At 69.9% G+C, this 51,356-nt stretch carries 49 protein-coding genes and 3 pseudogenes; 18 read left to right on the top strand and 34 right to left on the bottom strand.

From position 1 onward, the window contains the following. The 3 genes from TR50_RS32360 to TR50_RS32370 form a co-directional block, all read right to left on the bottom strand. Positions 1–358: transposase (locus TR50_RS32360; RefSeq protein ID WP_042430584.1), on the bottom strand; the 358-nt coding region annotated here is incomplete at its 3' end. Positions 359–412: 54 nt separating this feature from the next. Beyond that, positions 413–853, bottom strand: a complete 441-nt coding sequence (locus TR50_RS32365; RefSeq protein WP_052441605.1) for an IS110 family transposase — start codon at positions 851–853, stop codon at positions 413–415. A gap of 217 nt (positions 854–1,070) precedes the next feature. After that, positions 1,071–1,313: a transposase gene (locus tag TR50_RS32370; protein ID WP_160311220.1), complete on the bottom strand. Its 243-nt coding sequence runs from the start codon at positions 1,311–1,313 to the stop codon at positions 1,071–1,073. A gap of 118 nt (positions 1,314–1,431) precedes the next feature. Between TR50_RS32370 and TR50_RS32375 the strand changes: the two are divergent. After that, positions 1,432–2,310 (top strand): annotated as a pseudogene (locus TR50_RS32375) (IS701 family transposase); the annotation flags it as partial. Between the two features lie 275 nt (positions 2,311–2,585). On the opposite strand, the gene TR50_RS46040 reads toward TR50_RS32375, so the two are convergent. The 6 genes from TR50_RS46040 to TR50_RS32400 all read right to left on the bottom strand — a co-directional run bounded on the left by TR50_RS46040 (position 2,586) and on the right by TR50_RS32400 (position 8,686). Continuing rightward, on the bottom strand, positions 2,586–2,837 hold the full coding sequence (locus TR50_RS46040; protein ID WP_152648761.1) for a hypothetical protein: 252 nt from the start codon (positions 2,835–2,837) through the stop codon (positions 2,586–2,588). Positions 2,838–3,684: 847 nt separating this feature from the next. After that, positions 3,685–4,395, bottom strand: a complete 711-nt coding sequence (locus tag TR50_RS32380) for a ComEA family DNA-binding protein (protein WP_042430590.1) — start codon at positions 4,393–4,395, stop codon at positions 3,685–3,687. 196 nt (positions 4,396–4,591) lie between these two features. Then, complete coding sequence (locus TR50_RS32385; RefSeq protein ID WP_152648762.1) at positions 4,592–5,482, bottom strand: hypothetical protein; 891 nt, start codon at positions 5,480–5,482, stop codon at positions 4,592–4,594. A gap of 266 nt (positions 5,483–5,748) precedes the next feature. Continuing rightward, positions 5,749–6,000 (bottom strand): hypothetical protein, encoded by a 252-nt coding sequence (locus TR50_RS32390; RefSeq protein WP_152648763.1) that lies wholly within the window; start codon positions 5,998–6,000, stop codon positions 5,749–5,751. 133 nt (positions 6,001–6,133) lie between these two features. After that, the gene (locus tag TR50_RS32395) at positions 6,134–8,458 is read right to left on the bottom strand and encodes an FdhF/YdeP family oxidoreductase (RefSeq protein ID WP_052441607.1); all 2,325 of its coding nucleotides are present in this window, start codon (positions 8,456–8,458) and stop codon (positions 6,134–6,136) included. 9 nt (positions 8,459–8,467) lie between these two features. Beyond that, positions 8,468–8,686 (bottom strand): hypothetical protein, encoded by a 219-nt coding sequence (locus tag TR50_RS32400; RefSeq protein WP_152648764.1) that lies wholly within the window; start codon positions 8,684–8,686, stop codon positions 8,468–8,470. Positions 8,687–8,771: 85 nt separating this feature from the next. Between TR50_RS32400 and TR50_RS32405 the strand changes: the two genes are divergently transcribed. Continuing rightward, complete coding sequence (locus TR50_RS32405) at positions 8,772–9,623, top strand: IS5 family transposase (RefSeq protein ID WP_084701335.1); 852 nt, start codon at positions 8,772–8,774, stop codon at positions 9,621–9,623. A 19-nt stretch (positions 9,624–9,642) separates the two neighbouring features. Here the strand turns inward: TR50_RS32405 and TR50_RS32410 are convergent, their stop codons facing one another. Both TR50_RS32410 and TR50_RS32415 read right to left on the bottom strand, forming a co-directional pair. Beyond that, positions 9,643–9,993, bottom strand: coding sequence for a hypothetical protein (locus tag TR50_RS32410; RefSeq protein ID WP_052441609.1), 351 nt, complete (start codon positions 9,991–9,993; stop codon positions 9,643–9,645). Between the two features lie 150 nt (positions 9,994–10,143). Next, positions 10,144–11,358 (bottom strand): transaldolase family protein, encoded by a 1,215-nt coding sequence (locus TR50_RS32415; RefSeq protein WP_042430601.1) that lies wholly within the window; start codon positions 11,356–11,358, stop codon positions 10,144–10,146. Positions 11,359–11,655: 297 nt separating this feature from the next. Here TR50_RS32415 and TR50_RS47215 point away from each other — a divergent pair, with 297 nt between their 5' ends. The 3 genes from TR50_RS47215 to qcrB all read left to right on the top strand — a co-directional run bounded on the left by TR50_RS47215 (position 11,656) and on the right by qcrB (position 15,440). Further along, the gene (locus TR50_RS47215) at positions 11,656–12,060 is read left to right on the top strand and encodes a hypothetical protein (protein ID WP_160311222.1); all 405 of its coding nucleotides are present in this window, start codon (positions 11,656–11,658) and stop codon (positions 12,058–12,060) included. A 1,213-nt stretch (positions 12,061–13,273) separates the two neighbouring features. After that, positions 13,274–13,765, top strand: coding sequence for a hypothetical protein (locus TR50_RS32425; protein WP_042430606.1), 492 nt, complete (start codon positions 13,274–13,276; stop codon positions 13,763–13,765). A gap of 70 nt (positions 13,766–13,835) precedes the next feature. Then, entirely contained in the window at positions 13,836–15,440 is a 1,605-nt protein-coding gene (gene qcrB / locus TR50_RS32430) for a cytochrome bc1 complex cytochrome b subunit (RefSeq protein ID WP_042430689.1), read from the top strand. Here the strand turns inward: qcrB and ctaF are convergent. From ctaF to TR50_RS32455, 5 genes are all read right to left on the bottom strand, one after another. Beyond that, positions 15,422–15,901 carry an aa3-type cytochrome oxidase subunit IV gene (gene ctaF, locus TR50_RS32435; protein ID WP_052441610.1) on the bottom strand — a complete coding sequence of 160 codons (480 nt, stop codon included), beginning with the start codon at positions 15,899–15,901 and terminating at the stop codon, positions 15,422–15,424. The two genes, qcrB and ctaF, sit on opposite strands and share 19 nt — an antisense overlap. Then, the gene (ctaD, locus tag TR50_RS32440) at positions 15,898–17,607 is read right to left on the bottom strand and encodes an aa3-type cytochrome oxidase subunit I (protein ID WP_269084825.1); all 1,710 of its coding nucleotides are present in this window, start codon (positions 17,605–17,607) and stop codon (positions 15,898–15,900) included. Before ctaD ends, ctaF begins: the two co-directional genes overlap by 4 nt. Before the next feature lie 680 nt (positions 17,608–18,287). After that, positions 18,288–20,303, bottom strand: coding sequence for an aconitate hydratase (locus tag TR50_RS32445; protein ID WP_042430612.1), 2,016 nt, complete (start codon positions 20,301–20,303; stop codon positions 18,288–18,290). A gap of 257 nt (positions 20,304–20,560) precedes the next feature. After that, positions 20,561–20,803, bottom strand: a complete 243-nt coding sequence (locus tag TR50_RS32450) for a hypothetical protein (protein WP_042430618.1) — start codon at positions 20,801–20,803, stop codon at positions 20,561–20,563. Between the two features lie 673 nt (positions 20,804–21,476). Further along, positions 21,477–22,829, bottom strand: a complete 1,353-nt coding sequence (locus tag TR50_RS32455) for a GDSL-type esterase/lipase family protein (RefSeq protein ID WP_236654680.1) — start codon at positions 22,827–22,829, stop codon at positions 21,477–21,479. A gap of 298 nt (positions 22,830–23,127) precedes the next feature. Between TR50_RS32455 and TR50_RS32460 the strand changes: the two genes are divergently transcribed. The 5 genes from TR50_RS32460 (at position 23,128) to TR50_RS32480 (ending at position 26,833) form a co-directional block, all read left to right on the top strand. Next, complete coding sequence (locus TR50_RS32460) at positions 23,128–23,847, top strand: PRC-barrel domain-containing protein (protein WP_160311223.1); 720 nt, start codon at positions 23,128–23,130, stop codon at positions 23,845–23,847. Next, positions 23,847–24,278, top strand: coding sequence for a hypothetical protein (locus TR50_RS32465; protein WP_042430621.1), 432 nt, complete (start codon positions 23,847–23,849; stop codon positions 24,276–24,278). The genes TR50_RS32460 and TR50_RS32465 overlap by 1 nt, the downstream gene beginning before the upstream one ends. A gap of 434 nt (positions 24,279–24,712) precedes the next feature. Further along, entirely contained in the window at positions 24,713–25,348 is a 636-nt protein-coding gene (locus TR50_RS32470; RefSeq protein ID WP_042430701.1) for a TetR/AcrR family transcriptional regulator, read from the top strand. Beyond that, positions 25,345–26,001 carry an ABC transporter ATP-binding protein gene (locus tag TR50_RS32475; RefSeq protein ID WP_042430624.1) on the top strand — a complete coding sequence of 219 codons (657 nt, stop codon included), beginning with the start codon at positions 25,345–25,347 and terminating at the stop codon, positions 25,999–26,001. Before TR50_RS32470 ends, TR50_RS32475 begins: the two co-directional genes overlap by 4 nt. After that, complete coding sequence (locus TR50_RS32480) at positions 25,988–26,833, top strand: ABC transporter permease (RefSeq protein ID WP_042430628.1); 846 nt, start codon at positions 25,988–25,990, stop codon at positions 26,831–26,833. The genes TR50_RS32475 and TR50_RS32480 overlap by 14 nt, the downstream gene beginning before the upstream one ends. Before the next feature lie 50 nt (positions 26,834–26,883). On the opposite strand, the gene TR50_RS32485 is transcribed toward TR50_RS32480, so the two are convergent. Next, on the bottom strand, positions 26,884–27,471 hold the full coding sequence (locus TR50_RS32485) for an ABC transporter permease (RefSeq protein ID WP_369405799.1): 588 nt from the start codon (positions 27,469–27,471) through the stop codon (positions 26,884–26,886). 706 nt (positions 27,472–28,177) lie between these two features. On the opposite strand from TR50_RS32485, the gene TR50_RS32490 reads away from it, so the two are divergent. Continuing rightward, complete coding sequence (locus tag TR50_RS32490; RefSeq protein ID WP_042430630.1) at positions 28,178–29,281, top strand: PP2C family protein-serine/threonine phosphatase; 1,104 nt, start codon at positions 28,178–28,180, stop codon at positions 29,279–29,281. Here TR50_RS32490 and TR50_RS32495 read toward each other — a convergent pair. The 10 genes from TR50_RS32495 to TR50_RS32540 form a co-directional block, all read right to left on the bottom strand. Further along, positions 29,263–29,682 carry an STAS domain-containing protein gene (locus tag TR50_RS32495; protein ID WP_052441613.1) on the bottom strand — a complete coding sequence of 140 codons (420 nt, stop codon included), beginning with the start codon at positions 29,680–29,682 and terminating at the stop codon, positions 29,263–29,265. The two genes, TR50_RS32490 and TR50_RS32495, sit on opposite strands and share 19 nt — an antisense overlap. A 151-nt stretch (positions 29,683–29,833) precedes the next feature. Continuing rightward, on the bottom strand, positions 29,834–30,817 hold the full coding sequence (locus tag TR50_RS32500) for a cytochrome c oxidase assembly protein (RefSeq protein ID WP_439654263.1): 984 nt from the start codon (positions 30,815–30,817) through the stop codon (positions 29,834–29,836). Positions 30,818–30,930: 113 nt separating this feature from the next. Continuing rightward, a complete protein-coding gene (efeB, locus tag TR50_RS32505; RefSeq protein WP_042430633.1) occupies positions 30,931–32,172 on the bottom strand; it encodes an iron uptake transporter deferrochelatase/peroxidase subunit in 1,242 nt (413 codons plus the stop codon). A gap of 147 nt (positions 32,173–32,319) precedes the next feature. After that, positions 32,320–32,850, bottom strand: coding sequence for a copper chaperone PCu(A)C (locus TR50_RS32510; RefSeq protein ID WP_236654681.1), 531 nt, complete (start codon positions 32,848–32,850; stop codon positions 32,320–32,322). Beyond that, on the bottom strand, positions 32,847–33,518 hold the full coding sequence (locus TR50_RS32515; protein ID WP_042430636.1) for an SCO family protein: 672 nt from the start codon (positions 33,516–33,518) through the stop codon (positions 32,847–32,849). The genes TR50_RS32510 and TR50_RS32515 overlap by 4 nt, the downstream gene beginning before the upstream one ends. Positions 33,519–33,787: 269 nt before the next feature. Beyond that, complete coding sequence (locus TR50_RS32520) at positions 33,788–34,594, bottom strand: hypothetical protein (protein ID WP_052441614.1); 807 nt, start codon at positions 34,592–34,594, stop codon at positions 33,788–33,790. A 91-nt stretch (positions 34,595–34,685) separates the two neighbouring features. Continuing rightward, complete coding sequence (locus TR50_RS32525) at positions 34,686–35,372, bottom strand: vitamin K epoxide reductase family protein (RefSeq protein WP_084701341.1); 687 nt, start codon at positions 35,370–35,372, stop codon at positions 34,686–34,688. A 32-nt stretch (positions 35,373–35,404) separates the two neighbouring features. After that, on the bottom strand, positions 35,405–35,629 hold the full coding sequence (locus TR50_RS32530; RefSeq protein WP_152648765.1) for a hypothetical protein: 225 nt from the start codon (positions 35,627–35,629) through the stop codon (positions 35,405–35,407). A gap of 11 nt (positions 35,630–35,640) precedes the next feature. Next, positions 35,641–36,498, bottom strand: coding sequence for a DsbA family protein (locus TR50_RS32535; RefSeq protein WP_042430643.1), 858 nt, complete (start codon positions 36,496–36,498; stop codon positions 35,641–35,643). Between the two features lie 128 nt (positions 36,499–36,626). Next, positions 36,627–37,295, bottom strand: a complete 669-nt coding sequence (locus TR50_RS32540) for a hypothetical protein (protein ID WP_042430646.1) — start codon at positions 37,293–37,295, stop codon at positions 36,627–36,629. A gap of 216 nt (positions 37,296–37,511) precedes the next feature. On the opposite strand from TR50_RS32540, the gene TR50_RS43145 reads away from it, so the two are divergent. The 4 genes from TR50_RS43145 to TR50_RS32560 all read left to right on the top strand — a co-directional run bounded on the left by TR50_RS43145 (position 37,512) and on the right by TR50_RS32560 (position 41,693). Further along, positions 37,512–38,039, top strand: coding sequence for a pyridoxamine 5'-phosphate oxidase family protein (locus TR50_RS43145; protein ID WP_152648766.1), 528 nt, complete (start codon positions 37,512–37,514; stop codon positions 38,037–38,039). 393 nt (positions 38,040–38,432) lie between these two features. Beyond that, a complete protein-coding gene (locus tag TR50_RS32550; protein WP_236654682.1) occupies positions 38,433–39,434 on the top strand; it encodes a YncE family protein in 1,002 nt (333 codons plus the stop codon). Positions 39,435–39,581: 147 nt separating this feature from the next. Beyond that, on the top strand, positions 39,582–40,028 hold the full coding sequence (locus tag TR50_RS32555) for a nitroreductase family deazaflavin-dependent oxidoreductase (protein WP_236654683.1): 447 nt from the start codon (positions 39,582–39,584) through the stop codon (positions 40,026–40,028). Positions 40,029–40,424: 396 nt separating this feature from the next. After that, positions 40,425–41,693, top strand: a complete 1,269-nt coding sequence (locus TR50_RS32560) for a polysaccharide deacetylase family protein (protein ID WP_042430652.1) — start codon at positions 40,425–40,427, stop codon at positions 41,691–41,693. Positions 41,694–41,718: 25 nt separating this feature from the next. Here the strand turns inward: TR50_RS32560 and TR50_RS32565 are convergent, their stop codons facing one another. Together TR50_RS32565 and TR50_RS32570 are read right to left on the bottom strand one after the other, a co-directional pair. Beyond that, complete coding sequence (locus TR50_RS32565) at positions 41,719–42,234, bottom strand: MarR family winged helix-turn-helix transcriptional regulator (protein WP_042430655.1); 516 nt, start codon at positions 42,232–42,234, stop codon at positions 41,719–41,721. Positions 42,235–42,301: 67 nt separating this feature from the next. Next, complete coding sequence (locus TR50_RS32570; protein WP_042430659.1) at positions 42,302–43,180, bottom strand: universal stress protein; 879 nt, start codon at positions 43,178–43,180, stop codon at positions 42,302–42,304. A 103-nt stretch (positions 43,181–43,283) separates the two neighbouring features. On the opposite strand from TR50_RS32570, the gene TR50_RS32575 reads away from it, so the two are divergent. Both TR50_RS32575 and TR50_RS32580 read left to right on the top strand, forming a co-directional pair. Next, a complete protein-coding gene (locus tag TR50_RS32575; protein WP_042430663.1) occupies positions 43,284–45,101 on the top strand; it encodes a chloride channel protein in 1,818 nt (605 codons plus the stop codon). A 266-nt stretch (positions 45,102–45,367) separates the two neighbouring features. Continuing rightward, positions 45,368–45,727: a nuclear transport factor 2-like protein gene (locus TR50_RS32580; RefSeq protein WP_042430666.1), complete on the top strand. Its 360-nt coding sequence runs from the start codon at positions 45,368–45,370 to the stop codon at positions 45,725–45,727. A gap of 116 nt (positions 45,728–45,843) precedes the next feature. Here the strand turns inward: TR50_RS32580 and TR50_RS49885 are convergent. Next, positions 45,844–45,973: pseudogene (locus TR50_RS49885) on the bottom strand (FAD-dependent monooxygenase); the annotation flags it as partial. A 78-nt stretch (positions 45,974–46,051) separates the two neighbouring features. Next, positions 46,052–47,458 (bottom strand): APC family permease, encoded by a 1,407-nt coding sequence (locus TR50_RS32585; protein ID WP_236654684.1) that lies wholly within the window; start codon positions 47,456–47,458, stop codon positions 46,052–46,054. Positions 47,459–47,728: 270 nt separating this feature from the next. Between TR50_RS32585 and TR50_RS32590 the strand changes: the two genes are divergently transcribed. Next, entirely contained in the window at positions 47,729–48,169 is a 441-nt protein-coding gene (locus tag TR50_RS32590; protein ID WP_042430669.1) for a hypothetical protein, read from the top strand. Between the two features lie 41 nt (positions 48,170–48,210). Here TR50_RS32590 and TR50_RS32595 read toward each other — a convergent pair whose 3' ends face one another. From TR50_RS32595 to TR50_RS46050, 3 genes and pseudogenes are all read right to left on the bottom strand, one after another. Beyond that, entirely contained in the window at positions 48,211–49,167 is a 957-nt protein-coding gene (locus TR50_RS32595) for a cytochrome c oxidase assembly protein (RefSeq protein ID WP_160311225.1), read from the bottom strand. Between the two features lie 918 nt (positions 49,168–50,085). After that, a complete protein-coding gene (locus tag TR50_RS44815) occupies positions 50,086–50,367 on the bottom strand; it encodes a hypothetical protein (protein WP_052441617.1) in 282 nt (93 codons plus the stop codon). Positions 50,368–50,992: 625 nt separating this feature from the next. Further along, a pseudogene (locus TR50_RS46050) lies at positions 50,993–51,184 on the bottom strand (IS110 family transposase); the annotation flags it as partial. Positions 51,185–51,356 lie beyond the last annotated feature (172 nt).

Here is a 51,356-nt window from a genome sequence, read left to right on the forward strand (position 1 = left end):
CCAAGAGCGCGTTGGCTTTTCCCATGAGCTCCAGAGCGGCGTCCTTGCGCGCGGCCTCCGCCTCCAGGCGGGCGACCTTCTTGCGCAGCCGTTCCACCTCGGCCTGCTCGGCGGCCTTCTTCGGGCGCGCCGGCGAGGTGCGCTTGTCGACCAGGGTGGCCATCGCGCCGGCGTCCCGCGCGGCCCGCCACTCGATGATGTGCGAGTGATACAGCCGCTCGCGGCGCAGGATCGCGCCCTTCTCGCCGTTCGGGGCCGCGTCGTACTCCGCGACGATCCGCAGCTTGTACTCCGCCGGGAACGTGCGCCGCTTCGGGCGGGGCGCCGGATCCTGCTCGGGGGTGTCGGTGCTGGCCATGCCGGGGTCTACTCCTGTCTCGCCCATCCAGACTAACCCGACATACCGGGCGTCTCAGCAGAGACTGTCAGAGAGGGGGTAGCGGATGAGCCGGCGCCGGTGGTCGACGAGAAGTTTCGCGTCGCGGGCCGGACCGGCCAGGCAAGCCCTGGGCAGGTCGGGCTCGCGCAACGCGACTCGGGCCACGGCCTCGGCGTCGATCGGGTCGGACTTGCCGCGCTCGCGAGCCGAGCGGCGTGCTCCGGCCATAAGCCGGGTGTGCACGCGAACCACGGAGTGGCCTGCGTTGAGCAGGTCGACTTCGAACCGTCGGGTGAGGTGACGGCAGTCCTCGATTGCGACGAGGACCTGGCCGAACTGCCTCAGCCACTCCAGGGCCTGATCGTGGCCAGTTGGCGTGGCGACCACTGTGAGCTGGTCAGTTCGCCTTCCGAGCTGGTCGACGACGGCGACCAGTGTGTGGGTCTTCTTGTGTGCGTCTACGCCGACGACCATCAAAGGGAGCCTCCCGGGAGTGTGGGACCGTAGCCGGGTCCACCGCGGGGGCACGCCTCAATCGGGCCGCGGGCACGCTCCTATCAAGCCACTCCGCGGGGACGCCAGGGCCGGCGGGGCGGCACATCAAGGACAAGCCACCGTGAACGGGGCAGCAAAAAAGTGAGCCAACCCCGCCGGTCCTGCCACTCTGGCACCACCCGGGTGCCGGTGTCCTTCACTCTGGCATTGAGGCAAAAAACACCGATGCGGCCTTGAGAATCTCGTTGGCCCGCTTCAACTCGGCGACTTCCTTGCGGAGTTCCTTGAGCTCGTCGCGCTCGGCTGTGGTCAGGCGGTCGTCGCGCTCGCCGGCGTCGGCCTCGGCCTGACGGACCCAGGACCGCAGGGCCTCCTTGTGGATGCCCAGGTCACGGGCGACGTGAGCCACCGGGCGGCCGGTCGAGCGGACCTCGCGCACGGCGCGCTCACGGAGTTCATCGGGGTACTTACGTGGTGCTGGCACAGCTCGTGGTTCTCCTTACGCCTGGATCGTAACAAACCCAGACATCAGGGACTCCACGAAAACCAGAGCAGCTCACAAGGTCGGCAACTGCCAGATCGGGGTCAGCGTCCACGCGGTCACCGACACCGCGTCCTGCCCGCTGGACTGGCGGCTGTTCCTGCCCCTGTCCTGGGATCCTGACCAGGCCACCGACCCGGTGGCCGCGGCCGAGATCCAACGGCGGCGGGACCGCTGCCGCATCCCAGCCGACCAGCACCACCGGCCCAAGTGGGGACTCGCGATCGAGATGCTGGACCGGCTCGCCGCCCGGGGCCTGCGCCCGTCAGCGGTCGTGGCCGACGCCGGCTACGGCGACAACGCCGCCTTCCGCCACGCCCTCGATGAACGCGGCCTGCCGTGGCTGGTCCAGGTCAAGGGCCAGGCCACCGCCCACCGGATAGACGCGGTCACCGTCACCCCGCCCTACAGCGGCCTCGGACCCAAGCCCAAACCCCGCTACCGCACCCCACACGTCTCCCTGGCCGAACACGTCCGCACCGCGGGCCGGGCATCGGCTCGCACGGTGTCGTGGCGGCAGGGCTCCCGCGACCGGCTCACCTCGACCTTCGTGGTGCTGCGGGTCCGACTGGCCGGCCGCCGCCCCCGGCTGAACGAGGACGGCACCCTGCCCGCGTGCTGGCTGCTGGCCCAGTGGCGGCCCGACCAGGCCGAACCCTCGCACTACTGGGTGTCCAACCTGCCCGAGACCACACCGGTGAGGGAACTGGTGCGACTCGCCAAGATCCGCTGGCGGATCGAGCATGACTACCGCGAACTGAAAACCGCCCTGGGCCTGGACCACTTCGAGGGGCGTTCCTGGACCGGGTGGCACCGCCACGTCACCCTCGTCACCGCCGCCCATCTCTTCGCGACCCTGACCCGGACCCACCCAAAAGTGCCTGCCGGGGCTTGACCCTCTACCGGACGGTCCAGGCCCTCCAACAGCTGCTGGCCGTCTGGAACGGCACCTGCCCCACCTGCCACCAGCACATCACCACACCAGAACCAGTCCCGACCTAACAAAGCACTACTAGCACGGCCCGCGCAGCCGCGCGATCCCGCCCGGCCCCCACACCGACTTGACCGTCAAGGAGCGACGGAACCATGTCACCAAGCCTGACCGGGACGAATCGGGATGTGTGAACCGCCGCAGACTGTGGGATGAATGGACACCGGCCGTACCGCGGCTCAGAAGCTTGAAGAAGGAGGAACGAGGATGGCTGTCCAGGTGCGGTCCGGGCGGTTGGCTATCGCTATCACCGCGGCCGCAACGGTTGTACTCACCGTGGGCGGCTGCTCCTCCAGCGGTGGCGGCACTCCACCACCCGCGACCATCACGACAGCAGCGCCCAGTGCCTCCCCGACGCCGACAGCACCGTCTTCGTTGCCTTCGGCAAGCCCGGCCACCACGACGATCCGGACCCCGGCTCCGGTGACCACGCCCGCGTCCGCTCCCACGACGCACGCTGCGGTGCCCGCTCCGACAACTCGGCCCGGGGCGCCTACAACTGCGCCGGCGGGTGGCGGTACCTGCTCGATCCGCTCGAACGCGGGGAACTGCTACAAAGCGGGAGAGTTCTGCCGCGAATCGGATCTGGGAAAGACCACCACGACGGCAACCGGGGAGCCGATCAAGTGCGAGGACATCGGCTCGTCGCGACCCCACTGGGAGCCGTACTGACAGAGCGAACATGTGCCGTGTCCTCCAGGCCGTGGTCGACGGCGCGCTGAGCCGCGCTCGGCCTGCCCGGGGGGCAGCAGCGGTCACCGGTGCTGGTCAAGCGCGGCTAGGGCGTCGAGCACGTCTTGCGGCAGCGAGACGTGCTCCGGGGCGCCGGTGTGGTGGCACCCCGGGGGTGTCAGCTGACGTGGATGGTGCCGCTCGTGGAGGCATTGGTGTTCCGGACGCTGGTGGCCTGGTAGTGAGGGCCCGGGTGGCGCGCTGGGGCGGGCAGAGAGCGAACGCACCGCTGCTGTCGGTGTGGGCGGTGGTTATGAGGAAGCCGCAGGTGGAGCCGGTGGGTCGGAACCAGAGCTGGACGGTCGGCCCGGTGCCGGGCATCCAGGGGCCGTAGCCCTGCTGGGGGAGGGAATTGGTGAGGTGGACCCAGGTGCTGGGGCGGACGGTCGTCATGTTGGGGCCGCTGGTGAGGGTCTGGTAGCGGAAGGGGGACGGTGCTGCTTGTGGCTTGGGTGTAGGGGCGGTGGGGGTTAGCAGGCGCCCGTGGGAAGGAGGGTCATCACCAGAACACTGAGGACTGCGGCAGAGAGCTCACTCCGTCGCCCGTCAGCGAGGCAGCAGGACGCCGCGCTCGCGCACCAGCTCGGCGGCCGCACCCTGTATCTGCGTGTAGACGAAAAGTTCGTCCAACGAATCGAAGCCACCCAGCTTTTCGCGCGCACCCACGATTCGCCCGGCGTCCGCAGGCGACAGTCCGCAGACCGTGGCGATGACCTCCGCGGGCGCGCTGTTGAGATCGACGAGACCTCCGTCCTCGTACTGGCGAGGCAGATCCGGCCGGCCGATCCGGAGGTCCCGGGCCAGCACGCTGTCGCGGGCAGCCAGGGCCCGCGCTTCCTGGCGGCGAGCGCGTGCGGCGAGGTGCTGCGCGATCACCGGATCGCTCGCGAGAGGGGGCGGCGGGAAGACGGCCGGGGGCGGTCCGTAGGTCTCGGTTCGCACCCGCGCGAGCTGCACGCAGCCGACCACGATGCTGGCAAGGGCCGCGATCCCGAAGATCGCATTCAAAGTGGTGCCCAGTGTCCCCGCCGGGTTCCCGCGCGCGTCCTTCGGCGCAATGTTCGCGAGTGTGACCAGGAGCGCCGCCAGGGCCCCGTAAACGAGAGCAAGGAGCCGATGGCGTCGTTGGCGGCTCCGCGTGGCGGCGTGCAGGAAGGGAATCCACGTGAAGAGGCCGAACGTCACGATTGGGACCACGAAATACCAGCGGCCGGGCCGGCGGTGCGAAGTCGTGGGCGGTAGCTGCCTGATCGTCATGACTGATCCTCTGCCAGGCGGTGGACGCGTGGCACCCAATCCTAGGGCCGCAAGGGCGCTCCGATCAGAGAGTTCGCGAGGGATCACACGGCATCCCCGGCCGCCGCGTCCGAGACGGCCTGCGGGCTCCGCTGAGATCCGCGGACCTCCCACCTTGTTCCCCGGTACCGGTCCGCCATGCGCCGGGTGGCCCGACTCACGGGTCACCCGGCTTCTTCCAGATCACGTAGGTGATGTCGTCCATGATCATGGAGCCGGTCTTGACGATGGCGCCGTACCTGCCGGTGCTGGTATGGACGCAGAAGGCCGTGCCGGTTCGGAGGTAGCCGCCCCCGGGAATCAGCCCGGTTCCCCAGAAGTCTGCAGGCAGGGCCTCGCAGCCGTCGAGGGTGGGCTCGCCCTGGTCGTTCCACTGGGAGACGGTAGTGCCGTTGACCGCGACCACCCTTCCCGTGGCCCAGGTGTAGGCGAGCTCGGCGTCCTGCGGGCTGACGTTGTCGTCCTTGCCGGTGTCCAGGTTCGCGTGCGCGTGGCTGCCGGAGAAGAGGCTGGAGGCGTGCAGGGACATCGACCCCTGCCGGTAGACGCGCTCGTCCGCGTCGGCGTCCGAGACCACGATGGTGGAGTCGGTGTGGGGCTGCACGGTGATCGTGATCTCGCCCGGGCTGATGTCCTCGATGAACTTCCCGTTCATGGAAACCTGGAGGGTTCGCTGCGCGGTCACGCGGAAGACGCTGTCCATCTTCCGGCCGTCGATGGTCTGCGTGATGATCAGCAGCGGATCCTTGTTCCCCGCCTCCCATTGCTTCACCACGTCTTTGACCGTATCGAAGGCGACGACCCCGAGGAGGACCAGTGTCCCGGCATCCTCGTTCTCGTCGCTGACCACCTTGACGAACTGGTTGTCGGACGCCTTCATGACAATCGAGGCGATCGGAGGCGCGGTGATCGCACCCGCCCCGTGGGTCCCGCCGCCCGAACAGCCCGCGAGCAGCAGCATGACTGCCCCCGCCAGCGCGCAGACCCGTGCCGCCGCGCCGGCGGCACGCCCGCGGGCGACTGGTCTGTGAGCCTGTGGACCACGCATGTACGCTCCCCCCTGACAGCTCACGAGCGACCGCCGCGCGCCCCTCCGCGCCAACTGCTCCTTGGGTCCTGGGAATCCGTAGGCCAGCGCAGACGTGCTTCTTCACTACCCGGCCGCCTCCGAGCACAATCGCGGCAACGTCCCTGCGCTCGCCGACAGCTCTGCGGTTCCCGACCGGGTGCGGCGGCAGCCCCGCCCAGCGCCCTTGGCGGCACGCGCCTCGGGAGCTCCGGACGTAGCCGTGACCGCTTCGGCCGGTCCGTGTGTCAGCCCGACTGCCCGGGCGGCTCGAAACCGCCAGCTGGGCCGTTGAAAGTGTCGGCGTGCCAACGCCGGTTGCTCCGGTGCGGCGTCAGGCGGCCGAGCTTGACCAATGCGTTCAGGATGCTCGCGGCCCCCGCCATCTCGGGAGTCGCCTGCGTGACCGCGTCGAGTGCGCCGTTCGGGTCGTCGTGCTCGTAGCAGTCCAGCGCGGTGTCGGTCAGTCGGCACAGGCGTGTGAGCTTCGCCTGTGCCATCCCCATCAGGGGATCGCCGCCATCCGGAACAGACTGTGCCGCCCGGCCCGTGCCCGCCCGTCGTGCGGCGGTTCTCCTCGTGACGGGACGTGCTTCGAGGCGGGGTCACAGTCCCTCCTTCCTGGTGTCAGCGTCAGCTCACGGTCGAGCCAGTGCGCTCGATGCGGATGATCACGGACTTGGAGCTGGGGGTGTTGCTGGTGTCGGCGGTGGAGTCGAGGGGGACGAGGACGTTGGCCTCGGGGAAGTAGGTAGCTGCGCAGCCGCGGGGGGTGGGGTAGCGGGTGGCGCGGAAGCCGGGGGCCCGGCGTTCGCCGTCGTCGTACTCGCTGACGAGGTCGACCAGGTCGCCGTCGTCCAGGCCGAGGGCGTCGAGGTCGTGGGGGTTGAGGAAGACGACGCGCCGTCCGCCGCTGACGCCGCGGTAGCGGTCCTGGTAGCCGTAGACGGTGGTGTTGAACTGGTCGTGGGAGCGGACCGTGGTCAGCAGCAGGCGCCCTTCCGGGACGTCGACGGCCGTGACCGGGTTGACGGTGAAGCGGGCCTTGCCCGACGTCGTGGGGAAGGTGCGTGAGTCGCGCGGTGCGCGCGGCAGCATGAAGCCGCCGGGTGCGGTCGCGCGCTCCTCGTAGGCGTGGAAGCCCGGGACGACGTGTTCGATGTGGCGGCGGATCACGGAGTAGTCGCGGCCCATCCGGCTCCAGCCGAGCTCGTCGCCGAAGAGCTCCTCGCCGAGAGCGGTGACGATGGCGACCTCGCTGCGCAGCTGCGGCGAGCCGGGCAGCAGTCGGCCTCGTGAGGCGTGGACCATCGCCATGGAGTCCTCGACGGTGATGAACTGGTCGACTCCGTCCTTGATGTCGCGTTCGGTGCGGCCGAGGCAGGGCAGCAGCAGCGCCTCGGAGCCGTGGCACAGGTGGGAGCGGTTGAGCTTGGTGGCCACGTGGACGGTCAGCGCGCACTTGGCGAGCGCCGCCTCGGTGACGTCCGTGTCCGGGGTGGCGGCGGCGAAGTTGCCGCCTAGCGCGAAGAAGACGTCGACCTTGCCGTCGCGCATGGCGCGGATGGAGTCGACGGTGTCCCACCCGTGGGCGCGGGGCGGGTCGAAGCCGAACTCGTCGCGGAGCCGGTCCAGGAACGGGTCGGGCATCTTTTCCCAGATGCCCATGGTGCGGTCGCCCTGGACGTTGCTGTGTCCGCGGATCGGCGCGGGACCGGCGCCCGGACGGCCGACGTTGCCGCGCAGCAGCAGGAAGTTCACGATCTCGCGGATCGTCGGGACGGCGTTGCGGTGCTGGGTCAGGCCCATGGCCCAGCAGACGATCACGCTGTCGGCGGTCATGGCGTCGGCGGCGGTGAATTCGATGGCGCGCCGGGTGAGTCCGCTGAGCTGTTCGATCCGCGTCCAGTCCAGGGCGCGCCAGCCCGTGGCGGCCTCCTCGAAGCCGTCGGCGTACCGGTCGATGAAGTCGTGGTCCAGGACGGTGCCGGGGGCGGCGTCCTCGTCGGCGAGCAGGGTCTTGTTCAGGCCGGCGAAGAAGGCGAGGTCGCCGTTGACGCGGATCGGCAGGTGGCGGTCGGTCAGCTGGGTGCCCGGACCGGCCAGGCCGCGTACGGTCTGCGGGTTGTGGAAGCGCCCGAAGCCGGCCTCGGGCAGCGGGTTGACGGTGATGATCTTCGCGCCGCGCCGTTTGGCCTGTTCCAGGGCGGTGAGCATGCGCGGGTGGCAGGTGCCGGGGTTCTGGCCGACGACCATGATCAGGTCGGCGTGGTCGGTGATGTCCTGGAGGGTGACCAGGCCCTTGCCCACGCCCAGGGTCTCGGACAGGGCGGCGCCGCTGGACTCGTGGCACATGTTCGAACAGTCGGGCAGGTTGTTGGTGCCCAGGCGGCGGGCCAGCAGTTGGTAGGCGAAGGCCGCCTCGTTGCTGGTGCGGCCGCTGGTGTAGAAGACGGCCCGGTTGGGGTCGTCCATGGCGCGCAGCCGGTCCGCGGCGAGGCGGACGGCGTCGGGCCAGGTGATCGGGGTGTAGCGCGTCGCGCCGGCCGCGAGGTGCATCGGTTCGGTGAGGCGCCCCTGGGACTCCAGCCAGTGGCCATCGTGCTCGCGAAGTTCCGCGATTGGGTGGGCGGCGAAGAAGGCGCGGTCGACGCGCTTGCGGGTGGCCTCCCAGGCGACGGCCTTGGCGCCGTTCTCGCAGAACTCCGCGCGCTTGCGCTCACCCGGCGGCGGGTCGGGCCAGGCGCAGCTCGGGCAATCGAAGCCGTCGACCTGGTTGACGGTGAGCAGGGTGCCCACACCCCGGGCCGGACCAGCTTCGGTCTGCGCGTACTTCACGGTCTCGGCGATGCCGTGGACGCCCACGCTCTGTGTGAGGGGGCCGGTGGACGTCACCTCCGGTGGAGGAGCCAGATCCGGGCCCGTTCGGCGGGCGGGACGGGGGTGGTGTGGCGCCATGGTGGCCTCCTACACGCGCCAGTGGTAGCCGAGGGCGAAGTCGACGGTGACCGCGTAGGCGAGGTACATCAGCCACGCTCCGGTCGCCAGGTGGAACAGGCCGAGGGCCCGGCGGGCGACCTGCACGCCGACGGAGGTGAAGAAGTCGCTGAGGTAGACGGCGAAGAGCCCGAGGAAGAGCAACCCCACCGGCCAGTCGGCGACCTTGAAGAAGACGGTAGCGCCCATGGCGGAGATCACCATTTAGAGGGCAACTGATCTAGCTTTTGGGCGGTTTGGGTGACTGCGGCCTGGGTGGCTCGTTGCTCGTCTTGTGAGTTCTCGGCACCCGTATCGCAGCGACGTGTCCGATGCCCGCTGGGCCTTGATGGAGCCGGTGTTCACGGCTTGGCGGGCGGCCCGCACAGGCCCAGGCGTCGGCGCCCGTGTCCATGACCTGCGGGAGATCGTGAACGCGATCCTCTACGTCAACCGCACCGGCATCCCGTGGGAGTACCTGCCGCATGACTTCCCGCCGTACAAGACCGTCTACGACTACTACGCGAAGTGGGAGGCCGACGGCACAACCCAGCAGGTCCACGACCTGTTACGCGAGCGGACCCGCCGGTCCCAGGGGCGCCGGCCCGGGGCGTCCGCCGCGGTGCTCGACGCCCAGAGCGTCAAGACGTCCAGCAACGTCGCCGAGGCCGACCAGGGCATCGACGCGGCCAAGAGGATCAAGGGACGCAAGCGCCATCTCGTGACCGACACCCTCGGCCTCCTGCTCGCCGTCATCGTCACCGCCGCCTCCATCCAGGACTCCGAAGGCGGACGGCAGGCCCTCGACCAGGTCGCCGCCCAGCACCCCGGCGTGGTCAAAGTCTGGGTGGACGGCGGCTACAACACCACGACGATCAACCACGGTGCCCGCCTGGGCATCGACGTCGAGGTCACCAAGCGCACCGCCCCGACCGGCTTCCAGCCCCCGCCGAAGCGGTGGGTGATCGAGAGAACCTTCGGCTGGCTCATGCAGCACCGCCGCCTGGCCCGCGACTACGAAGCCCTGCCTCAGCGATCGAGAACCATGGTTCTCTGGGCCATGACTAACAAAATGAGCCGCGCACTAACCGGAGAAGCCACCCAAACCTGGCGCACTCCGCCCCAAGAAACGGGCAGATTGACCTAAAAGCTCATCAGATGCCCTCTTAGGCGACCGACATCCCGGCGTTGGTGCGCGGGTCGTTGCCCCGGTAGAGGTTCATGCCGATCGCGAACCAGTGGATGCCGTACGCCGAGAAAGCGAGCGCCGCCATGTAGAGAGGCGGTGAGCCGGTGAAGACCTGAAGCAGTGTCAGTCCGACGAAGAGGATCAGTCCGGTCAGCAGCTGGCAGAAGCCGGGCATCCACACGCCCCACACGCCCAGCGACCGGTCAGCCCGTTCACTCTTGGCAGGGAAGTTAAACAACTCGTGCGGACCGTAGATCAGGTAGCCGGTGCCCAGACCGAAGAAGCCGAGCGCCAGTGGCGGGAACATCGAAGCGGCGAACGTCACCATGGGTTCGCCTTCCTGGGACTGAACATCGGCTCGAGGATCGTCCGCGATCGGCGAGCAACGGGCCGGTCGATGGTTTTCTCACGCCGAGGCGACTGCGTTGGGCCCCGGTTCCGGGCCGCGGGCCGGAGCGGGCGGCCGTCTCCAGCACTACTACACGAACGACTCCCCGCCGCCGGGCAGTTGCGCGGCGGGAGCTCCCCAGCGGGATCGGACGATCTCGCCGTTCATGACCGCCGCGAGATGGTCGGTCAACCGTGCCCGTTCCGCGACCTGGCCGGCCAGCGACCCTCGCTCCAGGGCCTCGATGACCGCGCCGAGTTCCAGACCACGGAGGGCAAGGTCATCGAGGGTGTCATGCGCGGCCGGAGCGGAACCGCGCATAACGTCGGTGCGGATAAGGCCGTGGTCCTCGACCGCCTTCAGAGTGCGCGTGTCCACCGCGCAGACGGTTCCGGGGGCGACGAGCGCCTCGACGTACCTGGTGTCCTCGCCCATCGGCTGCCGGGCGGTCGCACTGGTCCACATGAGCCGCAGTGGACGGGCGCCTTCCTGCTCCAGCGACCTCCAGCGCGGGGAGACCGACAGCCGCTCTCCCTCCGCGTAGGCCAGCCGTGCCATGGCGATCCCCGCTCGTCCGCGCAGTCGGTGGGAGCGGATGCCGCGACGATCCAGCTCGGCGTCGAAGACCGAGTCCACGGCTTCCGGCGAGAAGAGCGCGACCGCGGCAATGCGGCCGATCCCCAGGCCGCGCCGGAGGGCCTGCTCCAGCCCGGTGAGGAAGGCTTCCTGGACCCGCGCGAAACGGTCCGGCGAGAACACCAGGTCCAGGCCGACACTGATCCCTTCAGCGAGGCAGGCGACGGCTGCTCGAAGTCCGGGTTCGGTTGCAGGGATCACTGCGATGAGGTTCGGCCGGTCCACCAGGCCTCGCAGGGCGCCCACGTCGTCTGCCAGGCGAGCGGCGTTGTGCGCCAGCCGCGGATCGATCGCGACGGCGACGTGCCCGTCGGCGCCCTGCGAGGCCTCGAAAGCCGACCCCATGACATCGCAGGCCCAGCGCGCGTCGCAGGCCGTCAGTGAGCGCAGAGCATCGTCGGCTCCGACGCCGGTCAGGGCCAGCTCGGCGACTTCGCGATCGTATCCACCGTCGGACCTGATCGCGTCGGCCAGCACGGTGGCGTCGCGATCGTATCCACCGTCGGACCTGATCGCGTCGGCCAGCACGGTGGCGTCGAGCAGGGCGCCACTGACCCGGCCAGTCGCCCTCAGCCGCTCCAGGGCTCCGTCGCCCAGGTGGCTTCGCCCGAGGCCGGCCAGCCAGACGGAAACCCCGGCAGAGGTGAGCCGGGTGAGAGGATCAGTCATGCCGCCTCCAGTGAGTGAGGCTCTGATCGTTCCGGACATCGACGATGTCCTTTGCCTATGGCAATTATTGCTCAATGCAGAGGTAGTGGCAAGGTCGAGCTCTTTGCCGCGACTCAACTCCACCCCCCGGCCGTCTGGTGATGCTTTCCCGGTGTTTCGGGGCCGTCGATGCGCTCGTCCGCGCTCGATCATCAGGTCCGACACCCGCATTGCTTTGCATAGTGCAATATACTGGAAGTCAGAAGATGAACCACCTCGGTCATCGTGATGTGTGACCGCCTCCGGGAGAAGAGCGCCATGGTTCAGCCGGGCCTCCACGACACCGGGAAGCCCGAATCGGGTCTTGTCGATGCTGGGCGGTTGCGTGCCCGCGTACATGCCGGGGGAGTTGCGGCGCTGGAGCAAGTCCTGCTGCACTTCGCCGCGGAGGGCAGCCGCACCGAAGCCGCGGCAGCCGACCTCATCCGCGCCCTTCCGGACCTGGAGCCGTCCGACGCGACCAACGTGCTGGGCTTCACGCGGATCCGGGAGGAGCAGCGCCTTGTCGACCTCACCCCGTGGCAGCGAGGCGCTCTCGCGGTGGCTCTGGCCCACATGCCAACCGCTCCGCGGCAGCGGAGCGTCGACCGTGTCCGGCCGTCCAGCCCACGTAGCGTACGGCGGTCAGCTCGAGATGGCGATCCCAATGTTCTCGATATGTGAGGCATGACCAGCACCGCAGGGGGTCAGGTCCGAGACGCGGTACCTAGGCCCGATCGGACGTTCGCGCCATGCGGACAGCCCCGCGCCTGCGCCTGGGCCGGACGACTGCAGCGTTGAGGCTGTCCCTTGCAATCAGGCCGTCAGTTGTTCTGCATCACGCGTCGCGCGTGCCCACCGTCGGCCGAAGAAATGGCCCGCTGCGGTCGAGGTATGGGGTGCAGCGCCACGGCGGTGCCGCGGGCCCGGAACTGCCGCGCCCGGGTACGTTTCCAGTGCCCTGAAAGCGACCGTCGGCTGCGCCCATGAGCGAAGGTCCGGGATGGACAGGCAGGCCGGCTGACGAAATCCCTCGGTTCTGCTCTGGGCCGTCCGGCTGATTTGGAGGGTGTGATCCGAGCGGGGTCGGGATCCTGGCTGGGGTGGTCGGTACAGGATGGTCGTTGCGTCCGTGGCTTGGCATCCGTCATGCCGTGAAGGAGTCTCTTCGTGTTCGCCTGCATCGCACCGCCGTTCGAGGACCCGTTCATTCCAGCAGCCGTCCGTCACGGTCGTACTGTGCCTCGCGGGGGAAGCGCGAATGAGCTGGCGTGACACAAGGGCCTCGGGGCGCCCATCTCACCGAAAGCGGGGGTGCCTGAGGAGACCGCGTATGGCTCGGGGTGTGCGATGGCTGGCCCGGGGGTGACCCGGTGGCGTCCCTGAGCGTACGTCCCCGCATGCCTTGGGATGCCTCCGCTCTCCTGACGCTGGTCAACGCCGACCGGCCGCCCGGCCAGCCCGAGACCGACACGATGACAGCCGGCCCGCGCTCGATCCAGCCCCCGTGCGGAGGATGGACGGTCGCCGTCACCCGTGACAGTCAAGGCGCCCTCGTCGCCGTGGTCCCGGCCCCGCTGACCGGGTTCGCGTGGACCGCCCTGGTGCGAGCCCTCCATGTCGAACTGCGCCGACCGACACGGCATGCGGTTCTCGACCTCGGCCACTGGCCGTGGGATCGTGCGGCCTTCACCCCTGTGGTGTCCGTGTACCGGCTGTGCGCCGCGCACATGATCCACCACAGGTCAATGGGTGAACGGGCTGCGGCGCGATCTACTTTCCTGGGAGGAGAACCGGATTGCGGACCAGCCGCGACCCTGAAACACGTCGGCCGACGTCGCAGACAAAGGACACGTCGGCTCCCCGATGCGTCCCCGGCGATCGGCTCGCCGAGGGGGTGACGCTCTACAGCGAGCCGAACTTCAGCGGCACTTCGCGTCGACTGCGTGACACGGGCTGGACTGCCTACAGCCTCGTCGCTCTCGGACTGGAGCGCATCGGTTCCGTCCGTGTCGTCAGCTCCGCTTCGGGTGGCCGACAAGATCCCGCGGCCCGCGTCTTCCGGGCCCAACTGTATGACTGGGCGCCCGTCTACCTCGGCAGCGGAGCGGACGCGCGCAGGCACCGGCTGGACGTCACGGCCGACCGGGCGGACACGGGCGACTGGGCGGACCGCGTCCGCTACGTCACCGTCGCCTCATGTCCCGCGACAGACGCGGACTGGGGACTTGACTGGAAGCTCGCTGCCGGCGAGCCCGTCCGCTACACCCTCGTCGAGCAGCCGCCCGCCTCCGATGAGGGGTTGGGGTCCGCCACCACCGCCGGGACCGCAGCACGGGAGGACAAGCCCGGCGCGCCGCCGGAAGGGAGTCTCACCGATGACGACTGAGCACACCGGCGACGACAGCCTGCGTCCGCCGCAGTCCGGCTCGGGCGAAGGCACACCGGTCCCGTCCGGCATGGCCGAGCGCGTGCCGGGTCTGGTACGGGCGGCCGACGCGCGGCTGCCAGTGCTGGAGGGCGGCAAGCTGCTGCGCAAGCTTTTCCCGGATCACTGGTCGTTCCTGCTGGGGGAGTTGGCCCTCTACAGCTTCGTCCTTCTGCTGCTGACCGGGGTGTGGCTCACCTTCTTCTTCCACCCCAGCATGCACGAGGTGGTCTACAACGGCAGCTACACCCCGCTGCTGGGCGTGCGGATGTCCGAGGCGTACCAGTCGACCCTGGACATCACCTTCGACGTGCGCGGCGGCCTGCTGGTGCGGCAGATCCACCACTGGGCGGCCCTGCTGTTCGTCTCCGCCCTGGGCGTGCACATGCTGCGGGTCTTCTTCACCGGCGCGTTCCGGCGGCCCCGGGAGCTGAACTGGTCCGTCGGGGTGCTGCTCTTCCTCACCGCCGTGCTCGAGGGGTTCGCGGGCTACTCCCTCCCCGACGATCTGCTCTCCGGCACCGGCCTGCGTACCGCCGAGGGCATCGTCCTGTCGGTCCCCCTGGTGGGCACGTACCTGGCGATGTTCGTGTTCGGCGGCCAGTTCCCAGGGACGTCGATCGTCCCGCGCCTGTACGCCATGCACATCCTGCTCATCCCCGGACTGCTGCTCGCGCTGATCACCGTCCACCTGATCCTGGTGTTCTACCTCCAGCACACCCAGTGGCCACGCCCCGGCCGGCGGCAGCGCAACGTCGTCGGCATCCCGATGTTCCCGCAGTTCGCCGCGCGCTCGATCGGCCTGATGTTCACCCTCTTCGGGGTGGTGGCCGTGCTCTCGGCCGTGGCGCAGATCAACCCGATCTGGGTCTACGGCCCCTACCAGCCGGACCAGGCCTCCACCAACGCCCAACCGGACTGGTATGTAGGCTTCCTGGAGGGCGCCCTGCGGCTGATGCCGGGCGTGGAGACACGCTTCGCGGGCCACACCGTCTCCTGGTCGGTGTTCCTGCCGGCGTTGGTGCTGCCGGGTCTGCTGGCGGTGATCCTTCTCGCCTACCCGTTCGTGGAGCGCTGGGTGACAGGCGATGGGCGCGAGCACAACCTGTGCGACCGCCCCCGGGACCGGCCCACCCGGACGGGGCTGGGCGTGGCGGCGATCATCGCGTACGGCGTGCTGCTGCTCGCTGGCGGGCAGGACGTGATCTCCGACGCTCTGGCAGTGTCGGTCAACGAGCTCAACTGGGTACTGCGGGTCTGCTTCCTCCTCCTGCCCGTGGCCGCGTTCGTGGTCACCAAGCGGATCTGCATCGGCCTCCAGTTGCACGAGCGGGAGCTGCTGACAGAAGGCGCAGAGACGGGGCTGATCAGGCAGGACCTCGCGGGCGGGTTCGATGAGCCGAACCGGCCGCTGTCGGCGCAGCAGGCATGGGTGATGCTGCCCCGGGAGCCGCCCGGGAAGGTGGGCGCTGGCCCGCGCGGACGCTTCGGGCGCGCACTGAGGACCTGGTACTTCCGCGGCCAGGTGGCGCTGCCCGCGCGGGACGAGATCGTGGTGCGCCGTCCTAGCGCTCCGGCCGGCGAGCCGCCTCGGACCGGTGCGTCGTCGCAGGATGCTCAGGAGTCGGAGCGCTGAGGGCCGCGGTCCTGGGGTGGGCCCTCCGGGTGCAGGGACTCGCCGGGCATGGGCACCGACGGCTCCCCGCCGGGGTACTGCCGGTCGGGAAACTGGGCCAGGCTCTTCCAGATGGAGAACAGCAGAAGGGCCCCGCCGATCCAGCACACCCACAGCTCGATGACGAAGCCGAGCAGGACGAGGGCCACGCCGACGCCGGCGAGCGGCGGGTAGGGGCTGTGCGGGGCGAAGAACGTCAGCGGACCGGCGCTGTCGATGATCTCGCCGTCCTTGCGGTCCTGGGCGCGCGTGCCGCGGCGACGGTACTGGACCTGACAGTAGAAGGCGATCAGCCCCGACATCAGCACGCAGACGATCAACGCGACTTTGCCCGCGTTCTCGTGGGCGTAGGCGCCGTAGACCCCAGCGGCGGCCGCGAAGAACACCGCGATTCCGGCGAACAGCAGCGATTCCGCCTTCACGGCTGCTCTCCCTTGTGCTCGTGGCCGACCGGCAACTCCCCCTTCGCCTGGACGGTGCGCAGTGGCGGATGGGTGGGGTCGGGGTCGACCTCCGGGTGGTGCAGGTCGAAGGCGGGGCTGTCGGAGCGGATCCGGGGAATGGCACGGAAGTTGTGGCGCGGCGGTGGGCACGAAGTGGCCCACTCCAAGGCGCGTCCCCAGCCCCACGGGTCGTCCTCCTCCACCCGCTTTCCATAACGGCCGGTGTGCCAGACGTTGTAGACGAACACCAGGGTCGACGCGCCGAGGACGAACGCTCCGCAGGACGAGATCAGGTTAAGGGTGGTGAATCCGTCCGCCGGGAGGTAGTCGGCGTAGCGTCGGGGCATGCCCTCCGCGCCCAGCCAGTGCTGGACCAGGAAGGTGGTGTGGAAGCCGACGAAGAGCAGCCAGAAGTGGATCTTCCCGAGCCGCTCGTCGAGCATTTTGCCGGTGAACTTGGGCCACCAGAAGGTGTATCCGCCGAAGGTCGCGAACGCGATGGTGCCGAAGAGCACGTAGTGCAGGTGTGCGACGACGAAGTAGCTGTCGCTGACATGGAAGTCGATCGGCGGCGAGGCGAGCAGCACGCCCGTCAGCCCGCCGAACAGGAAGGTCACCAGGAAGCCGATGCACCACAGCATGGGTGTCTCGAAGGAGAGGCTGCCCCGCCACATCGTGCCGATCCAGGAGAAGAACTTCACCCCGGTGGGCACCGCGATCAGGAAGGAGGCGAGGGAGAAGAACGGCAGCAGCACCTGGCCGGTGACGAACATGTGGTGCGCCCACACCGAGGCGGACAGCGCTGTGATGCTGATCGTCGCGCCGATCATCCCGTAGTAGCCGAAAACCGGTCTACGGCTGAACACCGGGATGATCTCCGTGACGATGCCGAAGAAGGGCAGCGCGACGATGTAGACCTCAGGGTGGCCGAAGAACCAGAACAGGTGCTGCCACAACAGCGCCCCGCCGTTGGCCGCGTCGAACACGTGCGCGCCGAAGCGCCGGTCCGCCTGCAGGCACAGCAGCGCCGCGGTGAGCACCGGGAAGGCGAAGAGCGCCAGGATCGAGGTGAACAGCACGTTCCAGGTGAAGATCGGCATCCGGAACAGCGTCATCCCCGGCGCGCGCAGGCAGATGATCGTGGTAACGAAGTTGACGGAGCCGAAGATCGTGCTGAAACCGGCGACCACCAGCCCGGTGATCCACAGGTCGGGCCCGGTGCCGGGGGAGAAGATCGGGCCGTTCAGCGGCGCGTAGGCGAACCAGCCGAAGGCCGCGGCCCCGTCGCGGGTGAGGAACCCGGCGAGCACCATCAGGCCGCCCAGCAGGAACGCCCAGTAGGTGAAGGCGTTGAGCCGGGGGAAGGCCACATCGGGCGCGCCGATCTGCAACGGCATGATCCAGTTCGCGAAGCCGGTGAACGTCGGTGTCGCGAACAGCAGCAGCATGATCGTGCCGTGCTCGGTCAGCAACTGGTTGTACTGCTCGTGGGAGAAGAACTGCATCCCCGGCTGCGCCAGCTCCGCCCGCATCATCATCGCCAGCAGCCCACCGACCAGGAAGAAACCGAAGGTGGTGACCAGGTACATGCTGCCGATGACCTTGTGGTCGGTCGTGGTCACCCAGCGCAGCACGGTCCTTGCCCCACCCTGGATGCGGGCGTCGGCGGCCTGCGGCGTTGACACAGCGCTGGCCTGATCCGAAGTCACGCCCTCTACCCCGTCGCCGTGTTGTCGGTGGGACGGGACTCGTGGGCGCGCTCGGCACGAAAGCGGTCCGGCCTCACCGCGACCGGTCGGGTCGAACCGCTCGGGCCGACCGCAGCCCGGGCGCCCGTAGGTTCATGCCGTAGAGGCGGGACGACGCGGCGCATATGCGCGTGGGGCACTGGCCGCCGAGGACCGACCCCTGGAGCAGTTCGGACAACAGCCAAGACCATGGCGACCCGCCTTGGAGTACCGGCGCGGACATTGATCGTTCACGCTAGCGCTGTTGATCCGCCGGAAGCGGGAGGCGCGAGGTCCGAAAGCGAAACCCGTGCGCCCGAAACGAGAGCGGAGAGGAGGTGGGGTGCTATGAGATCCGGAAACGCTGACCGGGTCGGCCGAGCGTCGCCGGGGTCACTCCGATTCTGTCGGCCTGCCTGACGGGCAGGTTGCCCCGGACGGACTCAGCGCGGCGCTCGGTGCCATCCTCCCGCGGGGGTGATCAGGCGTGGTGCAGGCGCTCCCGCAGGATCGCCTCTGGGGCTGTGAAAGGGTCAGCGGGTATTTGGACGCCCGGATGGGTGGTCGGGGTGTGGGGATCTTCCGGTCACGGGTGTCGACCGGACGACCGATGTTCGGGTTCTGATCCCGGACCAGAGCTACGTCATCCCGTCCTGAACGGATCTCGGGGCCGCCGGTTTCATGCTCGTTTCACGCCGCTGGCGGACCTGACCATGGGCTGGGATCGCGCCGCCCGCGAGTACGGCGAGGAGCTGGCGCGTCGACAGGCGGTGTGTGAGCTGGTAGTCGTCGTCCTTGGTCGCATTGTGCACCACGATGCAGTCGTCGCCGTTGGCGAGTGCAGCGCGCAGGCCGGGGAGTTCCAGCCAGTCGCCGGGCTCGATCCGGTCGTAGTCGCCGGGGTCGGTGAACTCCAGCGCCAGTACGCCGAAGTTGGCGAGGTTCTGCCAGTGGATGCGGGCGTACGACTTGGCCAGGACCGCCCGCAGGCCCAGCAGGCGCGGGGTGATCGCGGCGTGCTCGCGCGAGGAGCCCTGGCCGTAGTTCTCCCCCGCCACGATGACGTGCGGCCCCGCCTCGCGGGCCCGCTGCGGATAGTCGGGGTCGATCCGGGTCAGGGTGAAGTCAGCCAGTTTGGGCAGGTTGGAGCGGTAGGGCAGGGCCTGCGCCCCGGCCGGGGAGATCTCGTCGGTCGAGACGTCGTCACCGACCTTCAGCAGCACCGGCCCGTCGAACCGTTCGGGCAGCGGGTCGAGCTCGGGCAGGGCGGAGATGTTGGGTCCGCGCACCAGCTTCACCGCCCGCGCTCGGTCGGGCCCCAGCGGGGCCTCCAGCGTCGCGCCGTCCGCCGCCGCGCGCTCGGGCAGGTCCAGTCGCGGCGGCTCGACGCCCTCGCGGTGGGCCCAGACACGCGGGTCCTCGATCGCCCCGGTCAGCGCGGAGGCTGCGGCCGTCTCCGGGGAGCAGAGCCAGACCCGGTCGTCCGGCGTGCCGGAGCGGCCGGGGAAGTTGCGCGGGAAGGTGCGCAACGACGCGCCGCCCGACGCCGGCGCCTGGCCCATGCCGATGCAGCCCAGGCAGCCCGCCTGGTGCAGCCGGGCCCCCGCCGCGACCAGGTCGAAGACGGCCCCCATCCGGGTCAGGTCGAGCAGCAGCTGGCGCGAGGTCGGGTTGACGTCGAAACTCAGCCCGGGGGCGACGTGACGTCCGCTCACCATGGCGGCGGCCGTGGCGAAGTCCCGCAGGCCGGGGTTGGCGGAGGAGCCGATGACGACCTGGGTGAGCGGCACGCCGGCGGCCTCCAGCACGGGCACGACCTTGCCCGGCGAGGACGGCATGGCGACCAGCGGGGCGAGCGTCGACAGGTCGACCGTCTCCTGAAGGTCGTAGCAGGCGCCCTCGTCCGCGGCGAGCGGCCGGTACGCGTCCTCCCGTCCCTCGGCGCCGAGGAACTCGCGCACCCGCTCGTCCGCGGGGAAGACGCTGGCGGTCGCGCCCAGCTCCGCGCCCATGTTGGCGATGACGTGCCGGTCCATCGCGCTCAGCGCGGCGAGCCCGGGGCCGTGGTACTCGAGGATCCGGCCCACGCCGCCCTTGACGCCGTGCCGTCGCAGCAGCTCCAGGATGACGTCCTTGGCGCTGACCCAGTCCGGCAGCTCCCCGTCCAGGCGGATGCCCCAGATCCGCGGCATGCGCAGCCGCAGCGGCTCCCCGGCCATGGCCAGCGCCACGTCGAGACCGCCCGTGCCGATGGCCAGCATGCCGAGCGCGCCGCCGGCGCAGGTGTGGGAGTCGGAGCCGATCAGCAGCTTGCCGGGCACGCCGAAGCGCTGCATGTGAACGGGGTGGGAGACGCCGTTGCCGGGCCCGGAGTACCACAGGCCGAACCGCTGGGCCGCGGACCGCAGGAAGAGGTGGTCCTCGGCGTTGCGGGCGTCGGCCTGCAGGATGTTGTGGTCGACGTACTGGACGCTCGGCTCGGTGTGCACCCGGTCCAGACCGAGGGCCTCCAGCTCCTGCATGACCAGCGTGCCGGTGGCGTCCTGGGTGAGCGTCTGGTCCACGCGCAGCGCTATCTCCTCGCCCGCCACCGCCTCGCCTGCGGTGAGATGGTCGGCGATCAGCTGCTGTGCGAGCGTCCTCGGACTGGTCACGATCTTGCCTCCGCATCAGCGCTGTCCGCGATGGAACTGCGGCAACCCGCCGTGCAGGCCGACCGGGGGCCTGCGGGTGGCCCGGCCGCCGTTCCCGGCCCGAGGCGTACGCCCGTCCGTACAGGTGCGGCTGAGACGAGGAGCTGCCGACAACACTGTTCTTTCACAAGGCGTCTGACCTGCCTGTGCTATGTCAAACAGGCCCTTCCACGACTTTCGGTCCTGCGTGGCGGCGATGCCCGGGAGGCCCGGCCCTTTCAGATCAATGGCTGGTCCAATGCCTCAGCGGCTGCGGTGCGGTAGACCTGCTCGCATGTCTCGCAGCAGCGGTCCAGATCGATCTCGGCCAGGTCCGCCAGGGGGCGGGCATCAGCTTCCTTGGCTACGGCGTGGCCGCACAGGGAACGGAACTGTCCGGTTTCGACGACGTGCCAGAGGCGCGGGGGGCCGCCATCGTCCGGGGTGGCGCTCCATTCCTGTACGCGTAGTTCGTGCACCATGCCGCGCGCCTTCCCCGGTCCGCGGCACATACACCTTGGACTGACCCGAGGCCGGATCGGATGGCGGCCGCACCTCTCCTGGGCGCCGGGCCGTCGCCGTCGCGCAGGGCACCGCCTTCGAAGTTATGACCCGGCGGTCGTGGTGCGGTAGTGCGGCGAGTCGAAGTCCGCGGGCTCCGGCAGGGGGACGGCGGCCGCGTTCCCCGGGTCGCAGGCCAAGACGAAGACCAGTCTGGCCGCACCGCTCCGCCCGCGATGCGCTCACCGGCGCACGCGGTCCCGAGAGCGTGCAGCGGGCGCACGTCCGCGGAGCGCGCGAGCGGGTACCAGAACTCCGGGTTCGCACCGATGGGTCGAACGTCGGGGCCATCGACAGCGGTCGGGGAGTCACGGTCAGCTGAGGACGGCTCGTGGCGTAGGCGGACGGCTCAGCGGGCTTCGGCTGGTCAATGGCCTCTCCTCATACGGTGGACCTGAACATTCCCGCCTCCATGGACGAAACCCGCCCCCAGCGCGAAAACGAACGGCATCGTGTTCGGGCAGGTCGTCGGCCCCGGGCTTCCGTCTCGTGCCCGCTTCCGAGCGGCTGCGACCGTCCGCTCCAACCTCGATCCGCGAACGAGTGAAGCGGGGCCGGATGCCGAAAGACCGTGAGTGACGGAGGAATCGGCGATCAGCCGGTGCCTCCGGCCATGGCCTGCTGGTCGGCGAGGGCGATGGCCAGTTCGCCAGCGGCGGTGGGGTGGAATGGCGCCTGGCCGGCGGGGCCCTGGACGAAGGGCTGCCGGTCGCACAGCTGGTGCCCGCTGAAGTCCGGTTGTACGGCGGCGAAGCCCGACGCCAGGGCGCCGTTGCGCAGGATCGTGTTGAGCTGGCTGAGCCGACTCCGCATTTGCTTGGCCTTGGCGGTGGTGAGTCCTTCACTGGCGAGGCAGCCAGTGCTCGTGCCGAAGGGGTCGTAGTACTCGTTGACGATGACGGAGGGGTGGCCGGGCAGGGCGGCCAGGTGGGTGAGCAGGCTCTGGTAGTCGAGGGTGAATCGCGTGAGCTGGGCCCGGAAGTAGGCATTGGTGGCGCGGTCGTCGCAGGTGGGTGAGGCAGCGCACAGGCGGGTCAGATCGGCCCAGTGGACGTCGTTCGCGCCGATGCTGACGATCACGTAGCGGGCGTCGGTGGCACGCTGGGCCTCGGACAGCTCAGGCGGCGCGGCCTGGGTGCCCAGGATCTGCGGGCCGAGCAGGCCGTCACGGATCGTGGCGCCAGAGCAGCCGAGGTTGAGCACCGTCCAGTGGTTCGCCGACGCGAGCTTGGCGGCGTAGGAGTCGGCGCTGCGCCCGCAGGCTCGGTCCAGGGCGGTGGCGTGGGCGAGCGCGCGGTTGCCGACGGCGGCGGCGGTCGAGTCGCCGATCACCACGGCGGTGACCTGGCCGAGCGGCGGCCCGGTGGCCGGGGGCACGGGGGTAAGCGGGCCGCGGCCGACCAGGTCGGCGAGGGTGTGCACACTTCGTAGTGCAGCGGGCGTCCTGGAGGCGAGGAGGGCGAAGCCGACCGTGTTGAGCGCGCACACCGCGACCAGGCCCGCGGCCAGAAGGCATGCCGTCCGCCGACGTGTCATGCGGTGCAGGCCGGCGAACGCGAGCAGCACGGTCACCGTGATGCCTGCTGCGATCACGGACTCCCACGCGGCGTAGCGGATCCAGCCCTGAGCCAGGCTGTGTCCGATGACGGCCAGACCTGATTGGCCGCCGTTGTGCAGGAGCTGCGTCACCGCGGCGCCCGGCGTGATGTGGGTCAGGTCCAGCCGCGGCCGGATCGGGCCGTCGAACCGGGGCACCGTGGCGATCCGCTGGCCGAACAGGTCCAGCTCGCCCGGCCCGGACAGGCTCAGACCCGGAGAGGCGGCCCCGACGGCGACCGTCTGGCCGGCGGCGCTGACCGACTGCAGCGGGGCGATCCGTACCGCCAGCCACATAGACGCCAGCGCCACCGCGAGCACACCCGCGAGCGGGGCGGCCGCCAAGGCCACTCGCCGCCACCACACCGGACCAACCACCTCCGCCTCACGGACGGAATACCGGAACTCCTCCCGTCCTCGTGCAGTAGTCCCCGCGGGGCCCCTGCCCAACGCGCCCCGTGCGAACACCAGGCATGAAGGATCGGTTTGTCCGGGACGAAGCCGGGCAGGCGCGGCATCAGTGAGGGCTTCGGAGATCTGCTTCCCGATGCCCCTGAAGCGAACCGATCCCGCGTTCGCGCATCACTTGGGGGCGAGTCCGGACGGGCGGTGACAACCAGTACGGACAGTGCCAGGAATGGAGGCGGCCGTGGACTGGTGGCAGTCACTGATCACAGGGCTCGTGGTTTTCGCCGTCGTGGTGCTGCCCATCGCCCTGGTCACGACCGACCGCCGACGACGCGGAGTGATCGCGCTCCCTCGGCACCACCCACACACCGGCACAGGCGTGACGAAGAAAGAGCCGACGGGCGCGCTCACGATGGGCCGCACCCTGACAGGACGGCCTGTGGTCACACTCACCGGCGATCACGTCGCAGACGTCAAGGACATCGTGTTCGACCCGGCTGACGGCACAGTCCGCTGCTTCACCCTCGCCACCCGTGCCCTGCTGCCACGGCGGCTCAGCTCCTTGCTGCTGTGGCAGGACGTGAACGCTCTCGGCCCCGACGCGGTCATGATCCGGGACCGGGCGGCTCTGTCCGCGCCCGAGAAGCTGGGTGAGGACCTGGGAACCGGGAGCAAGGTCGTCGGAGCCCGGCTCCTCACCGATGCCGGAACCGACATCGGACGGGTCGCCGACGTCGTCTTCGGCCTCGACGGCCACGCTCATGTCGTCGGCTGCGCGAGCGAGTCAGGACATCGGTTCGGTCGGCGCGTGAGAGTACTGCTGCCCATCCCGCTCCCCGTGCCCATCTCTCGGGAGCGCGTGGTTGTCCCGGCCCAGATCACCGACTGCCAGGCCGAGGGCCTCGACGCCTTCCCCGAGGCCAGGGCGAAGCTCCTGGCACAAATGCACGGGAGCGCGTGATGTTGTTCAGCCAGATGACAGGGCGCATCGTTGTCGACCCGGACACCGCCGAGACCACAGCCAAGGTCACCGGCGTCCGCATCGCCCCGTCGCCCCCACACATCACCCACATCACCGCCCTCACCGTCGATGCCGACGGCCGACAGCGGCGCCTGCCCTGGCCGGACATCCACGCGATCGGCCCCGACGCCGTCATCGCCAAGCTGACCGCCGTCCCCGCCCCACCGAGCACGGTGGTTGAGACCGACCCCGTCGGCAAGGTCCTGCTGACCGAGACCGGCCGACAACTCGGCATCGTCCAGGATGGCGAGTTCGACGAGGCGGACGGGCATCTGATCCGAATCCTGACCGCCGGCACCGCGGTCGACGGGCAGGAGCTGCTCGGCGCGGGGCACTACGCCGTCGTTGTCGCACCGGTCCACCACCTGTGACCGGGCCCAGGCCGCCGTCCACGTAGCGCACTCGGGAACGCCTTCCGATCCCTCGCTTCCCGAGTCCCCCGCTTCGAATCGAGGCCGGCGTACAAGCGGGCGGGGAGGCTGGCCTCCGCCCGGGGAGCTCTCGTTCGACGTAAGACAACGGCTACTGAGAAGCGCTGTGCCCCTTGATGTGGCGGATCCAAGGTGAACCGGACGGGTTGGGGCGTGCGTTGGCGCAGACCACGATCCTGCGCATCCTGATCCTGGGCGGAGGCATCCAGCCAATACCAGTGGGTCGTCCTCGTCGTGGGGCAGGGCCTCGTGCTCCGCTTGCTGCGCGAACACGCAGAGGATTCGTCGGGCGTCTCGCCCGTTGATCACTCCCGGGCCTGCCGTCGCGGCAGCACACTGGACGCGAGGCTGTACAAGTGTTTAGCATGCTGTACATGCGTTCAGTCAGGGACGATCGGACCGCTCGGGCGGTCATCCGGGACGAGGCCCTGCGGCTGTTCGCCGCCCGCGGCCCGGATGGGGTGTCGGTGCGGCAGATCGCTGCGGCGGCCGGGGTGTCGCCGGCGTTGGTCGTCCATCACTTCGGTTCGAAGGAGGGCCTGCGCGAAGTGGTCGACCAACACGTGCTCGACACGTTCGATCAGGCACTGGCCGAGATGACCCGGCCGGGTGCCCCGGGTCTGTACGACCCCGCTGCCACGGGCTCGCTGGCGGAGGCGGTGCTGCGACACCTGCCGCCGGACTCGCCGCTGCCCGGCTACCTGCGGCGACTGCTGCTCGACGACAGCGAGGCGGGCCGGACCCTGTTCCGGCGCCTGTTCACCGTCAGCCAGGGCGTTCTGTCCACCCTGTCGCAGGCCGGACTGGCCAGCGAGGGCAACGATCCGGCCGTGCGGGCCGCCTTCTTGATGGCCAACGACCTGGCGGTCCTGCTCCTGCGTGACCGCCTCACCGAGGTCCTCGGAGTGGACCCCTTCTCGCCGGACGGCATGCGCCGGTGGGCGTCCGAGGTGATCGCCGTCTACGGCTCCGGTCTGCTGGCCGCCGCGCCGCGCGAGGAGGAGCCGTGACCGCGATCGTCGCCGCCCAGGGCCTGCACAAGTCCTACGGCCATCACCGAGTCCTGAACGGCACGGACCTGGACGTGGAGCCGGGACAGCTGGTCGCCGTGGTCGGCGAGAACGGCGCGGGCAAGTCGACCCTGCTCAAGGCGCTCGCCGGAACCCTCAAGACCGACGCCGGAACTGTGCGACTGTCCGGCACGCTGGGCTACTGCCCCCAGGAAGCCGTCCTCTCCGACAACCTGACGGTAGGCCAGCACCTGCGCTACTTCGCCGCGGCCTACCGCCTGGCCGACCTCGGCCGCGGAGAGGACCTGATGGAGCGGCTCGGCCTGGCCAAGTTCCGCGACACCAGCGCCGGAGCCCTGTCCGGTGGCACCCGGCAGAAGCTCAACCTCGTCCTCGCCCTGCTGCACGACCCCGACGTGCTCCTGCTCGACGAGCCCTACCAGGGCTTCGACTGGGAGACCTACCTGCGGTTCTGGGACCTGGTCGGCGACCTGCGCGCCCGGGGCAAGGCCATCGTGCTGATCACCCACCTGGTGTTCGAGCAGGACCGGTTCGACGTCCTGGCCGACCTCGTCGACGGCCGGCTGCACCTGCGCGACACCACCGCCACCGTCGCCACGACCACACTGGGAGTCGACGATGACCGTCTCTGACCTCGCCGCCGTTCCGACCGGCCGGTCGAGCGCTCCGGCGGTCCGGCAGTTCGGCACCGCGCTGCGTTTCGCCCTGCGCAACCAGACCCGCAACCGGCTCGCCGCGCTGCTGCTGGTGGGCTTCGTGCCCACCTGGTACGGCCTGATGCAGGCCATGGTCGGGCACCAGCAGCTCAGCTTCAAGCTGTTCGCCACCGGCCGCACGCTGACCGTCGACGGCGGCGAGCTCACCTTGATCAGCGCGGGCCTCAACGCGCTGTCGCTGATCGTCGGCTTCGCCGTCTTCGACGCGATCCGCAGGACCTTGGCCTTCGACCGCCGGCTGGTGTTCGCCGGGTACCGCCAGCCCACCCTGATCGGCGCGAAGACACTGTCGATCACGGTGATCTCCGCCGGGGTCGCCCTGTACGCCGCGCTGGTCCTGCTCGGGTTCTGGCGCCCGAGCCCCGCCGGGTGGTTCGCGATCCTGGCCGGCTACGTGGTGATCGCCCTCACCTACGGCGCCTTCGGCCTGCTGCTCGGGGTCCTGGTCAAGGGTGACCTGGAGGGCTTCTTCCTGATCATCATGGGCGGGCTGATGGACACGTTCCTGCAGAACCCGCTCGGTAACCCCCTGGCCAACAAGCCGGTCCTGCAGTGGTTCCCTTCCTTCGGGCCGATGCAGTTCGCCGTCGCCGGGTCCTTCGGCCGTGTGGCGCTGTGGGGGCACCTTGCCCTCGGGCTGGCGTGGGCCGCCGGGTTCGCCGTCTGCGGGCTGATCGTCTTTCGTCTCAAGACCCGCACCGGGCGCCACACACCCCACCTCGGCAGCGGTTCGCAGCCCCCGGCATAGCCCGGCCCTGCTCGTCCCGTGCAGGGCAGCCGGCCGGAGGGCGGGTGAGGTCACGAGTGGCGGCGGTAGGCACGCATGGTGAGCGGTCCGAAGACGGCGATCAGGAACGCGGAGGCGGCCACGACGACGCCGACCTGCGTCGGTGTCGCCGTTCCGTCCATGGCGGCCCGGGTGGTGGTGACCAGGCGGGTGACCGGATTGACCTGGACGAAGGCGCGCAGCCAGCCGGGCATCGTGTGCGGGTCGACGAAGGCGTTGCTGGCCAGGGTGAGCGGGAACAGCACCACCACGGCCAGGCTCATGATGGCGTTGGAGGAACGCACCACCAGGCCCAGGAGGGTGAAGACCCACGAGAACGCCAGGGCGAACACGACCACCAACACGATCGCCAGCACCATCCCGCCCGCGCCACCGCCCGGCCGATAGCCCAGCAGCAGACCGAGACCACCGACGAGGGCGGAAGCGAGCAGGTAGCGCAGGGCGTCGCCGATGGGGACGGGCTGCCAGATCCGCAGGGTGCGGAAGCGGTCGTACACGCCCGTGCCGAGGTCGGCGTTGAGGTTGACGCCGGTGTACATGGTGGCCAGCAGCACGGCCATGACCAGGGTGCCGGGCAGAAGGGGTCGTGCCCGCAGGATCCGATCACGCCGGTTGGATGAGGCTCATTCGGGCCGGATGGTCTGTGTAGTCCGATCCGCGGAGTGCCACCGGGGCAAATGGGTGCGCGGCGATGACGGACTCCCTGCGCAGGGTCGTGCCCGGTCGGTTGGGATTTTGGATGGTCAATGCCTGCCGGATTTCGATGAGTCCTCGGCCCTTCCGTTCCCCTGCAACGTCTGGAAGACCGCCAAATATGGCGCGAAGGTCACGGAAGACGACCCTGGGGCCACGGCCACTCGCTCGAGTGGGACTTCCTGTCCGGTTCCGAAGCCACAACTTCACTCACGGATCGCCGCGCTCGAGTACGTGGGGAATCAGGGATTCCTTTCCACCCCACCTCGCCCAGGTGGGCTCGAGACGGACGAGAACCGCCGGGGCAAGCCCGCGTGATAAGCCGCTCGACCCACGGGCATGAAGGTTCGCTGCCCTACGCGCAGGGCAGGCGGACCCGACCGCCGGACGTCCCTTGGGCAGGTCTCCGCACGCCCGGGTCGGAAGGCATCTGTGGGTACGGGCCAGCTCACTCGCGGAGCTGACGCCTCGGGCTCCGAGGGATCCGAAGCGCGACGGCCGGCCGGGCCAGGCGCGATGCTGGACCGGCCGCTTGCCATGAATCATTGCTCAGTGCAAAGGTAGAAGCGCGGTGCGGCTCTCGCGCGCCGTTCAACGAAAGGCACGGAACGGATGCGTGTACCCCGGCGGCCAGACGTGCTTGCGGCTGTCCCCTTCGCTGCGATGGCGCTTGTCACGGCCGGGGATGTGGCGGCAGGGCCTGACGTGGGCCTGTTGCCACTCTTTTCGGTCGGCCCCGCGTTCGCCGCCGCGGCCGGACCTCCCCGTCGGGCCGCGCTCGTGGGCTGCGTCGCCGTGGGCTTGTGTCTGGCCGTCGCTTGGTACGACGGCCTCCTCGACGCCCGCCGGGGATGGGTCGCCTTCGCGGCGGTCGTAGGTGTCACTGCGGCGGCCGTGCTTGCCGCGGTGCTGCGTCGGCGCACCGAACGGGAGCTCGCCGACATCACCTCCGTCGCCGAGGCCGCGCAGCGCGTGCTGCTGCGACCGGTGCCGAGGACCGGCGGCCCGATGCGGATCGCCGTCTCCTACACCTCGGCGACCGCAGCCGCGCGCATCGGCGGCGACCTCTACGAGGTCGTCCCCGCGTCCGGGGGCACCCGCGTCATTGTCGGAGACGTGCAGGGCAAGGGACTGGAAGCGGTGGAGACTGCGGCCGTCGTGCTCGCGGCCTTCCGCGAGGCGGCGCCGGAGGCCGTCATGCTGGACGAGGTCGGAGACCGCCTCGAACGCGCTCTCAACCGACGGCTGGAGGGTGAGGAGTTCGTCACCGCGATCCTCGCCGAAGTGGAGCCGGACCACACGGTGATGCTGCTCAACTACGGGCACCCCGCGCCACTCGTCCTGCGGCCCGACGCCGAGCCCGAACTCGCCGCTCCCGACCGTCCCGCAGCCCCGCTGGGCCTCGCCGATCTGGGCCCCGAGCGACCGAAACCGCACCGCATCAGCCTGCGCCCGGGCGAGCAACTCCTGCTCTACACCGACGGCGTCATTGAGGCGCGCGACGAGTGCGGAGTCTTCTATCCGCTGGTCGAGCGCGCCGGCCTGCTCGCCGAACCGGACCCCGACCGTGCCCTGGCGGCCCTTCGGCGGGACCTGGTCGCCCACGTCGGAGGCCCGCTCAAGGATGACGCGGCCATGCTGCTCCTTCGCTACCGCGAGGCGGTGGTTCCGGCTCAGGGGCCGGAGCCGGGTCGGCGTCAGGAGGCCGAGTCCTGAGACCTGGTGCGTACGGGAGTCTGCTGGGTCGGATCGGACCGCTGGTGCGTCACCGACGCCCCCTCCGGGGCGACGGCATCAGCGGTGGCCTCGAAGACGTCGAAGATCCGCTCGATGCCGCAGGCTGTCAGCGCCTTGCGTGCCACCGAGTCCTCGGCGGGCAGGACCAGGCGCAACTGGCCGCCCGCCGAAGCCATCTGGCGCCGCGTGGCGACCAGCGCCCCGAAGCCGAGGGAGTCGCAGAAGCTCAGTCGGCTGAGGTCCACCACGAGTCTGCGGCTGCCGCTCCAGATCACTGTGGCCAGTCGCTCGCGCACCGCCGCGACGGCCTGCAGGTCCAGCTCACCCTCCAGTTGGGCGATCGTCCAGCCGTGTCGCTCACCGTAGGTCACCTGCGTCATGGTCCGGTTTCCCTCCTTCCGTGGGTCCGCGGACGGTCGAGCCCGGCCCGGCGGTGCGGACCCGCTCCGTCCGACATGGCTTTGCATTATGCAAAGAAAATGCTACGAACGCCACTCTTCAGCACGAAATGTCGGTCCGACGCCACCGGAGTCAGCTGCCGCCGGGTCGGGCGAGGCGGGCCAGGTAGGCGTTGTAGGCGTTGAGTTCGGCGTCGTTGTCGCGCTCGGCCTGGCGGTCGGTGCGTGCGGCGGTGCGTCGGTCGGACGCGGCCCACTGGACTAGCAGGGCGAGCAGGACGAGGAGGGTGGGGATCTCACTGAAGCCCCAGGCGATGCCGCCGCCCGTGCTCTGGTCGCCGAGCGCGGTCAGGTGCCAGGAGGCGGGCGGGTCGGCGAAGAAGCGGACGATGAGACCGTGGGACATCATCACGGCGATGCCGAAGAAGGCGTGGAACGGCATGCCGATGAACAGTTCCAGCATCCGCAGGACGTGGGAGGGCCGGCGCGGGGCGGGGTCGACGCCCATGATCGGCCAGAAGAACAGCAGGCCGACGCCGAGGAAGTGGACGAGCATGAACTCGTGGCCGAGCCAACTGCCCATCAGCCAGTCGAAGATCGGCGTGAAGTAGAGCGCGTACAGGCTCGCGATGAACAGCGGCAGCGTGTAGAAGGGGGAGGAGACGACGGCGGCGACGCGGCTGTGCAGCAGCCGGACCAGCAGCTCCCGGGGTCCGGTGCGGCCGCGCCGGGCGGTGGGCAGGGCGCGCAGGGCGAGGGTGACGGGGGCGCCGAGCAGCAGCAGGATCGGCGAGAGCATCGACAGCACCATGTGCTGGACCATGTGGACGCTGAACAGCTCCATGCCGTAGCCGCCGATGCCGGTGCAGGTGACCAGGGCGACGGTCGCGACCCCGGCGGTGAACGCGACGACGCGGTGCCAGGGCCAGCGGTCGCCGCGGCGGCGCAGCCGCCACACGGCGCCCCCGTAGACGGCGAGGGCGAGCAGGCAGGCGAGTGGTTCGAGGGGGAGTGGCTGCGGGTGCCAGGACAGGAGCCGGGCGAGGTCTGGCGGGTCGAGGGGCATCCACATGGGGCCGCTCATGGTGGGATGTGTGCCGTTGCCCATCCCGGGCATGCCGTTCATTCCGGGCATGGGCGGCATGGTGGAAGTGGCGGCGGCGGTCGCGGCGTTGAGCACGGTCATGGGTTCTCCAAGGGCGGCAGGGGTAGGAGGGCGATGGCGGACGGTCAGCCCTCCAGGAGCTGCTGTCCCACGTACTCGCCGGGTCGGGGGCCGCCGGGGACGGCGAACAGGGCGCCCGCCTCGTGGCGGATGAAGCGGCTCAGGTGGTCGCCGCCGGCGAGTTTGCGCTGGACCTGGACGAAGCCGAGGGTCGGGTCGGCCTGCCAGGCGACGAAGAGCAGTCCGGCGTCGGGGCTGCCGTCGGCCGGGTATCCGTCGTGGTAGGAGAAGCCGCGGCGCAGCATCGCGGCGTCGGCGTTTGAGGCGGGCGCCGCGACGCGCACGTGGGCGTCGGGCGGGATGGCGAGGGAGCCGTCGGGGTTGAACTTCTCCAGGTCGACCGGGGTGGTCTCGGTGCCGCCGGACAGCGGGGCGCCGTCGCGCTTGCGGCGGCCGATGACGCGTTCCTGCTCGGCGAGCGGGAGGGCGTTCCAGGCGGGCAGCAGCATGCGGATGCGGCGGACGACGGCGTAGGAGCCGCCGTTCATCCATGCCTTCGCTCCACTGGCGTTGGGGGTGAAGACGGTGGCGTTGAAGTTCTTGTCGTCGGGCTTGGGGTTGTCGGTGCCGTCGATCTGGCCCATGAGGTTGCGCATGGTGCGGGGTTGGTCGGTGGCTCCGGGGGTGCGGTTGAAGCCGTTCATCTGCCAGCGCAGGGTCGCGGTCGGCGCGGCCTGCCGTTGCAGGACGTTGAGTGCGTGGAAGGCGACGAGCGGGTCGTTCGCCCCGATCTGGATCCAGAGGTCCCCGTCGGACCGCTCGGGGTCGAGTGCGTCGCCGGGGAAAGGAGGCACCGGGACCATCGCGGCCGGAACCCTGTGCGTGAGGCCGGTTTTGGGGAAGAGGCTGAGCCCGAAGCCGAAGGTGACGGTGAGGGAGCAGAGTCCGGAGTCGAGGGCGACCTGGTCGTCGTCGGTGGCGGGCGGATGCCCTGCCGTCATCGCCTCGGCCGAGGCTGACCAACGGCGCAGCAGCGCCGCCGCCTGCTGGCGCCCGGCGCCCGCGACGAGGTCGAACGCGGCGAGATGGCCGCAGGCCTGCAGCGCGGTGGTGATACCGGCCTGGTGGGTGCCGTGGAAGGGGATGACGCCGGTGCCGAGGCAGGCCAGGGCTGGGCCGGTGGAGGCGGTGGCGGAGGTCGGGCGGGTCAGGGCGGTGCCGGCCGCCCCGGCCGCGAGGCCGCCGGCTCCGGTGGCTGCGGCTGTGCTCAGCAGCGTGCGTCGGGAGATGTGCTGGTTGCCGTTCATGATCGGTGGGAGGGTCCAAGTCCGAGGAGGGGCGGGCGCGCTCGGGAGAGGCGCCCGCCGGCGATGTGTACGGGTACGCGCCCTGCCGGAGCGGTGGCGGTGCCGCGAAGGGGCGGGACCGTGTCGGAGGTGACGGCGTCAGGACGGTCAGTTCGGCGGCTGGTAGCCCATCGGTTCGACCGGAGCGGTGACGGTGACTGGAGCCGAGTGTGCGAAGTGCAGGGTGAAGCGCACGGTCTGCCCCGCCATCGGCTTGTGCTTCAGGCCCATGAGCATGAGGTGGTCCCCGCCGGTGCGCAGCACGAGCGCGGACCCGGCCGGTATGTCGAAGGAGGAGACGGGCAGCATCTCGCCGGAGGCGTTGGTGGTGTGCATGGCCACAGAGGAGGCCACGTCGCTGGTGACCGAGGTCAGCAGGTCGGCGGCGCGCCCGCTGTTGGTGACGGTAAAGTAGCCGGCCGCCATGTCGCCGAGCGCGGGCTGCGGCACGTAGGCGCCGGTCACGCGAAGCCGGGCCTGCGCGTGTGTCGTGGGCGAGGTCGACGACCCTGAGCAGCTTGCTGAGAGGAGCGTCACCGCCGCGAGCAGAGCCGTCGCCGCGAGCAGACCCGTTGACGTGAGCCGGAATGAGCGCTTGACGAGGATGCGACGTCCGGCGCGCAGGAGGAAGGCGATCACGAGGCGAGGCCCTTCATGATGCGCGGCAGGGCGGCGGCGTACTGCTGGGCGGAGGTGCCGGAGGGGAACAGTTCGTGGGCGAGATCGTCCTTCGCGTCGAAGGCGAAGACCTCGGCACCGTGGGTGACGGTGTAGCTTCCGTCGGGCTGCTTGACGGGCTTGGCGATCGCGATGCCGAGCGTCTTCGCGGCCTGCTGGATGGCGGTGAAGTCGCCGGTGAGTCCGACGAACTGGGGGTTGAACGCCGCCAGCCACTGGTGGAGGCGTTGCGGGGTGTCCCTAGTCGGGTCGGTGGTCACGAAGACCACCTGGAGTCGGGCGCGTTCGGCCGCGGACAGTTTGCCGACGGCCACGGCGATGTCGCCCATCGTGGTCGGGCAGATGTCAGGGCAGTGCGTGTAGCCGAAGTAGAGCAGGGTGGGCTTGCCCGCCGTCTGTTTGACCAGGTCGAACGGCCGGCCCTGGTCGTCCGTCAGGACCAGGGGCGGTTTGGCGAACGGCTGCGGGAGCGGCACCGCTCCGTCTGCGGCGGGCGCGACGGCCGGGGGGGACACCACGGCGGCTGTCGGCGCCGGGGACGAGCCGCCGCAGGCGGTCAGGGTCAGACCCACCACACAGCCGAGGGCCGCGGTGAGGAGCGCGCGCCTGCGGCGCGAGAGAGAACACATGGGAACAGGACTCCGTGGGAACGAGCACGCCGTCCCCGTCCGGCGACGGCGTCGGAGGGGCGAGGGCGGCGAGCGAGGACGACACGGCGCGCGGCAGCGCACCGCCCTGACGTACCGGCGTCGATCACCGGGAAGGGCGGCGGCGCACACAGGCACCGTGCGGACGAGGACTTCGGGCGGCCTTGACCCGTTCGCTCTCCGCCGACTTCCGGACGACGGCCCCGCGTAGCGATCGGGCGTCGAACGGGGGGTCATGGAGCGGTGGTGGGTCAGACCGCGAGCGTTCCCGGTGGCCCTCGGAGGCCGAGGCCGCCCACCACCCAGCGCCCCGACAGGCGCGTCCAGGTGTCGTCCCACACGGGGCGGCGTCGCCGCGGGCTGCCCGCGAGCGGGGCGGCGGGGACCGCCAGTCCTTCGAGCAGGCCGGTGAACACGGCGAGCGGAACCGCGGCGGCCAGGCGGTCGCCGGCCCGCACCACCAGGCCGGCGGCCCGCCACACGGCGCGCTCCCCGGTCCGCAGCAGCCAGCCCATCACCAGTCCAGCGAGGACGTGCGCGGCCACCATCGACGGCGTGAGCATCAGCCCCATGGACATCGCCGTGACGCCGTGAACGCTCGTGCCGCCCATGCCGGCCATCGCCGTCATGCCCGACGGCGCAGCGCCGAACGCGGCCGGATTCAGCCCCGCCGCCCGGACGATCTGCTCGGCCATGGCCGCGGTCAGGTGCCCCGAGGCGGCATCGCCGCACAGCAGGCTCCTGGCGGCGGCGAGCACGCCCGCACCCGAGTCGGCCGCGCGCACGGGCGCGACCGACTGCCCGAGACAGAACAGCGCGTGCAGCACCAGTTGCGCCCCGAGCAGCACCGCGGTGATCCCTGGCAGCCCCCGCTCACAGCCCGCGAGCGGCACGACCACCAGCATCACGACCGCCCATGCCGCGCCCAGCGCCCACCAGGCTATGCCCGCACCGGAGGCCGAAACGTGCCCGATTGCGGCCAGTGCGACGCAGACCACGGAGAACACCCCGGCTCTCAGCAGTCTCAGGTCGACAGCGGCACGCACACGCACGGACATCCCCTGCATCCTCCCACCAGGCGATCCGACCGCCGGGACCGGGGGAGCAGCAGCCGCTGTCACCGCCGACCCCTGGCGCTATGACGGTGGATCAGAGGAGGGTGCTCCAGTAGTACCAGAAGCGGTTGAGGACCATCAGCGCGATGGTGAGGTAGCAGGCGAAGGGCACGAGCCAGTACCACCCGGCTGCGGCCTCCACCCGGTTCCTCGCGTGTTCCGGGAGCGGGATGGCGCCGCTGCGCAGGTTGTGGACGGTGGTGTACCAGAAGAGCAGGATCGTGGTGACCCACACGACCATGCAGTAGGGGCAGACCGCGCCGATCCGGTACAGCGTCTGGAAGATCAGCCAGGAGATCATGCCGACCCCGAACAGCGTCCCGGCGTTCAGGCCGAGCCAGAACCAGCGCGGGAACCGCGCCCCGGTCAGCGCGACCACGCCGACGGTCACCACGACGGCGAAGGCGCCCAGACCGATGAGCGGGTTGGGGAACCCGAACGCTGACGCCTGCCAACTGCGCATCACCGAGCCGCAGCTGATGATCGGGTTGATGTTGCAGTCGGGGACGTAGTGCGGGTTCTCCAGGACCTTGATCTTGTCCAGGGTGAGCTGGATAGCCGCGCCAAGCGCGATCGCGCCGGCGATCACCAGCAGCCAGGCGTAGGCCCGGCTCGGCCCGGCCCATGACGCGGGCTGGTGCGACGGTCCGTCCGGCCAGGGGTCTGGGTCGTCGTCCGCTCCGGCCGCCAGCGGCAGATCCGGGGCACTGTCCGTGTTCATCGAAGAGTCTCTCTCGTTCATGTGGGCGTGCCTCACTGGCCGGATATGGTCTTGTCCAGGGCGAGCTCGACGGCGGCGCCCAGCGCGATGGCGCCGGCGATCAGCAGGAGCCAGGCGTAGGCCCGGCTCGCCCCGGCCCATGACGCGGGCTGGTGCGACGGTCCGTCCGGCGAGGTGCCTGGGACGTCGTCGGTCCCTGCCGTCTCCGGCAATTGAGTGGTCGCGTCCGTGTTCGTCGAGGGGTCTCTGCCGTTCACGAGGCGGTGGCTCACTTTCCGGCGACGGTCTGCTGGACGAAGGCGGTGTACTGGGCGGGCGTGATCGCGTTGCCCTGGCTGTCGAAGACGGTCAGCGCCTTTCCGTCGAGTTTGAGGGTCGGGGTGCCCGTCACGCCGCTGGAGTTAAACGCGTCGGTGACCTTCTGCGCCCAGGGGGCGTAGACGCGGTCCTGGACGTCCTTGGTGAATGTCGGGGTGACCAGGCCCGGAACCTTCTTCGCCAGGTCCAGCAGGGTGTTCAGGTTGCCGAAGCCGTCGGTGGTCTCCTCGGGCTGGTTGGCGTACAGGACGTCGTGGAACGCCTTGAACTTCGCCACGCCACCGTCGTTCAGAGCCGCACCGGCCACCTCGAGCGCGTCCATCGACCCGGTGCCGCCGAGGTTCCTGTCCAGGAACGTCGCCATGTGGTACTGGATCTTGTACGTGCCGTTGTCGGCGAGCTGCTGGATGGTCGGGCCGTCGGCCTTCTCCAGCTTGTCGCAGATCGGGCAGCGGAAGTCCTCCCACACGTCCAGGGTGTGCTTGGCGTTCGCGTTCCCGTAGACGATGACCGTGCCGTTCGGGCCGGTCGTCTTTGCGGGTATGACCAGCGGGCCGCTCGCCGCGCTCTTGCCGCCACTGGTGGCCGCGACGGCGATTCCGGCCGCGAGAGCGACGACGGTGACGACGGCGGCCCCGATCATGGCCTTGCGGCGGCGTGCCTGGATCTGCTTGTCCCGGACCCGCTGCTGGGCGAGCCGTTCCCGCGCCGACTCGCGGGCCTCGCGCTTCGTGGGCTTGCCGGACCTTCCGGAGCCGTTGGTGGTACCGGTGGCGCTGGTGTTGCTTCGGGTGGAGTTCTTGCTCATGGCCGTCCTCACAGACGCGAAAAAGGGGCAGGAAGGTGAGGAACCGGGCTGGCGAGCGTGCGCAGGCACGCCTCAGGGCACGGGGCCCCGGACGACCAGAGGGGATCAGAAGGAGGAAACGGCGCCGCTCAGCAAGCCCGGACGACTGCCGGCGGCCCGCGGCGTGAAGCGGCGGACAGTTGCGCGTCCTGCGGGCCGGGGAGTCCGTCCGGTGCGGCTGGTGGCGCCCACGACGGTGCCTCCGGCAGTGCGACCGGCGTCGTCAGCCATGCCAGGAGGGCCCTCACACCGGTCCAGGAAGCGAGGGCGACGGTGCTCAGAAGCGTGAACAGCGCGGCCTCACCCCGGCGGAGCCACCAGGCTGCCACGAGTGCCAGGACAAGGTGCACCGCGACGAGCAGCAGCGCCGCGCCGCCGGTCAGGGACACCAGTGCGCGGGGTGCCTGTTCGGTGAGTCCCAGCAGGCCCGGTCGGATCGAGCCGCCACCGCAGGCGAGCATGCTCCACCTGGAAAGGCCGCCCGGTGTGCCGGCGCCCGGGGGACAGTTCTGCTGGCCGATGTTCAGCAGCGCGTTGAGGGCCAGTTGGAGCGGGACCATGACGGCCACGATCGTCCAGTAGCGGCGTTCCGCTGCGAAGAGGATCAGTGCCGTCCCGAGGCTGAAGCTGAAGGCCAGGGCGACGACGTCCAGCGGCACCGGCTGGCCGGTTACCACCAGTCGCGCCCCGGTGGACAGCAGGACCGACAGCGCGGCGAACACCACCGCGCGCAGAAGTCGGATTCCGAGGCTGTCCATCGAACGGAGTATGCCAGGCAGGCGCCGACTCGGGACAGGGGAGGGCAGGACGAACTCCGTGCTGGGGGCCGAACCCGATGTGCTCGCCCGTGGTGGCTCCGCGAAGAGGCCCGCACGAGGGATGGGGCCGCCGGGTTCGGCCCTGGGGGAATTGATGTGGACTCGGGACTCGCGTGACAGCGGAGCGTCGTGGTCGTCTGGGGACAGTTGCAGTCCATGGGTAAGGCGAAGACGCTCGATGGTTCCTCGGGAGGGGCTCGGATGGCTTCATGGTTGGATCTTGAGCGGGAGGCACCAGACATCGCGCGTGCAGGGCACGCAGGGCTGGACCGGGACCGTGTGGCGCTGCTCGGCACTCTCCGGCACGACGGCTCGCCAAGGATCAGCCCCGTCGAGCCGCTGTTCGCACATGGTGAGCTGGTGTTCGGTGTCATGGCCTGGTCCGGGAAGGCGCGTGACCTCCGCCGGGACCACCGGTGCGTGCTTCACAGCCCGATCAGTCAGCCGGACGCCGGCGAGGACGAGCTGAAGCTATACGGGCTTGCGGAGCCTGTCGGTGACCTTCTCCGCGCAGCCTGCCATCAGGCATGGTGGTTTCATGAGCCCCGCACGGCCGCGGACGCCTACACGCTGAACGTGACCGAGGCAGTACTGATCAAATGGGACCTCGGCCGCGGACGTATGGTCACGTCGCACTGGTCGCCCCTCCACGGGCTCCAGGAGCGTGAGCGGCGGTATCCCTGACCGTGGTGCCACGGACGACTCGGTGGGGTGGTTCGGGATGGTGCCCGCATGGAGCAGGGCCCCTGCACGCGGAGCACGAGGTTCACTCCGAAGTGGTGGCCGCATGGCGGGTGGCCGACGGCGACCCTAGCCTCGCTTCCGTGAGGGGGAGTTCACAGGAGGTCAACACTCATGCAGGCGCGTCCTCGGTCCACGGTCGGGTCGATTCTTGCCGCAAGCGGTCTGTGTGCGGTGCTCGCCCTGTCGCTCGGAGCCTGCGCACGCGCGCCGGGTGCCTCGCCGAGAGGGGCCACGCGCCGGACGACGGGCGCCGCTGACCTGGGCGGCGCTCACGCTGTACGCCGCGATGCGACGAGCAGTTCCGGACTGGTCTACGGCGCCACGGGCGCTGGCATGTTCAGCCAGGCCGTCTCCGGCGACCCGGAGCTGGTGTACGTGCCGAACAGCGGTGAGCCCGGGGCGCACGGGTCTCACTTCTCCGCGAGCCCGGATCGCAACAGCGTCACGGTCATCGATCCGCGCAGCTTCAAGGTGGTCAGTCACTTCCCCGCGGGCGTGCTGCCGCAGCACGTCACCCCCTCATGGGACCTGAGAACGCTGTGGGTGGACGCCAGCGGCAGCAACCAGCTCATCCCGATCGACCCCCGCACCGCGCGCCCGGGAACCCCGATCGGTGTCGAAGCGCCGTACAACCTCTACTTCACCCCCGACGGGCGGGCCGCTCTGGTCATGGCCGAGCGGCTGAACCGCATCGACGTCCGCGACCCGCACACCATGGCACTTAGGCGCTCGGTCACGGTGCCCTGCGACGGCGTCAACCACGCCGACTTCTCCGCCGACGGCCGCTACCTTGTCGCCTCCTGCGAGTTCTCCGGACAGCTCCTCAAACTCGACACCCGCACGCTGGCCGTGCTCGGCGTCCTTGACCTCGGCGCCTACTCCATGCCGCAGGACGTGAGGCTCGGACCGGACGGTCGCACGTTCTTCGTCGCGTCCCTGAACGGCGGCGGACTCATTACTGTCGACGGCGCGACGTTCCATCGGACCGGCTTCATCCCGACGGCCGCGGGGGCCCACGGCATCTACCCGAGCCGCGACGGGCGGCTGCTGTACGTGTCGAACCGCGACGCCGGATCCGTGAGCGTCGTCGACCCGAACGTGCGTCGAAGCGTCGCGACCTGGCCGGTCCCCCACGGTTCACCCGACATGGGCGGGGTCAGCGCGGACGGCACCCAGCTGTGGCTCTCAGGCCGGGACGACGACGAGGTGTACGTGCTCTCGACGGAAACCGGACATCTGCTGGCGCGCATCCCCGTGGGCGCCAACCCGCACGGGCTCGCGTTCTTCCCTCAGCCGGGCCGCTACAGCCTCGGGCACACCGGCAACTACCGCTGAACCGAGACTTTGTCCGCTGCGAGCCGCGAGGGCTTTACAGCAGGATTGCACCCTGCAAATATTGCACTGTCGTATCCACGAGGTGCGGAGGGGTGCATGGCCAGGAGGGTCCGTCCGTCCGCGGGGCCCACGGGGTGGCGGCGCACGATGTTCCGTGCCCCGGTCCGGCTGTACCGGTGGCACCTGGGGTGGCTGCTGGGATCTCGGTTCTGCCTGCTCACGCACACGGGCCGGAGCACTGGTCGACCGCGTCAGACGGTTCTGGAGGTAGCGGGGCGTGATCCGGACACCGGGGCGATCCTCGTCGCATCCGGGTTCGGTCGTGCGTCACAGTGGTACCGGAACATCTGCCAGGATGCCCGTGTCCATGTGCGGGTCGGGCGCCGCAGCAGCGAAGCGCTCGCCCGGCCGTTCACGCCGGACGAGTCAGGTCGTGCGATGGCGCTCTACGCGTCCCGCCATCCGCGGGCCGCGCGGCAACTGCTGCGCGTGTGCGGCGTGGAAGCCGGTGTCGACGGGGAGGACTTCTACGCTGTCGGCCATGACTTCATTCCGTTCGTCGCGCTGACGCCGACCGGCGCGTTCCTGGAGTAAGACTGCGGTGGCCTGCGGGCCGCCGCTCCTGCGAACGGCCTGGCTCGGCGGTGCCCTGGTGGCGGTTCGCAGACCGGGCCGCGTGACCGTCCACCCGAAGGCGGTTGCGCGGCCCCCCGCGCTGCGCGCCCGAGGGTGGCTGGGCCTCCCCGGAGACGCAGCTGGGCAATCCGCGAGTTCCGCCTCGCGGCGACACGCCGAACCGCCTTCCATCCGCTGTCCGGCCTGCGCCGACCTGCGGTGATGGCGTTGTCTTGGCATTCACCCGGGCGCTTTCCTTGCACCATGCAAACCTTGCACGATGATGAGATTGCGCCGGGCGGGGCATCCGCAGGGCGTCGGCCGGGCTGTGCTCGTGCACCATGCCTGGTCGCCGATGCGGCACCAAGGAGCACCATGTCCGAGTATTCCCGCCGCGGTGTGGTGACCGCTGCCGCGGCAGCCGCGACTGCGGCTGTCGTTTCCGGCTGCGGCGACGAGAAACCCCCGAGTGGTCAGGCTGCACCCCGTGGTACGACCCCGGGATCTCAGGACCGAAGCACCGTCCGGCCGGCCAGTCTGATCGGGGACGGCTCGATGGCCGACACCGGCCCCCAGCCGCACCAACCCGTGCCGCGCCGGCTCGAACCCGGCGAGCGTCCGCCGCAGTTCGTGGTCTTCTCCTGGGACGGGGCGGGCGAGGACAGCAAGCAGCTGTTCTCGCACTTCCGCTCGGTCGCCCAGGAGGTCAAGGCGACGATGTCGTTCTTCCTGTCGGGCATCTACGTGCTGCCCGAGGGCAAGAAGGACCTCTACCTGCCGCCCGGCCACAAGCCCGGCGCGTCCGACATCGGCTACCTCGCCGACAACCACGTCAAGGCGACCCTCGAGCAGGTCCGCCAGGCGTGGCTGGAGGGACACGAGATCGGCACCCACTTCAACGGCCACTTCTGCAGCCCCACCACCGGCGTCGGCAACTGGACGGCCGCGCAGTGGCGCAGCGAGCTGGAGCAGGCGGTCGGCTTCGTCGAGAAGTGGAAGACCAACACCGGCTTCCACGACATGGACCCGCTGCCGTTCGACTACCGCAAGGGGCTGATCGGCGGCCGCACCCCGTGCCTGCTGGGCCAGAAGCAGCTGCTGCCGACGGCCGCGGCGATGGGCTGGAAGTACGACGCCAGTTCACCCGGCGGGTTGCAGATGTGGCCAGGCAAGAAGCTCGGGCTGTGGGACTTCCCGCTGCAGTCCATCCCCTTCCCCGGGCACCACTTCCAGGTGCTTTCGATGGACTACAACATGCTCGCCAATCAGACCGGCGGCACGCCGAACGGCGATCCGTCCAAGCGCCCTTACTGGCAGCAGGAGTCGTACCTGTCGTACATGGCCGGGTTCCACCGTGCCTACACGACCAACCGGGCGCCGTTCTTCATCGGCAACCACTTCGAGTCGTGGAACGGCGGCATCTACATGAAGTCCGTCGAGCGGGCACTGCGCGAGATCGCCGCCAAGCCCGACGTGCGCCTGGTGTCCTTCCGGCAGCTGGTCCAGTGGCTCGAGGTCCAGGATCCCTCCGTGCTCGCCCGGCTTCGCACGCTCGATCCTGGACAGTCCCCGGGGGACTGGCGCGACTACACCGGAGGTGCGCCGACCGCTCCCAAGGCCGGCAGGGCTCCTGCCCGTGCGTGACCCGGGGTGTTCGCTCCTCTCGGGCCTACCAGCCCAGCACGTCGAGCTGGCGCTGCCCGGGGTCGGGCTCACCACTGGCATCGGCGAAGGCGCGCAGAGCCTGGACAAGGCCGACCCGGTGCTCGGCGGGCATGCGGTCGATGATCTCGGCGATGTCGGCACGACGGCGCTCCGTCGCTTCGACGACCGTGTCGGCGCCCTTGTCGGTGAGGGCGATGCTCACCTCACGCCGGTCCTGCGCATTGGTCTCACGCACCACCATGCCAGCGGCGATCAGGCGGTCGATCATCCGCATCGCCGTGGACGGGTTGACCGCGAGCTGCTCGGCCAGACGGGAGAGGTTCATGCCACCGCGACTGTGCAGTAGTACCAGCATCCGAAACTGAGGCAGCGTCAGGGTCTCCGCGGTCGACCCGAGGGACCGGGCGGAGATGGCCACCAGTACGCGTGAGGCGGTCAGGACAGCGGTCACCAGATCCTGCTCCTCGACGGTGGGAGCGGGAGCCTTCTTGGTGCGAGCGTGGTGGCGATCGTCGGACATGGGTCCTTTCTACCCTCTCGGGGCACGGCTGGTGACACCGGCGTCCCGAATTATGGCAGGTACCGGATCAAGAGGCCGGAACGACGGCGACAGGGCAGCGGGCATGCTGGACGACTTCCGGGACGAGCGAGCTGAGACGGCTGAGTGCTTGGGCGGGATGCCCGCGGCGGCCGACCACGACCAGGCGCGCCCGCTGGGACAGTCTGGCCAGGTAGTGGGCAGGGTCGGCGTGCAGCGCCTCCGGATGCAGCTTCACCTCGGGATGCCGCGCCTGCCAGGGCGCGAGTAGCCGGTACAGGCGCATCTCCTGCTCGACCCGCAGGTGCATCTCGTCGGCGGGAGGTCGACCGCGGTCGGGGCCGTGCATCGCACCGGGTTGCCATGTATGAATCACGCGCAACGGAGCGCCCTCCCGTACGGCGGCCTCGAATGCGAAGGTCAGGGCTGACTCGTCCGGATCATGTCCGTCGATTCCCAAGATGATCGGCCCGTCCAGGCGGGTGGGCGTGTGATCGGAGCCGCCCTCGGGGACCACCACGACGGCGCACCGCACCGCAGAGGCTGAGTACAGGGTCGCTGATCCACTGGGTTTCCCCACGGAGCCTTGGGGCTGACGTGCGCCGACAACGAGGAGCTGCGCCTCACTCGACTGGATTTCCAGTGCCTTCCGAGGGTCGGTGTCCACCAGCTCGGAGGTGAGCAGCAGGCCAGGATGCCTGGCTTGAACGCGCAGGGTGACTTCCCCGAGAAGTTGGCGGGCGTCGTTCTTGAGAACGTCCCCAGGCAGGCCCATGGCATCTTGGTCGAAGGCGCAAGTCCAGGTTGTGACCAGGTGCAAGGGTGCGCAGCGCAGCACGGCTTCCTGTGCGGCCCAGTCGAGGGCACGACTGGGCCTTGCGGGGTGGTCGATGTCGACGGTGACGGCGAAGGTGGCCCTGGAGGACAACGCGCGCTCCTTTCGTGTCGGCTGACAGCGACTGCTGCGCGGGGGTGTCTCGGTAAGTGGACCCTCTTTTTTAGTATGGTGCAAGCATTGCATAATGCAAAGTATGAATGCCCAGCTCGCTGCAGCCCCGCCCGCGACCGTGACCCAACGGGCGACGACCTTCCTCCGCACCTCCAAAGGGGGACTGGCCGTACTCGCGCTCGTCATCGGCGCGGGCGCCGGTCTGGGCGCGGTCGTCTTCCGATGGCTGATCAAGACGTTCACCCAGTTGCTGTCCGGCCATGGCGACTACTCCGCCGCCGGACACGCCGCCAACCCGCACGTGCCTTTCCTCGGGCCCTACTTCGTCGTCCTCGCGCCAGTGGTGGCTGGCCTGCTCTACGGGCCTCTGGTGCAGCGCTTCGCCCGCGAGGCGCGCGGCCACGGCGTCCCGGAGGTCATGTACGCCGTCGCCCGCCGCGGCGGACGGATCGCCCCGCAGGTCGCCGGAGTGAAGGCGCTGGCCTCCGCGCTGTGCATCGGCGGCGGCGGATCGGTGGGCCGCGAGGGCCCGATCGTGCAGATCGGCTCCGCGCTCGGGTCCACGCTGGGGCAGATAGCGAAGCTGTCGGAGTCCCGGATCAAGATGCTGGTCGCCTGCGGCGCGGCCGGCGGCATCGCCGCAACCTTCAACGCCCCGCTGGCCGGGGTGTTCTTCGCGATGGAGCTGATCCTGCGCGACTTCGCCGCCGAGTCCTTCGGCATGGTCGTCCTGTCCTCGGTCACCGCCTCCGTCATCGGCCGCTCCATGTTGGGCGACACCCCCTTCATCACCCTGCCGGCCTTCCACGTCCAGCACCTCGCCCAGTACGGCCTGTTCGCCCTCCTGGGCCTGCTCGCGGGACTGGTCGGGGTCGGCTTCAACAAGGTCCTCTATCGGATCGAGGACGCCTGCGACGCCGTCTGGCGCGGTCCTGAATGGGCCCGCCCCGCCGTCGGCGGTCTGCTGCTCGGCCTTCTGCTCCTGGTGCTGCCGGAGATGTACGGCGTCGGCTACCCGGTCCTGGAGCACGCCCTGGCCGGCGGGTACGCGCTGCTGTTCCTGCTCGCCCTGCTGGTCGGCAAGACGATCGCCACCTCGCTGACCATCGGCATCGGCGGCTCCGGCGGCGTCTTCGCGCCCAGCCTCTTCGTCGGCGCGATGCTCGGCTCCGCTTTCGGTCAGGGCGCCCACCAGCTCATGCCGTCGATCGCCGGGTCGGCGGGGGCTTACGGGATCGTCGGCATGGGTGCCGTCTTCGCCGGTGCCGCCCGCGCACCCATCACGGCCGTCGTGATCCTCTTCGAACTGACCGGCGAGTACAGCATCATCCTGCCGCTCATGGCCGCGATCGTGATCGCGACCGGCGTCAGCCGCCTGCTCAGCTACGAGAACATCTACACCGCCAAACTGATGCGCCGCGGCATCGACCTCGACGCCCCCGTCGACCCCGCCGACGCCCTCACCGTCGCCCAGGCCATGACCGGAGCCGCGCACTCGCTCTTGGACAGCACCCCGCTCGCCCAAGCGCCACGGGCACTCGCCCACGACCGACATGGCATCGTCCCGCTTACCGGCCCGGACGGCTCCTACAGGGGCGCGGTCCACGCGCACGACCTCATGCGCGCCCTCGCCGACGGAGCCGACCCCGCCACACCCGTGGCGAAGTTCGCCGACACCGACCACCCCACAGCGCTGCGGGACGCCTCCCTCGCGTCGGCGCGCGACCTCCTCGGCACCGCAGGCACCAGCGGACTGCCGGTCCTGGACCGTGAGGGCGATGGCCACCTGGTGGGGTGGATCGACCACAGCGCCATCCTCCACGCGCTCCACCACAGCTCGGCGGGCGAACACCCGGTCGGCCTCCACCTGGTCGCGCCCGTCCACACCACCGACCGCTGACCCGGACAGCCTGCTTTCCGGCCGTGCACCCGCGGCGGCCGGAGGGCAGCCGGCCCCGGCACAGACCGCTCCCGGTCGCTGGGGGAGCGTACGGAGCAGGCGGGGCGGGGTGTGTCGGCCCAGTGAGTCAACGGGTCTGTCAGCACGTCCCTGCGAGCGGGGGGCGGGGAGAGCGCGTGCTCCCCGCCTCCCGCTCGGCAACCCCTGACAGGAGGCGTGCCTGGGCACGACCGTTCCGCTACGAAAGGACTCGAATGACAGTGCTCATGACGCCCACTCAGGTCACCGCCGCGCTGCGTGAGGCCCTCTTCGGCGAGGACATGCTCGCGCTGTTCGACCTGCTTCCCACCGAAGTGCTCTGGTCACCCGGCCCGACAGATCTACCGGTGCTGACCGCCCGCCCCACGGTCATCGAGTGGTACCGGCAACTGCGCGCCCGAGGCGCTCGAACGACGGTCGGGGAGACCTTCACCTACCCGGACGCCGTGGTCCTTGGCCTCGCGTGGGAACCCGGCGGGTCGGCAGTCCGGTACCACCTCTTCCGTCTCGTCAACGGCCGCGTCACCCTGCTGCAGGTGTACGACGACCGTTACGAGGCCCTCGTCGCTGCTTATCGCACGGTCTGATCGCCGTCGGCTGCCTGGCGGTCGCGATCGACCCCTTGCCCGCGGTTGCCGAACTATCGGGCGGCGGCCTCATCGGACGCGTCCAGGGCGGGCTGAGCCGCGGTCGTCCGGCCCGTCCCGCGCACCGTCGCCGCGAGCTTCCAGCCGAGGTTGACGGCGTCGCCGATGCCGTTGCTCAAGCCCTGCCCGCCGAGGTGAGTGGATGTGGGTGGCGTCACTTGCGAGCAGGAAGTGGCCGCGCCGGTGGTACGGACGTGTCCCTTGCGGCCGCGGCCACCCCGACCGTGGTCTCGCGCCGTTGAGCAGGCAGCACTGCATAACAGCTCACTTCGGAGCCTCGGCCTCAGCGGCGACCTCACGGATGCCTCGTGGTCGTCCCGCCTTGACCCACATCCGATACAGCACGCCTGCGATGAGGACGGCAGCGGCGAGAGAGGCGATGGGTTCGCCGCGCGAGAGGTTGACCACCAGGACGAAGGCAACGGCGAGAGCGCCGAACAGGTTCACCGCGGCGTGGCCGAAGGCCCGCTCGCGCAGGGAGAAGCGGGCCATGGCAACGAGTCCGGCGAGGAAGGCCATGAAGACGGAGACGGCGTAGAAGAGCACCAGGCGCTGGTCGTCGCCGCCGGCGGCGACGATGACCAGGCCGGAGACGGCAAGGAAGAGCGCGACGCCCCAGTAGGGGGTGTGGTGCTTGTTGGTGCGGCCCCACACTGTCGGGAGGATGCCGGCCTCGCCGCCGGCGGCTCGCTGGTGGCGGGCAAGAGCCTTCAGCAGGCCGGGCCCGGCGGCGAAGGAAGATGACGCGGCGGAGAGCAGCAGCAGCGCCGTGAGCAGTTGGAAGAGGGCGTAGAGCGGTCCCGATGCGGCCGCGTGGGCGAGGTCGGCGATCTGTGTGCTGTCCGGGGCGGGAATCCCGATGCGCAGGTGCACAGCCTCGGCGGTCAGGCTGAGAGTGATGCCGCCGACCAGGATCAGGGTGAGCCACAGGGTGACGCGCCCGAAGCGTCGGCGCCCGGCGTCGTCGAGCTGCCCGAGCTGCGCGATGGCGGAGGAGGGGGCTTCGACGCCGGTGGCCAGGGCCATGGCGACGGGGAAGGCGACCGCGACGGCGAGCGGGGCCCAGTGGCCGGCGCTGTGGGTGATCGTGCCGCTCGGATGAACCGGAGCGGTCAGCCCGCCGAAGAGCACCGCGACGGTGACGCCGATGAAGGCGAGCGTCATCAACGCGAAGACTGCGCGCCCCAGGTGGCCGAACCAGGTCAGCCCCGCCACCAACGTGGTGAGTGCGAGCGCGAGCGGGATGCGCCACGGTGCTGCCGCCGGTGCGTAGGCGATGATCGCGGACGCTCCCGCGGCGGAGGAGATCGCGATGGTCAACACGAAGTCGACGATCAGCGCGCCGATCGGCACGAACGCGGCCGCCTCGCCGAACGCTTCCCCGGCCGCCGCGGCGGCCCCGCCGCCCTGTGGGTAGCGTGCGACCAGCTGGTGGTAGTTGACGATGACCAGCGCGATCAGGCCGACGACCAGGCCCATGGTCGGCATCAGCAGATCCAGGTCCCCGTGCAGAGCGCGCAAGGCGGCCTCGATCGCGTACGCGACGGAGGAGACCGGGTCGGCCATCACCGCGAACGCGAACGCGAACAGCAGGACGGGGCGTGCGTGCAGGACGGCCCGCCACCGCGCGGGCTTCGTCGCGGGCTCGGAAACGTGGTGGGACGGGGTCACGGGAGTGAGACGCCTTCGCTGGCAGGGACGCATGGGACACTGCATCGCCGACCAGACTTCCCGGCACACCAGGGCGAGAGCCTAGCTAAGAAATCGCTAGTCGAGCGTCAAGAACTCGTCAAAATTGGACTTGGGGACGCACGTGGCCGATGCCCTGCCGCCCCGTTCGTTCGCGGAGCCCTGGCCGTGTGGGGCGGGCGGTCGTCGCCGGACACCGATAGGCTGAAACTCGGAAGCACCGCAGGCCGGAGGTCGCTGAGGAGGCTGGTGATGGCACGGTGGATCAGCCGTCCGGAGCGCACCCTTCGGCGCGCCGGCGTCGTCGTCGTGCTGATCGCCTTGGCCGAGCTCGCGACACTGGTGATCGTGTCCGGGCGGGATCGGCTGATCATGGCGGGTGCTCTGGTGGGTGCCACCCTGTCTGTGGCGATCATGGCCTTCGGTATCGTCAGGCTTCGCCGCGTGGTCGACGGCGGCCCATGCGGTGACGCGGCCCAGGCAGTCCAGGTGCCCGCAGCGATGCTCGAAGGCTTCCCCATGGACCGACTGCGCCCTGCCCTCCTGGCCGATCCCGAGCGACTGCACCTGGACCTGTTGTATTCGGCCTGGGTGTGCGCGGTCCTGGGCAGAGACGCGGCATGGATCGCGGCCCGGTACGGAATGGACCGGTGGGTGGCCGACTTGTTGGTCCGAGCCTCCGTCGACGCCTGACCGGTTTGGCTCAGCTCGGCCATCGGACTGCTGGCGGTCCTTCAGCTCTCAGGCGGAGTGCCTGCGTATCGGTGCGCCAGGCGGGCGTCTGTCTCCCACCAGGGCCGGGGATCCTCCTCCGCGGACTCTGTCCCCGACCCCTGTGACGTCCCGGCTGGAGCCGAACCACGTTGCTGCTCCTGGCGGTCGAGTTCTTCATCCACCTCCCTGGTGCGGTCCTTCTCCTCTTTCAGGACGCGGACGATCAGAGCGGCCATGAACGGGACCCCGGCGATGTCGCCGAGCCCCCACAGCACGGCCCCACCCCACTTCTGGTCCACGGCAGGGGTCCAACCCCAGGGTCGGTGGAGCGAGCTCCAGTAGTGGGGGAGCAGGACATGACCGCCGAATACCAGGACGCAGCCCAAGGCCGCATCGAAGATCACTTCGGCCACGGTGATCACGACCCCGATGAGCGGGTGGTAGCGGCGCGGCACCGGATCGACCTGGAGCCGAGGCCAGAAGTAGGCAAGGCCGAACCCGACGAACCCGACGTGGAACGCGGCGTTCCAGACGGCGGTGGTGAGGGAGAGCGCGTACCACGGTGTGAAGTAGAACAGCCACGGAGGCGCGATCAGCAGCACCGTCGAGACCAGAGGAAACATCAGGATCCTGGACAGGCGCCCTGACAGGGCGGCCTCCAGTCGGCTCGCTGTCCAGGGCGACGCGCTGCGCACCATCAAGCTGACCGGCGCACCGAGCGCAAGCAGGAGCGGTACCAACATGAGCAGGAGCACTGCCTGCACGGCCCGGTCGGTGAACAGCACCCGTTCGTAGACACCGAGCCCGGAGCAGCACACGGTGATCCAGAGCCCCAGCCCGCCGAAGAACGCGAGCATGCGCGCCGGGCTCCATGTACCACCGCCCCGGGCAAGGCGGAACGCGGAGATCAGGTACCACGCCGCAGCCGCCGTGCTGATGGCGAGGACGGCCGGCTCGACCTGCCAGTCGGTGGCCATGCGCGACAGGTCCCAGGCTGGCGGTCCGCTGTAGGCGAGAAGGCGCATCATCACTCCGGAGTCCGGGAGTTCGGGTATCGGCGGGTCGCGCGAGCCGCGCGGGGGAGAAGGGCGCCAGCCGGAAGGGGCGCCATGAGGCCTGCTCCAGGGAGGTCATGGCCGATGTCGCTCGCGAACCCCTTCCTATTATGGTGCAAATATTGCATAATGCAATGCATGATCCGCGGCTCACCCCGACACCGCACAGCGTGCTGTTGCGGAAGGCAACATCCTTCCCGCATACGGCAAGGGCGGCCGGTTTCCGTGGCGTTCCCAGTGGTGCTTCACCGGCCCCCGGGATGCCTGTGCGGCGCACGTGTGCCCGCCAGGGCGCCCGACGGCTCGATGACCGGTCGCTGTTGGGGCAGCCGCTCGCGGTTGGACCGCCAAGGGACTTGCCTTCCTGTGCAGTTACGGCAGGCACCGACGTCTTCGTGTTGCCGGCAGCTTCGACGGTCGGCTCGACCTCCGGGCGATCCTTCACGCCCCTTCTCCACACGCCACGTACCGAAAGCCCCAGGCCCTCCCATGCCTACTGACACGAACACCTCGCACGCCTCGCGGCCTGCGCCTAACAGTCCAGCCGGCCTGTCGGACGGTCGACAGGGACCCGCTGACCCACCCCGACCCTCGGCGGAATGGCTCTCCGTGCTCGCGGGGCTGGCAGCGCTTGCGATCTTCGTCGGGCTCGCACTGTCGGCGGCAAAGGCCCACTCACCAGCCAGCGGGCCGGGCCATGGCCCGGTGCTCCGCCCCGGCCACCGTCAGCGTCGGTGAGCCCCTCCGCCCCAGGAGCTGTCGAGCCGGACGCGCGCGCACTTCGCCCACCGGTCAGACCCTCCGTTCGTCTCTGGGAATCAGGAGTGGGCGAAGTCATCCTCAGCCCCGGACCACAACGGCTCGGAGGTGCACCAGGCCTGCCACGCCGAACTCCAGAAGCAAGGGCAGGGACTTCGCCCCAGAGCTGACGACGATGTCGTGCAACTCGATTCGCGGACCGCCGCTGTCGAAGCGTGTCGTAGCGCCGGGGTTGAGGAGGATTCCGTCGGGGGAGAGCGAGCCGTTGTCGTCGCCGACGCCGACGAGGGTAGCCCTTGCCCCGCCCGGAGCCGACACCATGGCCAGGTGTTCCGGGACGCTGCTGTCGTTGCGCACCACCATGGTCAGCTCGCCATTGCCTGAGGCGCTGAGGCGGGCCGCTGCGTCCGTGATGGTGAGGCGTGTGGTGGGCCCCGTGGTGGTTGCGTAGCCTGCGCCGGAGCTGGCCGACGGGGCACTCCTCGGAGTGCTTGCCCCCGATGACGCGGTCGCCGTGCCAGGCCGTGGCGATGTGGCGGTTGAGCAGCCCGCTGCCACTGCCAGGACGCACGCGGCAGCTGCGACGGTCCGCACGGTCTGAGGGAGGGTACGGAAGCCATTCATCTTTGCATTATGCAAGATGGTGCGTTTGCCCCTGACAGGGGCCCTCGGTCAGGTCTTCGCCGGCTCGTCGCAGCGGACGGTGGGACGGGCCGGGTTAGCTGGTCGGTTTCCAGGCCCAGCATGTCGGACCAGGGCAGCGGCCGGGGGGTGCCCCTATGGGTTTGGTCAAGGCGTGGGTCGTCGGGGGGAGGTGGTCTGGCACTCTGACGGGCGTGGGTGTTGATCAGGTTGAGACGGGTGCGGGCATGAGGCCGTGTGACTTTTGTGGTCACCCGGTCCCCGTGGAGTCTGTCGACGAGTACGACTGCCCGGTGTGTGGGGAGCCGCCGGCCGGGGTCGATCCGGCGGATGGCTCAGCCTGAGCGGAGGGTTGGGGCTGGTAGAAGGTGCCGTCGCGGAGCATGGCGAACAGGACGTCGGCCCGGCGGCGGGCGAGGCAGAGCAGGGCCTGGGTGTGGTGCTTTCCCTGGGCGATCTTCTTGTCGTAGTAGGCCCGGGAGACGGGATCGGCGAGCGACGCGAACGCGGAAAGGAAGAAAGCGCGTTTGAGCTGCTTGAGGGCAGTCCCCAACCCCGCAGGGGGCTTGGGTGCCGGTTGTTCGGTTCGTCGGCCTGCGTGGGATCTGTCGGCGATCTGATGACCGCATCGCGCCCGGCTGGGGAATGGGGATTGCTCGCGACTCCCGGCTCAGCGCTTGTCGGTTGTCAACGGACGTGTAGTTCTGGCT

The sequence above is a fragment of the Streptacidiphilus anmyonensis genome, from assembly GCF_000787855.1.
GTDB lineage: Bacteria > Actinomycetota > Actinomycetes > Streptomycetales > Streptomycetaceae > Streptacidiphilus > Streptacidiphilus anmyonensis.

Bases quoted from the DNA above. Each gene is read 5' to 3' on its own strand.
- TR50_RS32390 (WP_152648763.1), bottom strand. From the start codon at position 6,000: ATGGCACAGGCGAAGCTCACACGCCTGTGCCGACTGACCGACACCGCG.
- TR50_RS32595 (WP_160311225.1), bottom strand. From the start codon at position 49,167: ATGGCCACCGACTGGCAGGTCGAGCCGGCCGTCCTCGCCATCAGCACG.
- TR50_RS32540 (WP_042430646.1), bottom strand. From the start codon at position 37,295: ATGGACAGCCTCGGAATCCGACTTCTGCGCGCGGTGGTGTTCGCCGCG.
- TR50_RS32515 (WP_042430636.1), bottom strand. From the start codon at position 33,518: ATGTGTTCTCTCTCGCGCCGCAGGCGCGCGCTCCTCACCGCGGCCCTC.
- TR50_RS32480 (WP_042430628.1), top strand. From the start codon at position 25,988: ATGACCGTCTCTGACCTCGCCGCCGTTCCGACCGGCCGGTCGAGCGCT.
- TR50_RS44815 (WP_052441617.1), bottom strand. From the start codon at position 50,367: ATGGTGGTGCGCAACGACAGCAGCGTCCCGGAACACCTGGCCATGGTG.
- TR50_RS32450 (WP_042430618.1), bottom strand. From the start codon at position 20,803: ATGGTGCACGAACTACGCGTACAGGAATGGAGCGCCACCCCGGACGAT.
- TR50_RS32415 (WP_042430601.1), bottom strand. From the start codon at position 11,358: ATGACTGATCCTCTCACCCGGCTCACCTCTGCCGGGGTTTCCGTCTGG.
- TR50_RS32550 (WP_236654682.1), top strand. From the start codon at position 38,433: ATGTTCAGCCAGGCCGTCTCCGGCGACCCGGAGCTGGTGTACGTGCCG.
- TR50_RS32380 (WP_042430590.1), bottom strand. From the start codon at position 4,395: ATGACGATCAGGCAGCTACCGCCCACGACTTCGCACCGCCGGCCCGGC.
- qcrB (WP_042430689.1), top strand. From the start codon at position 13,836: ATGGCCGAGCGCGTGCCGGGTCTGGTACGGGCGGCCGACGCGCGGCTG.
- TR50_RS32385 (WP_152648762.1), bottom strand. From the start codon at position 5,482: ATGCGTGGTCCACAGGCTCACAGACCAGTCGCCCGCGGGCGTGCCGCC.
- TR50_RS32365 (WP_052441605.1), bottom strand. From the start codon at position 853: ATGGTCGTCGGCGTAGACGCACACAAGAAGACCCACACACTGGTCGCC.
- TR50_RS32525 (WP_084701341.1), bottom strand. From the start codon at position 35,372: ATGAACACGGACAGTGCCCCGGATCTGCCGCTGGCGGCCGGAGCGGAC.
- TR50_RS32395 (WP_052441607.1), bottom strand. From the start codon at position 8,458: ATGGCGCCACACCACCCCCGTCCCGCCCGCCGAACGGGCCCGGATCTG.
- TR50_RS32590 (WP_042430669.1), top strand. From the start codon at position 47,729: ATGGCACGGTGGATCAGCCGTCCGGAGCGCACCCTTCGGCGCGCCGGC.
- TR50_RS32565 (WP_042430655.1), bottom strand. From the start codon at position 42,234: ATGTCCGACGATCGCCACCACGCTCGCACCAAGAAGGCTCCCGCTCCC.
- TR50_RS32535 (WP_042430643.1), bottom strand. From the start codon at position 36,498: ATGAGCAAGAACTCCACCCGAAGCAACACCAGCGCCACCGGTACCACC.
- TR50_RS32520 (WP_052441614.1), bottom strand. From the start codon at position 34,594: ATGTCCGTGCGTGTGCGTGCCGCTGTCGACCTGAGACTGCTGAGAGCC.
- TR50_RS32575 (WP_042430663.1), top strand. From the start codon at position 43,284: ATGAATGCCCAGCTCGCTGCAGCCCCGCCCGCGACCGTGACCCAACGG.
- TR50_RS32465 (WP_042430621.1), top strand. From the start codon at position 23,847: ATGTTGTTCAGCCAGATGACAGGGCGCATCGTTGTCGACCCGGACACC.
- TR50_RS47215 (WP_160311222.1), top strand. From the start codon at position 11,656: ATGGTTCAGCCGGGCCTCCACGACACCGGGAAGCCCGAATCGGGTCTT.
- TR50_RS32400 (WP_152648764.1), bottom strand. From the start codon at position 8,686: ATGGGCGCTACCGTCTTCTTCAAGGTCGCCGACTGGCCGGTGGGGTTG.
- TR50_RS32580 (WP_042430666.1), top strand. From the start codon at position 45,368: ATGACGCCCACTCAGGTCACCGCCGCGCTGCGTGAGGCCCTCTTCGGC.
- TR50_RS32470 (WP_042430701.1), top strand. From the start codon at position 24,713: ATGCGTTCAGTCAGGGACGATCGGACCGCTCGGGCGGTCATCCGGGAC.
- TR50_RS32555 (WP_236654683.1), top strand. From the start codon at position 39,582: ATGTTCCGTGCCCCGGTCCGGCTGTACCGGTGGCACCTGGGGTGGCTG.
- efeB (WP_042430633.1), bottom strand. From the start codon at position 32,172: ATGAACGGCAACCAGCACATCTCCCGACGCACGCTGCTGAGCACAGCC.
- TR50_RS32560 (WP_042430652.1), top strand. From the start codon at position 40,425: ATGTCCGAGTATTCCCGCCGCGGTGTGGTGACCGCTGCCGCGGCAGCC.
- TR50_RS32500 (WP_439654263.1), bottom strand. From the start codon at position 30,817: ATGCCCGGGATGGGCAACGGCACACATCCCACCATGAGCGGCCCCATG.
- TR50_RS32490 (WP_042430630.1), top strand. From the start codon at position 28,178: ATGCGTGTACCCCGGCGGCCAGACGTGCTTGCGGCTGTCCCCTTCGCT.
- TR50_RS43145 (WP_152648766.1), top strand. From the start codon at position 37,512: ATGGGTAAGGCGAAGACGCTCGATGGTTCCTCGGGAGGGGCTCGGATG.
- TR50_RS32410 (WP_052441609.1), bottom strand. From the start codon at position 9,993: ATGGTGACGTTCGCCGCTTCGATGTTCCCGCCACTGGCGCTCGGCTTC.
- TR50_RS32495 (WP_052441613.1), bottom strand. From the start codon at position 29,682: ATGACGCAGGTGACCTACGGTGAGCGACACGGCTGGACGATCGCCCAA.